A 57,671-nucleotide genomic window follows, 5' to 3' on the forward strand; every position below is an offset into this window, starting at 1 on the left:
TTGAATCCTTACGCATTCCTGATTACGTATGTCCATGAAGTAGCTCATGCTGCTGTTAATCGGCAGTATATAACACAACGGCAAGTGACCCTGCGTGGCGTTCGTTTACGCAGACCGTTACCACATGGAAGAGAATGGCAAACGGCTTTTCAGAGACTCATGCAGCCTCTTCTGAACGAAGCCGTTTTTCCAATGACTATTTTACAACCTCTCCGGCAATACTTGACAAAACCGGCTGCTACAACCTCTGCAAGTCCTGCGTTAATGCTGGCTTTACGGCAATTGGATACCAGTCCGGTAGCATCTGTGGGCGAAAGTCAGGTATTGCTACGTGATGTGCCTGAAGGAGAGATTTTCCAATTGGCAAAAAAGACCTATAAACGAGGTACGTTACGCCGTACTCGAGTCGTTTGTAAAGAACTATCGTCGGGGAAATCGTACGCAATTCTGGCTCATGCCTTAGTGTCAACAATAATAAATGATGAATGATAAATGCAGAACAAAAAATGATTTATCAGTGAATGAGAAGAGAGTAAGGAGGAATAGGCTGTTCTACTTACTTATCATTCATCATTTATCATTCATCATTTTTCCATCAACGGCGCAGTCGGTTTTACGAACAGGAGACTGGGTGAAAATCGGCGTTACGGCATCTGGTGCTTACCGACTTACCCCAGCACAATTGGCACAGGTCAATCCCGCTTTTGCCACCGCCGATCCACGACGATTTCGACTGTATGGTAACGGAGGAACTACCCTGCCTCAACCCAACGCTACGCCTAGATTGGCTGACCTGACCGAAAATGCGATTCAAGTGGTGGGTGAAGCAGATGGCCGATTTGATACTGGGGATGCCATTCTGTTTTTTGGACAAAGTCCGCACACTATTCGCTATGATTCAACAGCCCGAAGTTTCATCCACCAAACAAATCCGTATGCTGACACGACTTTTTATTTTTTGACAATAGGTACGTCGTCAGGGCTTCGCATGGCTGATCGTCCGGCGGGCACCTTGCTGGCTACACCAACTGTCACTACGTTCGATGACTACCAGGTTCATGAACAGGATTTAGTGAAAATACCGACGGTACATTCCGGTCGGGAATGGTTAGGCGAATACCTAACCACTGATACGACTAAAGTGATTCCATTTGACGTGCCAGGCGTCATAGATACGGTGCCTGCCCGGTTAATTGCTTCGGTAGTCGCCGGGTCCCCTATTCCCACTCGGTTTCGATTTCAGCTTAATGGCCAGTTAGTAGGGACAATGGCTATGCCAACTATTACGGGTGGGAAACCGGGTGAGTATGATTATCAGGGTATAGCGCGGACTGATACGTTTATAACTAGCCTTACAACAACGGATAGTCCAATTCGGCTCGCTATTACCTACCAGAAAAATGGGCTATACGCTGCACAGGGTTACCTTAATTTTTTGACTCTCCAGCTACGGCGTGAACTTCGGCAGTATGATAAACCGACCTGGGTGCGTCGATTGGCGGCTGGTCAATACGCTGTTCGGCAGGCGGCCGCTAGTTTACGAGTCTGGAATGTAACTAATCCGCTTATTCCCCGCATTCAGGGATATACGCTTTCGACCGTGCAGGAAGCAGGCTGGACGGCCACGCAAGCGGGTGATTATTTCTTGTTTACGGAGGGTCAATACGTATCGCCAGTGTCGATAGTGCCAGTTGCGAATCAGGATTTACACAGCCAGGCCGTTCCAGATTTATTGATTGTAACGCCCGCTGCCTGGCGAGATCAGGCGGAACGGCTCGCTACGTATCGTCGTGACCATGATCAGCTATCGGTGCTGGTTGTTACGACGCAGCAAGTATATAATGAGTTTGGCTCAGGACAGGCTGACCCTACAGCCATTCGGGATATGGCTCGGTATTTTTACCTGAAGCAACCGACTAAATTGCGTTATCTCCTGCTTTTCGGCGATGCAACTTACGACTACCGGAATATTTCTAATCTGATCAGTCCTGCACAACTGGCCAATATGGTGCCAGTTTATGAAAGCCGCGAGTCATTGCACCCCGTATTGAGTTACTCGTCCGACGATTATTTTGGATTCATGGATACCAATGAAGGTGAATGGCCGGAGCGTGGAAATAGCAATGATGGAGATGTTCCTATGGATATCGGAATAGGTCGTTTGCCAGTAAAATCGCCTGACGAAGCGCAGACCGTAGTGGATAAACTAATCCGATATGGCTCTGACCAGACACTGACTGGCGACTGGCAAACCAAGGTTATGCTCGTTGCGGATGATGGTGATTACAATACGCATCAGCAGGATGCGGATGAACTGGCCCAACGTATCGAAAAGATAGCGTCTGCCTACCGACCCGAGCGCGTGTTTCTGGACGACTATCCCAAGGAAAATACTAACGATGGACAGAAAGTCCCTATGGTCAATCAGTTGATCAACCAGGCTTTTTCGGATGGGCGACTGATTATAAACTACAGTGGCCATGGCGGTGAACTCACTTTGGCCGAGGAGCAGATTGTGACCCTCCAGGATATCCTTTCCTGGAAAAACCGACGATTACCCCTGTTCGTAACGGCTACCTGCCAGTTTGGGCGGTACGATGACCCAACCGCTAATTCTGGTGCCGAACTGACTTTATTAAGCCGGACAGGTGGGGCAGTTGCGCTACTGACAACCACCCGCCCCGTATATTCCAATACCAATCTGTTGCTCAACGAAGCCTTTTACAACGCTGTCTTTGCGCCCATCAATGGCCAGATGCCCCGTTTAGGTGACGTAATGCGCCTGACGAAAAACAAAAGTCTGTCGGGGCCTATCAATCGAAACTTTGCCCTACTGGGTGATCCATCCCTGCGTTTGGCTTACCCACAAGCGCAGGCAACGCTTACTCAGGTGAACGGAAAAAATGTAGCTGTCAATCGAGTTGATACGTTACGGGCCTTACAGACGGTTGAACTCGCCGGCGAAATCCGGCAACAAAATCAACGGCTAACGAACTTTACAGGAACACTTCGGCTCACTTTATATGACAAAGCAGTAACGCATACAACGCTTGGCTCTAAAGCTGATACACCCAAAATGACGTACCAGGAATTTAGTAATCCTATTTTTTCGGGTCAGGTGCCGGTCCGCCAAGGACAATTCAGCGTACGTTTTACCATGCCGAAAGATATCGACTATACAGTTGGGCCTGGCAAATTGTATCTGTATGCCGTGCAACAGGATAGTTTACTGACTGCATTGGGCAGCAACGATAGTTTGCAAATAGGAGGAAGCATTGTAGCCGATAGTATTGATACACAACCACCTGTGATGGCGCTCTCGATTGTTGGTGGCATAAAAGAAGGCGAAACCGTACACATACCTGGGCCAGACGTTACCTTGCAGATAGACCTGAGTGATAACCGGGGCGTCAACATTGCTCAATCGGGATTAGGTCATGAATTGACAGCCCAACTTGGTGATCAGGCGAAAGTTATAGTAAATGACTACTACGTTGCCACTAGTGTCGATGGACGAAAGGGGGTAGTTCAATATAATTTTCGCGACGTAGCACCGGGAACCTACACGATTCGAGCCAAAGCTTGGGACATCAACAATAATTCCACAGAGGGTGCGTTGACCATAGTAGTTTCTGAACGGCCAGGATTAGCATTGAGGGTACTGCGGGTAAGTCCCAATCCGGTAACTACCCAGTCGGTAGTGACGGCTGAACTCAACCGCTCGGGTGAACCTCTCGATTGGACATTGGGTGTCTACGACCTCAATAGCCGGTTGCTAAATCAGCAAAGGGGACAGTGTACGGACTGCGATGCTACGTTGGATGTTGGGCATTGGAATGGTCTTACCGATACCGGTCAATTGGTTTCTAATGGGTTGTATATCGTTCGGCTTGAAATCCGATCGGCAACAGATGGAACAGTAGCCATTAGCACGGGACGATTGGTATTAACAAAATGATTTACTGAGATATAACGTCTCTCTTTTTCTTATCCAACGTTTCATTGTAATTTTGACCGCACAGAACTGCTTATAAAATACATCTCACCAGTTACTGTCGTTGACTAACATTCTTTGTATGAAGCGAAACTTTGCTCGTATTCTCCTTGGCGTTTGTAGTTTTTCCCCGTTCGTCATTTTTGCTCAAACCACCGTTCCAGTCGTCCCCACACTTAGCGGCCAATTAAATATTCCGACCTCAGCGGTTCCGTTTCTTAACTTTACTCCCGATGCACGCTCTGGTGCGCTTGGGGAGGCTGGCGTTGCTCTTGGCGATGCCGATGCAAACGCGGTTTACTGGAATCCCTCAAAACTAGTCTTTGCCAAACAGTCATCTGGTGCGTCAGTTTCCTATACGCCCTGGCTTCGTAACCTGATTGGCGACATGTATTATACGTACCTGAGCGGCTACGGTAAAGTTGGTAAAAACTCTGTCATATCGGGCTCATTGATGTATTTCGATCTGGGAACGGTCGATTTCACGACAGCAACTGGTGTGGCGGCTGGTACGTTCAATTCTCGGGAATATGCTTTAACCGCTTCGTTTGCGCAACGGCTTTCGCAAAACTTTTCGATGGCGGTTGACATTAAATACCTTAATTCCAATCTGGCGGCTGGCAGCAGTACGCCGGGTTTGAAGCCAGGAGCCACGGCCGCAGCTGATATTAGCGCCTTCTACCAAAATGAATCGCGTGACCGTTCTACAGGCCAGGGTATTGGCTGGGCCTTCGGGGGTATGATCTCCAATCTTGGTGGTCAAATCAACTACGGTGGTACTCAAAATTCATATATTCCAACCAATCTTCGTTTAGGGACCGCTCTGACGCTTTATGCCGATCAGTACAATAAATTCAATTTTGTGCTTGACTTTAACAAGCTGATGGTACCTACGCCGAACTACGTTAATGGCGTAAACCTGAATGCGGGTAAAAACTATTTCGGTGCCGTATTCGGTTCTTTTGCTGATGCACCGGGTGGCTTTAGTGAAGAGTTGAAAGAAGTCACCATCTCAACAGGGGTTGAATATTGGTATAACGACCAGTTTGCAGCCCGCGTTGGTTATTTCAATGAGTCAGCCCAGAAAGGTGGTCGCAAATACTTCACGACTGGTATTGGTCTACGTCTGCAACAGCGGTTTGGCGTTGATTTCTCATACCTGATTCCTATTAAACAAGGAAATCCTCTGGCAGATACCTTCCGAATCTCGCTGCTATTCAACTTTAGCAAAGGAAACCGAATCGGTGATGATGAAGAGACGACAGATGATTCAAAATAAGTAAAGAGTGAACGTGCGAAAGAGTGAAAGAACGAAAAAAGCTTGTGTTAGCTAACCGTTCTTTCACTCTTTCGCACGTTCACTCTTTATTAATGGATACACTAAATGATACTCGATAGAACCCAGTCTCCTGCTTTTCAAGCTATTCAGGAAGTTCGGCTTCCTGCTGTACAAACTCATCGCTTAGACAATGCCATACCTTTACATCTGATTGCCGTTGCGCAACAACCCGTTCTTCGTTTAGAGTGTGTATTTGATGCCGGAACCTGGTACGAACAAGTGCCTGGTACGTCGTTCTTCGCCATGAAAATGCTGTCGGAGGGGACACCTTCCCGCTCGTCGGCGCAAATCAGTGAATACATTGATCGATACGGTGCCTTTCTGGAATTGAACAGTGGTCCCGATCGAGCCAGTATTGTTGTTTACTGCCTGACGAAGTTTCTGCCTAATGTGCTGCCAATTCTCCGGGAGATGCTCACCGAGCCGACTTTTCCACAGAAAGAGCTGGACGATCTACGAAATATTACCCTCCAGAACCTGCGCGTTAATTACGAGAAAAATGCCTACCTCGCTGGTGTCCTGTTTCGGGCAAAGTTGTTTGGTGCTGAACATCCATATGGTCGCAGCCAGCGCCCTGACGTAGTGGAGCAACTTACGCGCGAAGGCGTCGTCAGCTTTTATGAGCGGGCTATCCGAAACCGTCCGTTTCAGATAATTCTGGCTGGAGACGCTACTGAAAACGAGGTACTTCTCATTAATCGCGAATTAGGCCAGCTATCTATTCGGACAGATTCTTTAGCATCATTTGCCGATAATACATTGGCTGATAGCGATTTGCCCGTGCTGGCTGAAAAACCTGATAGTGTCCAATCATCCATCCGATTAGGTCGGCGTCTTTTTAATCGGGCGCATCCCGATTATTTCAGAATGCTGGTGACCAATGAGATATTAGGGGGCTATTTTGGCTCCCGCTTGATGAAAAATATCCGGGAGGAAAAAGGATTCACCTATGGTATTTCATCGAATATGCCCTCATATCGCCGGGATGGGTATTTCCTGATCGGTACCGACGTCAATAAGGAAAATACCCAGCAAACGTTAGACGAAATTCGTAAGGAAATTCGAATCCTACAGACTGAACTGGTTCCTGACGAAGAGTTGGAGGTTGTAAAAAATTATATGGCTGGTGAATTTGTTGGTTCACTTAACACGCCATTCGAGATTGCCGATCGGTATAAAGTGATTCTGCTGGATAGCATGTCCGCTGATTTTTTGACTACGTACATTCAAAAGATACGTGCTGTTACGCCAACTGAAATCCTGGAAATGGCTGCCCACTATTTAGCCAGTGACTACTTACGTGAAGTTGTTGTGGGTGGTAAATAAGGATATTAGGGAATACGGTAGGTAACCAAGTTATTTTATAGGATATAAAGATTGGCCAATTAGTAACAATCGCTTAATTTTGAGGTTACATTCTCTTTATAAGGCTAATTATTTCAATTAGCCCACTTCTTTATCCAGCAATTATTTAGTCAGTTTTTTAATGAACGTTCTTCTAATTTGCATTACTACAGTGGTCGCCTACCTGTTGGGGTCGATTCCTACCGCTGTTTGGTATGGCCAGGGATTCTTTGGCATTGACATTCGGCAGTTTGGTAGCGGAAACGCTGGTGCCACAAATACTTTTCGGGTATTGGGTAAACGAGCCGGAACCATTGTAATGCTGGTTGATGTGTTAAAAGGGTATACGGCTGCCGGTCTTTCGACTCTGCTTTGGTATGCCGACGTCATTACGACCAATGAAATCCTGACGTTCAAGATCGTTTTTGGTTTGGTTGCTGTAATTGGGCACTTGTACCCTGTTTTTGCTGATTTTAAAGGCGGTAAAGGCGTAGCATCGCTGCTGGGCATGATGCTGGCAACTCACCCAGAAATGGCCGCTGTTTGTATTGGCATCTTTCTGTTGGTCGTTATTGCCTCGCAATACGTATCGCTGGGGTCAATCATGGCGGCTTTAGCCTTTCCGGTTCTTCTGTTATTGCAAATTTTTGGTCAGAAAGAAAGCCCGCTACTTATTGTTTTCGGTTTCATTGTTTTCCTGCTGGTTGTGGTCACCCACCAGAAAAACATTGGCCGATTGATACGTGGTCAGGAAAGTCGAACCATCCTGATTCGGTTTCGGAAGAAGGAATAAATTAAGAAACAACATGCTGATATGAGTTGACGCCCCGGCGTTGCGCTAAAAGTGCGTAACTTCGGGGCGAACTTTTTTAAGTCGACAGTCAATAGTCATCAGTCGCTAGCCTGCTTTACTATTGACCGTCGACTAATGACTGACGACCAATGACTACTTACCTCGAAACCAACAAGCAACGGTTTTTAGACGAATTGCTCGAATTATTGCGCATTCCGTCCGTATCGGCCGATTCTACGTTCAAAGGCGATGTGCGCCGGGCCGCCGAATTTGTTAGAGACAAATTAACTGCGGCTGGCTTAGATAACGCTACGTTGTATGAAACACCGGGCCACCCTGTCGTATATGCCGAAAAATTTGTGGATGCTGCCAAACCAACTGTACTGGTCTATGGCCACTATGATGTTCAACCGGCTGATCCCTATGAACTTTGGCATACGCCCCCGTTTGAGCCGACAATTCGGAACGAACGTATTTACGCTCGGGGCGCCTGCGATGATAAAGGACAATTCTATATGCACATCAAAGCGATTGAAGCAATGGTGGCGACAGATGGCTTGCCTTGTAATGTTAAGGTAATGATTGAAGGGGAAGAAGAGGTTGGCTCTGACCACCTTGGGCTTTTCGTGACCGAACACCGGGATATGCTCAAGGCCGACGTTATCCTGATTTCAGATACCAGTATTATCTCCAACGAAACGCCTTCGCTTGAGATGGGTCTACGTGGACTATCGTATGTGGAAGTTCAGGTAACCGGCCCCAATCGCGATTTACATTCAGGCGTGTATGGGGGAGGAGTCGCCAATCCGATTAACGTATTGTGCGAGATGATTGCTTCGCTTCATGACGAGAACGGACGTATTACGATTCCCGGTTTTTACGATAACGTAGCTGATTTAACTGATACAGAACGTAGTGAATTGGCAAAAGCACCGTTCGATCTGGAGGAGTACAAGCGCGATCTGGGCATCGGAGACGTAATGGGCGAAACTGGTTATTCGACCAATGAGCACACGTCTATTCGGCCAACACTGGATGTTAACGGTATCTGGGGCGGGTATACGGGCGAAGGGGCCAAAACCGTGCTGCCGTCGAAAGCGTCGGCCAAAATCAGTATGCGGTTAGTACCCAACCAGACGCCCGATGAAATTACCGAACTATTCACGCGGCATTTTAAATCCATTGCGCCCGCTGGTGTGACAGTTGAAGTAATGCCCCATCATGGTGGTATGCCTTACGTAACGCCGGTCGATTCTGTTGAGTTTGAAGCGGCCAGTAAAGCGATGGAAGAAGCCTGGGGTAAAAAACCTATACCAACGCGTGGGGGCGGTAGTATCCCCATTACGGCCTTATTCGAAAGGGAGCTCGGCGTAAAGTCTATTTTGATGGGTTTTGGATTAGATAGTGATGCGCTGCATTCACCTAATGAAAGCTATGGCCTGTTTAATTTTTATAAGGGCATTGAAACCATTCCCTATTTCTACAAATACTATTCTGCACTTAAACAATAGACTGTTCGGCCTGAATTAATGCGGCACACGTCAAGAATAATTCACTTGAATTTTATGAGAAAAACGCTGTCGGTTCTCTTGCTGAGTTTATTAGCAGGGACATTGGCTGTAGCACAGCAAGCTCCAACGACACCTACCCGTACCCTGACGCCTGCTGAACAGAAGCAGAAAGATAAGATAGACCGCGAGATTCAGCGCGAACGCCAGATTCGGGCAGAGTGGGCGCAAAAACAGCGCGAATACGAAGCGAAACAGGCTGAAAAAGAACGCCAGAAACAGGCTAAAAAAACTGGGAAAGATGTACAGCCACAGGAAGTCCCCCAAGCAAAACCGGCCGTTGTAACGCCAGCCACCCCGACGCCAGTAGCGCCAGTTACTACGCCAGCTGCCAGCCAGCCAGTAGAAACTGCACCGGCTGTTGCAGAACCTTCGCGGAAAGAGTTGCGAGAAAAGCGCCGACAGGAAGAAAAAGAAGCAAAAGCCGCTAAAGAGGCACAGGAAAAAACAGCAAAAGAAGCGAGAGAGACCAAAGAAAAAGCGGAGAAAGCCGACCGACCTACTACGCCTGCTCCCACAGTTCTGCCTACCGAGAAGCCTGTTAAATTTCCTGGAGCAAAGCGGGGGAAGATTCCTACTTTTCAGCCTGTTGATTCAACCCTGGAGGCAGGCAATGAGCCAACCTCAGTACGTCCCAGACGGGAATTTCTGCCCAAAGGCCACTTATTCGATCCAATTTTACTTGACCCGCTGGAAGCCCAAACCTATGGAAGCGTTTTGCCGGGCTATTGGACCGAAGGGCAAAAATATAAGGGTAGCATTGTTCCGTTTGCTTTTGGTTTTGCCAAGCCTTTTTATCGCCGAACTACGTCGCCCGGACGGTCAGAAGAGTGGGTACTTGACTTAGCATCGTTCACGCAGTTTGAGGCTTATCACGACGACGTACAAAACAAGGCACGTCGGCAGATCATGAACAATGATTATAAAATCAGTATCATTTACAACATCCGACGGGGCGAAAACAACTACCGAATTCGGGTATATCACCTGTCGTCGCACCTGGGAGACGATTACATTTATCGCAATAAACTAACGGCTCCTTCGCCTAATTCGGTTAATTACGAACTTCTGGACATCACTTATAGCCGGAACGTAAGCAACTGGCGGTTGTATGGAGGGGCTGGTGTGGTTTTGCGCAAGACTGAAGAACGGAAACCATTGAGTGCTCAACTGGGCGCATTTTATAAAAAGCCATCGGCCAAAGCAGCCCGATTAGTGGGTGGGGTCGACATTAAATTCTGGCAACAGACCGACTTCCGGCCGGGTATTCACGGCGGAGTTGGTATTGAACTAGGCCGCACACAAAACAATCTGACGTTCTTGCTGGAAGGCTACTCGGGTTTTCGCCCTTACAGCCAATTCGAAGACCAGCAAACATCCTGGATCGGTGTTGGTCTATACCTGAACCCTTTCTGATGTAAGAGCCCAGGTGGGCTCTTACATCGTAAAATATAATTACCGTATGAATTTATCTGCCTTAACGGCCATCTCACCCGTTGACGGTCGCTACCGGTCGCAGGTTGACGTATTGGCTCCTTATTTTTCCGAATTCGGTCTGATTCATTACCGCGTTCGTATTGAAATCGAGTATTTCATTGCCCTGTGTGAATGGCAACTGCCGCAATTAGCCGGTGTTGACCGGGCGCAATTTCCTGCCTTGCGGGCGCTCTATGAAAACTTTACGGAAGCTGATGCGCTACGTATCAAGGAGATTGAGAAAACAACGAATCATGATGTTAAGGCAGTCGAATATTTTATAAAAGAGAAACTGAAAGGTTCTCCGGTCGAGCCGTTTCTGGAGTTTGTTCACTTCGGCCTAACCTCACAGGATATTAATAATACAGCGATTCCGCTGTCATTGTCTGATGCACTCGACACGGAGATTGTACCGATGTACCAACAAATATTCCAACGCTTGCAGGAGTTAGCTGAGCAATGGAAAGACGTTCCAATGCTGGCCCGGACACACGGTCAACCGGCTTCGCCAACGCGCCTGGGGAAGGAATTAATGGTATTTGTGGAACGTATTGAAAAGCAACTCAGCTTATTATCCACTATTCCGACGGCGGCTAAGTTTGGAGGAGCAACCGGTAATTTCAATGCCCATGCGGTTGCGTATCCCAATGAAGACTGGAAAAAGTTCGGGGATGAGTTTGTCGAAAGTCTGGGGATGGTACGTAGTCAGTACACAACTCAAATCGAGCATTACGATATGCTGGCGGCTACACTCGACGCCTTCAAACGCCTGAATACCATCTTAATTGATCTCGACCGTGATATCTGGACGTATGTGTCCATGAATTATTTCAAGCAACGGCTGAAGGAAGGTGAAGTCGGTTCTTCGGCGATGCCACACAAAGTGAATCCGATTGATTTCGAGAATTCGGAAGGAAACCTGGGAATTGCGAATGCTTTATTTGAGCATCTTTCTGGCAAATTACCCATCTCCCGACTTCAACGTGATCTGACTGACTCGACCGTACTACGTAGCATCGGGGTGCCATTCTCTCATTCGTTCATTGCGTTGAAATCGCTGCTGAAGGGCTTAAATAAACTGGAGTTAAATACGGCGGCTCTCAACGCAGATCTTGAAGATAACTGGGCCGTTGTGGCCGAAGGAATCCAGACAGTTCTCCGACGGGAAGGCTATCCACAACCGTATGAAGCGCTGAAAGCACTTACCCGCACAAACCAGAAAATTACGGCTGATACCATTCGGCAATTTATTAATGAATTGAACGTATCAGATGCCGTGAAAGGCGAATTGCGGGCCATAACGCCGTTTACTTATACGGGTCTGTAATGCTTGCTGACCGTGCCGGTACTAAAAGAGGACCCTCAAAAGCCAATTTCTTTCAAAAAATCATCTTTATAATTACTGCCAATAGGTATCTCAATCGTGTTAATAAAGACCCGATTGCCTTCTATGTGTGTAATCCTGGCTTTGTTTATGATAAAGGAACGATGAATGCGAATGAATGCTGATTGAGGAAGTAATTCTGCAAAATTAGAAAAAGCCATACTGGGCATAATCATGCTTTGTCCGGTAACAATCTTGGTATAGTTGCCATTCGCTTCGGCATAAAGTAAATCCCCGTATTGAATTTTATATATTTTCCGTCGAATCTGATGAAGATGTAATCGTCCTTTTTAACGGTGCTGGACGTATTAATAACGTCTAACGACAACTTTTCTACCGCTTTATCTATAGCTACAATAAAACGGTCCAGCGAAAATGGTTTGAGTAAATAATCGCAGGCTGACAGGTCGAAAGCATCGACAGCATGTTCCTTATAGGCAGTTGTGAAAATTACCTGTGGCTGGGTTTTCAGCGTTTTTAAAAAAGCTATCCCATCCAGGACTGGCATATTAATATCTAAAAAAAGGATGTCAATCCTTTGCGTCTGCATAATTGCTTTTGCTTCCAGCGCATTTCCACACGTAGCGATTACGTGTAAGTTGGGCAAGTGGCCGCAATAAGTTTGAACGATGTCCCGCGCAATTGGCTCGTCGTCTACAATCAAGCAATTATAACTGGTCATATCACTTCATTTTTAGCTGCAAACTCACTGTGTAAAAATCATCTGTGGTTTGTAAGTCTAAAACGTGTTCAACAGGATACAATAAGGCCAATCGTTTGTTCACATTTTCTAATCCTAATCCTCCCGAATTTGCAGGTTCTAGCTTTGGTTTATTGTAAGAGTTTTTTAGAGAAAATAAAATCATCTTACCCCAGGTCTTTAACGCAATCTCAATAAATATTTTTTCGCTAGTCGTATTTTTAGAGTGCTTAAATGCATTTTCTATAAAAACTATTAATAGCATGGGTGCAATTTTAATATCAGTCCGCACAACATTTTCGATGTCAATCGATAACTCAAGCCTATCTCCGATGCGTATCTTCTCGAAATCAATATAGTTATTTATATAAGCTAGTTCATCGATTAGTGGAACAAATGTCTCTTTGACATCATAGACGGAGTAACGTAGTAAATCAGATAATTTTAATAATAATGGCGGTATTTTCTCGTGCTGGCTTATTGATAGTCCATACAAATTATTAAGTGTATTAAATAAAAAATGAGGACTGAGCTGTGATTGCAAAAGCTGTAATTCACTTTGGCTATTCGCTGCTGAGGTTTGCGCTTCCTGTAATTGGTTTTGGGTAACTGTACGAATCAATTTTATTAATATACCTAATGCCAGGCTAACAATAACAAAAGGTAACCAAAACAATAAGAGATTGATAGCTGCTCGACCCTCAAGTGGAAAATCGGCATGAAAAAATAACCAGGAAATGTTGGCTACAATTAGAATAATAAGCCCTATCAGTAGTGTGTTTGGAATGGAGCGTTTTCCGGCTGACCATATTTGGGCAATATATCGTCCGGCAAAAACGCCTGCAATAAAGCAACCTGTTGCCACGGCTGCCACGGCCTCGTCTTTATGCACGTCAATTGACCGCACGTAGGCTTCAATAGCTAAGTAGATAGGTGCAGAGACAAGCGCTGATAGAATTAAGTAGACACCTCTACCAAAGTAGCCATTGATCCAATTATCTGGTAGCTGACTCATGTATTGATCATTTTTCTTATTCATACTGGGTTGCAAAAGTGGATAAGCAGTATGCAGGGACGAAATTATCCTGATGAATAGTCCATTCGTAATGATAGAAACCTCATGAAGCTATTTTAAACGATTTGACACTCTAAATCGGCGTTCTGTCAGGACTATGCCAAGGTACAACACAATTATTTCAGGCGGCATTGGCCCTAATCAATATTTGCTTACGAAATTTTAATAAGCAGATAATGAAACGGATACACCTAATCAACCTTCTCTGGCTTGTCGCCTATTCAGCCTTTGCCCAGTCGACACCTAAAACAATTTCAGGACTAGTAAAAGATACTAATAACGAAGTCCTTCCTGGTGCAACGGTACGTTTGTTGACAGCCACTGATTCTACTATGGTGAAAGGTGAAGTTACCAACGGTGATGGGAAATTTCAGTTAAGCGGTTTAACAGCAGGCACTTATCTGCTTGCTATTACGGCTGTTGGACAGAAACCATTCATTAGTGTACCCTATACTATTGACGACATACGTAGCACGATTACGTTACCCGTGTTTATTCTGTTACCGGCTAAAAATATACAGTTAAATGAGGTGGTTGTAACAGCAAAAAAGCCTTTGATTGTGCAGGAGATCGATAAAACGGTTATTAACGTAGAGGCTATGATCAGTAGTGCTACGAGTAATACGCTGGAAGTACTGGAGAAAACGCCGGGCGTAACCGTAGCAAACAATGGTGAGATTGGCCTGAATGGTCGCAACGGCGTGACGGTGCTTATTGATGGCAGAAGTACGTATATGTCGGGTCAGGATTTGGCGGCTTATCTGAAATCACTACCCGGCGGCCTGCTGGATAAAATAGAATTGATGGATAATCCACCTGCCAAATACGATGCAGCTGGTAATGCCATTATTAATATCCGGCTGAAAAAGAATAGAATTGGGGGCTTAACCGGCAATGTTTCAATGGGTGTTTCACAAGGAAAATATACCCGAAATAATGACGCCGTTAATCTGAATTATAAATATAAAAAGATCAATTTGTTTGCAAATCTGGGTTATAACGCAGAAAAAACGTATAACCTTGACCTATATGACCGCCGATTTTATAACACAAATGCTGCATTAATTTCTACCGTCGATCTGAGGAATAATCAGGTAAATAAAAACTATGGCCAAAGCATAAATCTGGGATTAGATTATGCCGCTACGTCTAAAACAACGTTCGGGTTCATTGTCAATATAAATGGTGGTAAAGGAAAAACTGATTTTGATTACACCAGCAAAAACTTCAATGCCAGCCACCAGTTAGACTCGACTGGAGTAGGAAGAACATTAGGTGATGCTTCACGAACAAATAGTGGAATGAATCTTAATTTCTCACATAAATTCGACAACGCTGGCCGGGAACTATCGGCCGATGTTAATTACCTTCATTACGAATTAGAAAGCAATCAGTCTTTGCAAAATTTTATGTATCAGTCGGATGGTGTATTAACTAACCGTCGTGATTTTTTATATGTTATTCCGTCTGACATAACTATTTACATCGCTAAAGCTGATTATGCACATCCGTTGAAAAATAAAGCCAGGATCGAATCAGGATTTAAGTCGAGTATTGTCGACAATGATTACATCGCTAGTTATTACGACGTAGTAGGTGTCACAAAAATAATTGACAACGGAAAATCAAATCATTTTAAATACCACGAAAATATTAATGCGGGCTATGTTAACGGACAAAAAGAATGGAAACGGTTAGGCGTTCAACTAGGACTACGCGTAGAAAACACACAAGCCCGTGGGCAGCAATTAGGCAATGACGTTGTGCAGGAGAGCCGTTTCACCAAAAACTACACCGGCGCTTTTCCAAGTGCTTTCATAAGTTATAAATTGGACACACTTGGTAAAAATACATTAAGCTTCATGGCAGTCCGGCGGATTAATCGTCCAAACTACCAATTGCTCAATCCGTTTGTATTTTTTCGGGATCAATATTCGTATACGTCGGGTAATCCCTTGCTAAATCCACAATATCAGAATCGGTACGAATTAAAATACCAGCACAAACAATTTCTGAATATGGGCTTGAGCTTTAACAAGTTCACCGACGTAATTTTTCAAACTACCCAGGCTGTCGATAACATTTTTACGACCAGACCTAAAAATATATCCGATGGATATATGCTATTGTTAAACACGATGGTATCCCTTTCACCAACCAAATGGTGGTATCTTAACAATACGTTGAGGCTTTCACACATGGGTCTCAATGGACAGGTGTATACCGAAAATATAAGTTTTAGTGTTAATGTGGCCCGGTTTGAAATGAGTAATTATTTCACCATCCATAAAAACTGGAATGCAGAACTCAGTGGATACTACGCCAGTGGTGATTTAAATGGGCAAACACTAACAAATAGCATGTACCGGGTTAATGCAGCGATTCAAAAGAAAATCTGGAATAACAAAGGAAGTATTCGCTTTAGCGTTGACGACCTGTTTCACTCGTGGGTGTACCACAATCGGTCAATAAGTTTGAAGCAATCCGAATACTTTCAAACCAGTGAATCAGATACGCAGCGTATTGGCTTTGCGTTCACGTATCGGTTTGGCAAAGATACATTCGCCCGTAAGCGCCGACACAATAACAACGCGTCGGATGACGAAACCGGACGAGTGCAGTGATTGTGTAGTACCGACCAGGAGGGTTGGCATTACATAATTATCCTTTCGATAATTCCGTTGCCCGTGTTTGGGCGGCCTTGATGCCCGCTACCAACGTATCAGCCAGCGCACCGCTTTCAAATTCGCGCAGGGCCGCTTCGGTCGTGCCACCTTTGGAAGCAACAGCTTTGATAAGTTCATCTAATGATTTGTCGGCAGTGTTAATAAGATGATATGCGCCGAGCATGGTTTGTTTCACCAATAATGCTGATACGGCATCATCGAAACCCATTTGCTTTCCAGCGTCGATCATGGCTTTCACGACGTAGTAAAAGTAAGCTGGACCACTGCCGCTGAGCGCCGTAACGGCGTCAATCATGGATTCATCTTCCAGGAAAATAGACCGACCCGTAGCGTTAATGAGGTTTTCGACTTTACGCAGGCTAGCCAGATCGACCTCTTTTGCCGCCGTAAAACCCGTGATGCCCATACCCAGCATAGCGGGCGTATTAGGCATTGCGCGCACAACTAATGGATGTGCCAATTTTTCCTGAATCTGTGCGATTGGAATGCCCGCCATGATCGATAATATGACCTGCTTTGGCTGAATAACGGTACGTAGTGATTCGTGAACACTGTTAAAATCCTGCGGCTTGACTGACAAAATAATCAGGTCAGTTTCGCCAACGTGCGGCCCGATAGTGTCGACAACAACGCCCGCTTTTTCGCTTTTCAGGGCTTCGGAGCGGTCGGTACTTTTTTCAATTAAGAGTAAGTCATCTTTTTTTACAAGATCATACTGCAAAAACGATTTGGCAAAGGCCATGCCCATATTGCCACAGCCGATGATAGTGATTTTCATTCGTTTAAAAAGCGAAAGAGTGAGTGAATGAACGAATCCTAGCTGATGAAGTAAATAAAAAGGGTCGGATTTTTGAATCCGACCCCACAAAACTAATGACTTGCGGCTAACTCATTGACCACCTTTGAGAACTTCTTCCAGTTTTTGTTCCAAGGCATCACCGCGAAGGTTTTTTGCAATGATTTTACCGTCTTTATCCAGCAGGAACGTAGCAGGAATGGCTTGAACGCCATATTGCTGAGCCGCAGCCGACTGCCAGAATTTTAAGTCCGATACATGCGTCCAGGTAAGATTATCGTTGCGGATGGCCTTCGTCCAGTTAGCTTTTGCCTGATCGAGCGAGACGCTGTAGATAGCAAACCCTTTGTCTTTGAACTTGTTATACATGCGCACTACGTTCGGGTTCTCCTGCCGGCAAGGACCACACCACGACGCCCAGAAATCGAGCAGCACGTATTTTCCGCGCAATGACGACAGGGCAACCGGCGTGCCGGTCGTATCACTTAATGAAATATCGGGAGCCAGCGCTCCAACAGATACGCCCTTGATACGAGCTACACGCCCAATGAGCGATTTCGCATGTGGGCTATTTGGGTTTTCCTTTTCAAACCGTTGAGCCAGTGCATCATACGTAGCAAAATCAGTGTCGATATTGATGAAATTCAATGCGAAAAGTGATACAAGTGAAGTGCCCATTTCGGGCAACATGGCTTTTACTTTGTTGACAACGTCGGTTTCGGCCGCTTCATATTGCTGTTCAATCTGGGCGATTGTCTTATTATCTTTCTTTTCTGTAGCGGCCGCCACCTGCTTGTTCCAACTGGCGACTTTCTTCTCCATATCGGTACGTAGCGTATTCAGCTTATCGTAGTACTCCATATTTTTGGAGCCAATCACAGTTGCTTTTCCCTCCTGTCCGGTTTTGGCGTCCATTCGAAAGCCGTCTGCCACTACGTTCAATGTTTCGCCACCTTCGACTAAAAGAGCCATTTTTTGACCTCCGCCCACATTTAGTACGAAGACTTCACCACCATCCGCCACTTTACCATTGATTGTGAACGTATTACCCGCTACCACTTTTGCCGAATCGAGTTTATGGGTTGGCTGTGAGTTGGTTTCCAGATAAACGTAGCTACCAGGTGCCGCTTTAGCTACCTTGCCCGTTACAGTGAATGGCTTTGTTTGGGCGTTGGCCGAAAAGCTCAAAGCCAGCAAACTGGCGACACTAAAAAGTAAATTTTTCATGTTGTCTGTAATGTCTTCGCTAACAACGTATTAACCAATTTCGGATCGGCTGATCCTTTCGATTTTTTCATTACCTCACCAACAAACAGACCCAGCAGATTTTTTTTGCCCTTTCGGTATTGCTCCACTTTGTCGGGCCATGCTGCCAGTACCTGTTCTACCAACGCTTGGAGGTCGTCGGTATTGCGATTCTGCACCAGGCCGTGTACCTGAGCCAGATCCGCGGGTGATATGTTCGGCTGATCGGTCATTAGCACAAATACTTGCTGGGCCGCTGTTTGGCTTACTATACCACTGTCAATCAACGCAATAAGGGATGCCAAACGTTCAGCCGAAACGGGGAATTGGCGATCACGTAACGTTTTCTCGTTGAGGTGGCCTTTGACTGGGCCCATAACCCAGTTCGATGCAGCTTTGTAGTTTGCTGTAAACGTGCAAACGGCTTCATAATATTCGGCCAACTCTTTTGCGTCGGTTAGCAACGCGGCATCATAATCGGGCAGACCGTAGTGTGTTGTAAATTTCTGATACAGAGCGGCTGGTAGCATCGGCATACGAGCCTGAACGTCCGCCAGCCACTCCTCCGAAATAACGACCGGCGTCAGGTCGGGGTCAGGGAAGTAGCGGTAATCGTTCATGGTTTCCTTCTCGCGCATGGCGTAGCTGAGGCCGGTGGCTGCATCGAACGTGCGAGTTTCCTGTATGATACGTCCCCCCGATTCGGTCAGTTCGACCTGCCGCAGAAATTCGCTGTCCACCGCCCGCATTACGTTCCGGATGGAGTTCAGGTTTTTGACTTCAACCTTTGTGCCCAGATACGTAGCACCCTTGGGACGAATGGAAACGTTGACATCGCAACGTAGCGATCCTTCCTCCATATTGCCATCGCAAATGTCCAGATACCGAACCAACCGCCGGACTTCGGTCAAATATTGACCGGCTTCATCGGCAGTGCGCAGGCAGGGATCAGTTACCATCTCGATGAGAGGTGTTCCGGCGCGATTGTAATCCAATTGCGTCGCCCATTCGTCGCCATCGTGAATCGATTTTCCGGCGTCTTCTTCGAGGTGAATATGATGAATCTGAATCGTTGTCTGGTACGGTCGGCCCGTTATTGGGTCCTTCACTTTAACTAAAATACCGCCCCCCACGCAGATGGGACCTTTATCCTGTGACAACTGATACCCCTTTGGCAGATCGGGATAAAAGTAATTCTTGCGTGCAAATATGTTATGACGGGTGATTTCACTGCCGCAGGCCAGCCCCATCCGGATGGCATACTCAACAGCCCTGCGATTTAATTTGGGCAGCGTTCCCGGATGTCCTAATGTAATGACGCTAATATTTGTATTCGGGTCAGCGCCGAATGCGTTGGCATCGGCCGCAAAAATTTTGCTATTCGTCATCAGCTGGCAGTGTACTTCCAGTCCGATAACGGCTTCATATTGGGCCAGAACCTCCGGCGAAAGGGTCGCTTCGGCTACCATTGTCAATAAAAAATGATTTATGGCAAAGATAGCGAAAAGGGGCGGAGGCTAAGCCTTCAAAGCTAATAGAGTTAATCTTATCGACCTACAGTACATTCAGCCGATACTTCAGGTACGTCTGCGCCAGCAAAGCCAGCTTCTGCGGATTTGGCACCCGGACCCGCTCGTTCTGAATACGGGAAGCTGGTAAGCGTTTAATTTTGTTAAACAGAGTCTGGTAATACATATAGGCCAGGTAAACACCCATTCGTGCACCCCGAGGCAAATTCATGATGCCAACGTAAGCCTCATCGAAGTCGCGCTGAATGTCGCTTTCGATCGACTGCTTCTCTTCAAGGCAGAAATTATTAAAATCAACACCAGGAAAGTAAGTACGTCCCCGTTCAATGAAATCACTTTTCATATCGCGCAGGAAATTTACCTTCTGAAAGGCGGCACCCAATTTTCGGGCGGGTTCGCGTAACCGATCGAATTCCTGAATATTACCTTCACAAAATACCCGCAGACACATCAGGCCAACAACCTCCGCCGACCCATAAATATAGTCGTCATAACCCGCCGAATTATAATCCTGATAATGCAGATCCATCTCCATACTTTTCAGAAATGCATCTATCAATTCAGGCTCAATCTTGTATTGCTGAACAACGAGCTGGAATGAGTGCAAGATGGGATTCAGGCTTATCCCTTCCTCAATAGCCTGATAAGCATCGTGTTTGAAACGGTCCAGCAGCGTCTTTTTATCATACTCATGGAACGTATCGACAATCTCATCGGCATACCGAACAAACCCATAGATGGCGTAGATGGGCAAGTGGAATTTACGATCGAGCGTTTTAATGCCCAATGTAAACGAAGTACTGTACCGCTCTGTAATTAATTTACTGCATTCCAGTGCGGTTTTATTGAACAATGCCATCATAAGTAGAAAAGAGGAAGAGGTTAAATTAAGGAAATTCTTTAGCAATTTCATCCGCAACTACCAGACCTGAAATAAGCGATGGTGGTACGCCTGGTCCTGGCACGGTCAGTTGACCGGTGTAGAACAAGTTGTTTACCCTTTTGTTCTTTAGCGATGGCTTTAAAAGTGCAGTTTGACGTAATGTATTTGCTAGTCCATACGCATTTCCTCGAAACGCATTATAATCGTTTTTGAAGTCGCTGTGGGCATAACTGCGCTTGAATACTATATAGTTACGAACGTCCTCCCCAACATAGGCTTCGAGCCGATCCATCAATAGCCCGAAATAGCGTTCGCGCGTGGCATCATCGTCTACGAGATCAGGAGCAACGGGAATTAACAGGAACAGGTTTTCGCAGCCTTCTGGCGCAACGCTGGGGTCAGTTTTTGATGGAGCCGATGCATAAAATAAGGGTTTTGTGGGCCAGCGGGGCGTTTCGTAAATTTCCTGTGCGTGGAGCGCAAAGTTTTCATCGAAAAACAGATTGTGATGCTGCAACTTTGGAATACGCTTGTTGACACCAAGATAAAAAAGGAGCGAGGAAGGAGCCATCACTCGTTTGCTCCAGTAAGCGTCGTCGTAATTTCTATGCTCGTCATTCACCAAAGCCGTTTCGACATGGTTATAGTCAGCACCGGCTACCACTACGTCTCCCTCGAAGATGCCATCGTTTGTTACAACCCGTTGCGCCTGGTTTTTTACTACGTCGATTTTCAGAACGGCCTGATTGAGCAGAATCTTAACGCCTTTCTCTTCAGCCACACTGACCATAGCTTTCACAATTTCGTGCATGCCACCCATCGGATACCAGGTGCCCATCGCCATCTCGGCATAGTTCATCAGGCTATACATGGCAGGTGTATTTTCGGGGGTGGCACCCAAAAACAGAACGGGGAATTCAACAATTTCGAGCAGTCGTGGCGCTTTGAAAAACTTACGGACGTGCGTAGCAAATGATTGAAAGACATCCAGTCGCGTTACGTCATAGAGCAACTTCAGACTTAGGAATTCCGTCACCGATCGGCTTGGCTTCCAAACAAAGTTGTTCATGCCAACATCGTACTTATAGGATGCCTGTTTGAGGAACTCCCGTAGTTTGAGACCGCTGCCGGGTTCCATCTGCTCGAATAAGGCTTCCAGATTTTCCAGGCCAGCCGGGAGATTAACGGCTTCATCGGGGCTGAATATAACGCTGTAGGAAGGGTCAAGCCGTACAAGGTTATAATAATCGGACGGTTTCTTGCCGAAGCGGGCGAAATAGGTTTCAAACACATCGGGCATCCAATACCAGCTTGGGCCCATATCAAACGTAAACCCTTCTGCCTGAAAGACGCGTGCCCGACCACCGGGCATACTATTTTTTTCGAGGATTGTAACGTCGTAACCTTTGTCAGCAAGACTGGTTGCTGCCGCCAGCCCAGCGAATCCGGCTCCTATAACAAGAATACGTCGGGGCATCAGTGGTAGATTGGGTGAGTCATTACCTAATAACCTGATTAAGTAATTTGTTTAACAAACGTACTTACCTGAACCCTGACTTACTACAGCATCAATTCTTTTTGTAATTAAAAGACTGATTATCAATAGGTGTAAAAATAAAAAAGTTGGGTAGAAGCTACCCAACTTTTCGAACCTTCCTCTTTTTTAACCAAAAACTACTCAATCAATATCAATTAGACTGAGGTGTTTCAAAAAAGTCTCGCACTAAGCGTTAAAATATGCATAAACTTTTAGTTGATCCTTCAGCTCTTTGCGGGCAATATGGATTCTGTTTTTGACAGTTCCAATAGGGATGTTCAATTTTGCCGCTATTTCATGGTATTTAAACCCTCTAAAATGCATCATGAAGGGAGTTTTATATGTATCGTCAAGGTCATTCACAGCCCGGTTGATGTCGTCCTGGGCAAATGATGAATAAGCTAGATTGTCTGTGCTACTCTCAATGGAATTAATATAATGCAGGTTATCTGTCGTATCGATGAAGGTATTTTTACGTACCATGCGCTGATAATTAGTGATGAACGTATTCTTCATGATTGTATATAACCAAGCTTTAAGATTTGTGCCATCCGTGTATTTGTCACGGTTCGTGAACGCCTTCAACAGGGTGTCCTGCAATAAATCATTCGCATCTTCAACATCTTTTGTAAGGCGGAGCGCGAATGGGCGCAATGACTTGGACACTTTGCCAATATGATTAGTAAATTCGAGAGCGGTCATGGCTGTTTACGTTTTTCTGTTGAATCAATTATATTCAGGTATTAAACAAAAAAACAACCAGTCTTTTCCGAATTTGGGTAGTCCATTAGATTAATGGTGTAATTTATTCGTAAACAGGCAGTTAATGAATTTTATTTTGTTCGAAATTTAATTCTATTACTGCCCTTTGCTGTGGGGAGTGTGGAATATTTCCCCCATTATGGGGAATCTGGTGTGTGGAGTTTGTTTAACGTTTGCTGTAAATACTTGAACAGGATATCAATGTTTAATGGGTTCATTGCCGAAATATATAGTAAACTGTACTCCATTTTCTTCTTTTCGCAGTTATCCGGGAATGTATCCATGCTTATTGTGGAATTTATATCACACTAACCCTTCTTTTAATAAGTCGTGTAAATGAACAAACCCATATACACGTCCAGCTTCTGCCACAATGAGCTGTGTAATATTACGTTCCTGCATGAGTTGCAGCGCTGCCACTGCATAATCATCTGGTTCTACACAAACGGGCGAGTGTGTCATGACGTCTTGTGCACAGAGCTGCCAAATGGAATCATGTTCATAGGCAATACGCCGAATGTCACCGTCAGTCACGATACCAGCCAGCGAGCCAGTTTCATCAACGACGGCTGTTGCACCCAGACGATTCGCTGAGATGGTAAAGATTACATCTTTAACGGGAGTATCGGGTAAGACCTGCGGACACTGGTTTTGCGGAAAAATATCGGACACCTTTAAATGTAGCCTTTTCCCCAGTGAACCGCCTGGATGATAACGAGCAAAATCATGTCGGGTAAAGCCGCGCATTTCCAATAAGCTTACCGCTAATGCATCACCTAATGCCATGGCAACGGCCGTGCTGGTAGTGGGCGCCAGATTTAAAGGATCAGCTTCCTGCTCAGCGTAGGCATGAAGAATATAGTCAGCATGGCGGGCCAGATAAGAATCGCGGGCGCTAACCATCGCAATTAGTCGAACGCCGGTTCGCTTTAATAAGGGCACTAATACCTTGATTTCGGCGGTATTGCCACTCTTAGAAATAATAAGTACTACGTCGTTATCCTGAATCATACCCAAATCACCATGAATGGCATCGGCAGCATGCATGAATAGAGCAGGTGTGCCTGTTGAGTTCAGCGTGGCCACGATTTTCTGGCCAACGAGGGCGCTTTTGCCTACGCCCGTTACTACTAAGCGGCCCGAAGAGTTCAGTACCGTTTCGACAGTATTAGTGAATTGTTCATCAAGCAAATCAACCGCATGGCGAATGGCTTCAGCTTCGGCTAATAGGACCGACCGGGCAATAGTCTGAGGATTTTTTATTACTTTCAACGTCAGTTTTGATAATCAGGAAGTGTTTGCTGTGTATATTCGCTAACTTTATAAAGCAAAGATACGCTAAGCAAATAGAGTAAAGTAACTTTTGTACGATTTGTAGAATGATGCAAGTTGATCAGTCGGTCAATACAACTCTTAAAGAGCGACTAAAGGAGATTTTTGGGTTCAGTCAGTTTCGGGGCGAACAGGAAGCCATTATTCATAGCATTCTGGCCGGGCGTAATACGTTCGTTATTATGCCAACGGGTGCTGGTAAATCGTTGTGCTACCAGATGCCAGCCATTGTGAGTGAGGGCACTGCAGTGGTTATATCGCCCCTTATTGCCCTGATGAAGAATCAGGTTGACCAATTAAATGCCTTCGGAATCAACGCACAATTCCTGAATTCGACGCTGTCTAAGGCGGAGATGAACAAGGTCAAAAAGGATACACTCAATAGCTCTCTTAAGCTGTTATACATTGCGCCCGAATCCTTAACGAAAGAAGAGAATTTGGACTTTTTGAAGAAAGCCAATATTTCTTTTGTGGCTATCGACGAAGCACACTGTATTTCCGAGTGGGGTCATGATTTCCGGCCTGAGTATCGAAAAATTCGCGGAATTGTAGATAATATTGGCAATCTGCCCGTTATCGCCCTCACCGCTACGGCTACCCCTAAAGTACAGCAGGACATTCAGAAAAACCTGCAGATGGAAGATGCCAATCTGTATAAAACATCTTTCAATCGGAAGAATCTATATTATGAGATAAAGCCTAAAGTTGAGGCTAAAAAGCAACTCATTAAATATATAAAGCAAAATAAAGGTAAGTCAGGAATCATTTACTGTTTAAGCCGCAAGACCGTTGAGGAAATTGCGGAGCTTCTTCGGGTGAATGATGTGAAGGCGTTGCCTTATCATGCTGGTTTGGACCCGCAAACACGGATGCATAACCAGGATGCTTTCTTAAATGAAGACGTAGACGTTATTTGTGCCACCATTGCCTTTGGAATGGGTATCGATAAACCCGATGTTCGGTTTGTGATTCACTACGATGCGCCTAAGTCGCTGGAAGGCTATTACCAGGAAACAGGTCGGGCTGGTCGTGACGGACTGGAAGGCAATTGCCTTATGTTCTATAGTTACGATGACATCGTTAAGCTCGAAAAATTTAATAAAGACAAACCAGTTACTGAGCGGGATAATGCCAAGCACTTGCTTACTGAAATGGTTTCGTACGCTAACCTGGGTGTTTGCCGACGTCGTCAATTGCTTGGATACTTTGGCGAATTTCTGGATAAAGACTGCGGCTTCTGCGATAACTGCTTAAAGCCAACAGAGAAACTCAAAGTGCAGCATGAAGTGGTACTGGCGCTGCAAACGGTATTACAAACAGATCAGCGTTTCGACGTAGCTCACTTAGCCGATGTGTTGACCGCTACTACAAATCAGTACGTGACCAGCTACGAGCACGACAAACTCGATGTGTATGGCAAAGGCCGGGAGTTTAATGGAGAGTGCGATTACTGGTGCTCACTGATCAAGCAGATTACGATCTACGGCTATTTAGAAAAAGATGTCGATAATTACGGTATCCTGAAACTCACCCAGCGTGGTCTGAATTATATCGAAGATCCGTATCCCATTACGCTTGCCAAAGACCATAACTACGATCTGCAGAGTGTAGAAGCGAAGGAGGAGGAAGATAAAGATTCAATGCCCTCTTCGGGTGGGGTTGCCTATGACGAAGAACTGCTTGGTTTACTGAAAGCACTTCGGAAACGGGTCGCTAAAGAAAAGAATCTGCCACCCTATGTCATCTTCCAGGAAACTTCAATGGAAGAAATGGCAACTACCTATCCGACCACGCGGGAGGAAATGGCGCAGATCAACGGCGTCGGGATGGGTAAGGTGCAGAAATTTGGCCGACAGTTTATTGACCTGATCACGAAATATGTTGAGGATAATGAGATTGAGACGGCCAAAGACGTAGTCGTTAAGTCTACCGTTAATAAATCGAAAGTCAAGATTTTTATTATCCAGCAGATAGACCGCAAAGTTGACCTAGATGAGATTGCTGAATCGAAGTCGCTGTCGATGGAGGATCTGATGGAAGAAATTGAACACATCTGTTATTCCGGTACACGGCTTAACCTTGATTACTACATTAATCAGGTAATGGACGAAGACCGGCAGGACGAAATATTCGAGTACTTTATGCGGGCCGATAGCGACAACATCGCTCAGGCCATGCGCGAATTCGGGGGTGATGATTTCACCGAACAAGATTTGCGATTGATGCGCATTAAGTTCCTGTCGGAAGTAGCAAACTAAGTCAACAGTCGGTAGTCAATAGTCCCTCGTGCGAAACACAGACTATTCTTGACTCTCGACTGTTGACGAATGACTTAAAAATGAATATACTTATACTGGGTTCGGGTGGACGCGAACACGCTTTTGCCTGGAAATTAGCGCAAAGCCCGTTATGTGATACGTTGTTTGTGGCGCCCGGCAATGCCGGAACAGCGCAAATGGCAACAAATTTACCGATTAGCTATAATGATTTTCCGGCGGTTACTAAGGCTATTCGGGATAACAAAATTGACCTGCTTATTATTGGTCCCGAAGAACCACTGGTGAAGGGAATTGTCGATTTTCTCCGCTTACAAACCGGTTTGGCTAGCTTGCGGATCGTTGGGCCAGATACAAAAGGAGCGCAACTGGAGGGAAGTAAGGATTTCTCCAAACAGTTCATGCAACGGTACGGCATCCCAACTGCTACGTCGAAAACGTTCACAGTGGTTACTTTGCAGGAAGGTATATCATACCTGGAAACCCACTCATTACCCGTTGTGTTAAAAGCAGACGGACTGGCGGCTGGTAAAGGCGTTATTATTGCCGACACCTTAGCCGATGCAAAAACAGCCCTTTATGATATGCTCGACGGACAGAAGTTTGGTGATGCGGGCAGTAAAGTGGTCGTTGAGCAGTTTATGCGTGGCATCGAGCTGTCGGTGTTTGTCCTTACCGACGGTACAAATTATAAAATTCTTCCAGAAGCAAAAGATTACAAACGTATTGGTGAAGCAGATACCGGCCCTAACACAGGCGGTATGGGCGCCGTATCACCAGTAGTATTTGCTACTAAAGCTTTTTTGCAAAAAGTTGAAGATAAGGTTGTGAAACCCACCTTAGCAGGCTTGCAACAGGAAGGGATTCGCTATCAGGGGTTTATCTTTGTCGGATTGATGAAAGTAAATGGTGAACCCTTTGTTATTGAGTACAATGCCCGTATGGGCGACCCAGAAACAGAGGTGGTGTTACCCCGAATTCAAAGCGACTTTGTGGAAATGATGGTCGCCACGGCTGAGGGGGATTTGGATAAAATTGCTATACAAGTGTCGCCCCAAACGGCCGTGACCACTGTACTGGTTTCGGGTGGCTATCCTGGTGATTACGCAACCGGTAAAATCATTTCGGAGTTAGAGCGTTTAGATGATGTTATGGCGTTCCATGCCGGAACGTTGGAAAAAGACGGTCAGGTTTTGACCAACGGTGGGCGAGTGCTGGCTATAACGGCTCAGGCAAACTCACTCGAAAATGCTGTCAGGAAGTCGCAGGAAGCGGCCCGGATGGTGCAATTTGACGGAAAGCAGTACCGAAAAGACATCGGGGTTGACCTGATTCGGTATTCCGATTAACGAGGTTGTAAAATCTAAACTTTACAACCCTATAACTATATATATATGTCCTGCAAATCCTGTGCAACTGGTGGGTGTGGCACACAACGCGGAGCATCCGATGGTCCCGGCGGGGAACCGCAGAAAACGGCCACAAAAGGATGTGGAAGTGGAGGATGTAGCACCGGTGGTTGCAACAAATTGAATTCATTTGACTGGCTAAGCGATATCGCTATGCCAAGTGCGAAGCGATACGATGTTACGGAGGTGAAGTTTAAAGGCGGTCGGAAAGAGTATTACCGCAACGTTCATCAGCTTGATCTTACAACGGGCGATTATGTAGTCGTCGAAATGCAATCTGGCTTTCATATTGGAGCCGTTTCGCTGCAAGGCGAATTGGTCCGACTGCAAGTGAAAAAACGGGCGGTAAAGATTAATGACGACACGAAGGTTATCCACCGGATAGCCACTGCTAAAGACATGGAACGGCATGAACAGGCCGTTTTACGCGATTTGCCAGCCCTTTATCGTTCCCGTGAAATTGTTCGTGAGTTAAAGTTAAACATGAAGTTGTCTGATGTTGAATTTCAGTCGGACAATACGAAAGCGACATTTTATTATTCGTCTGAAGAGCGGGTTGACTTTCGGGAATTGATCAAGATGCTGGCGAGCGAATTCAAGGCTCGAATCGAGATGCGGCAAATTAGTTTGCGGCAGGAAGCAGGCAGACTTGGTGGTATCGGTTCGTGCGGGCGCGAACTTTGCTGCTCTACCTGGCTCACCGATTTTAAAAACATTGCTACGTCGGCAGCGCGCTACCAGAATCTATCGTTGAATCCGGCAAAATTATCGGGTCAATGCGGACGGCTGAAATGCTGCCTGAACTACGAACTGGATACCTACATGGATGCACTGCGGGATATTCCAACGATTGAAAAGCCGCTGGAAACGCAGAAGGGTCGGGCTTATTTACAGAAGACGGATATTTTTCGTAAGCTTATGTGGTTTGGTTATGGAGCCGAAAGCACCTGGCATCCACTTCCCATTATTCGTGTTCTGGAGATTGTGGAATTGAACAAAAAAGGAATTATTCCCGAATCGTTTGACGTACTGACACCGATAGGTGAGAAAGAACCTGTTACGGCAGCCGCTCTTAATAGTGACTTGCAAAAATTAGATGCCAAGTACACCGCAAGGCCCAGCAAAAAGAAGAAAAAGAAACCCAGAGGGCCGGAAGGCAATACGCCAAGACCTATGCCGAATGGTAAAGTATCTTAACAACAAGCCCCGACCTGACAGGTTGGGGCTTGTTGTTTTTGGGCCGTAAACAGCACCTCAAAAGTCACCCGAATAGAAGGGACTGAATACGTAGTAGCTGCTATCACGCTTAGCGCGTTTGGGTGATGTCTGGATGTTCATCAAAAACCTGTGTTTCCGATTTGGGGCATCTGCCCATTCCTCGAAACGTCGCTCCTGGGTGTAGAGTTTATCAACTTCCCGGACGTGAATTCTTCAATGCTTTTTGCATCGACAGGTAAGCCATTGATGTACAAGTCAATATCCGTAGAGTACTCGTCATAGAGTTTTAGGTAGTCTTCTTTTGTACGTTCTATAAATGCAAGTTTGTTTTGGAAGAAGGTGGCTTCCAGTAACTTGTTCATTGAGAAAGTACTGGTTTGGCCGAGCGGATGATCGGATACGGCGTTAGCCCGTAAATATTGCTCCCATCTGGTGCGTACCGGATTCTTGGCTGGCGTTTTGTGGGTGGTACTCACAAACACCCGGTGCGATTCTGGGTACGCTGATGCTTCGGCTAGATCCTCCCATTTCTGGTAAACCAGCAGGTCGTTCACTTCATTAAACGTTAGCGCTGATAAAGATTGAACAGGTTCTTTCTCGCCATTTATGAACAGTTTTGCTTGTTGGCCATCTGGTAGTTTGAGACCCAGATGGTTGTTTCGTAAACATAAAATTTTAGGATAATGGGCTGTCGCCGAGTTACTACGTATGATGATTCGGTTCTGAAATCGAACGGTGTCAACCTGATTTTGTTCTTTCAGGAATGCGGACGCACGAAACCAGGGCATTTCCGGCTTATCAAGCTCAGCTGCCAGCGCCCGTGTCGCGTTTATTGAGGCAAAGGCAGAAACGGAGAATGTAGCGATCTCTGGATGATCTGACTGTTTGTGCCGACAGGCGAATGTCATTCCGCTCATCAATAGCACTCACAGGACGTAGCGCCACGAAGCTAATAGTCCGGAACGTTGTCCGTTCATCATTCCAAGAGGCTGATGTAGCGTCTGCCCTCTGAACACGACCAGTGGCCCATTCACCAGTACAACGTAGCGCAGGGTTTCCATACCGCTATTTCTTTTGTTCGATCATTGCCAGAATCTCACGTAACTCATCGGCCGTAATCTTCTCATTTTTAGCAAAATAACTCACCAGATTCTTGTACGAATTGTCGAAATAGTCAGCCACTACCTTTTTCAGCACAAATCGATTTTGATACGCTTCCTTTGTGATAATGGGGTAATATTCATGGGTATTGCCGTACGCTTTGTGACCTATATACCCTTTTTCCTCGAGATTGCGAACAATGGTTGAAACTGTGTTGTAGTGCAGAGGAGGATTTGTGAACTGCGGAACCATGTCTTTCACGTAGCCCTGTTCCATTTTCCAGACCACCTGCATCACTTCTTCTTCTTTGGCTGTTAGTTTTTCCATATATCAAACTTAAAACTATTCTTATCGTTTGCAAACTAGCCAGCTAGTTTTTCGACATTTGATGTCATTTGAAAAGCCAACAGCACAATCGTAGCTTTGCGGGCTATATGAGTTACGTATGAAACGATTAGGATTTATCCTGTTCATAGCGTTGTTGATCGGCGGCTGTGATACAAATGCAGTATATAAAGAGTATACCGACATTGAAGATGGGAAATGGTATATCAAAAACGCGCCCTCATTCACGTTCGAGATCAAGGATGCGTCGGTTCCCTACAATATTTATTATAACCTTCGGAATAGCCTATCCTATGGCTATTATAATCTCTATCTAACTCGCTATCTGCGCGATGCCAGTGGCAAGGAACTCGAATCTCGTCTGGACGAATTGCTATTGATGGACCCGAAAACCGGCAAGCCCAATGGCGATGGGCTCGGCGACCTATTCGATCACAAGTTTCTGATGAAGCGCAATTACCGCTTTCCGAAACCGGGCAAATACACCATGCAAATTAGGCAGTATATGCGTCAGGACCCATTGCTCAATATCCAGAGTGTAGGTATCACCGTCGAAAAGGTGACTCCAACTAACTGATTCTCTATCATCCCGACCAGGCCGACGATGGGGCAGTAGGGACCTTACTGTTAGTAGGTAATGCTTGAGTTGCTACAAAAAAATCGTTTTTTCTATTTTCCATACATTCTGGTGATGGTTGTAGTTGCTGTAATACAGATTAACTACACCCAGGGAGAACTAATGCTATGGGTAAACAGTCGCAATAGTTTAGTGGCTGACCTTATTTTTCCTTATGTTACGTATCTGGGTGATGGCGCGTTCTACGTGGTTGTGAGTCTGATTCTAATGATTTATAACTGGCGTGTCGGCTTGATGGGTTTGGCCAGTTTTGCCCTCTCTTCACTAACATCCGAATTCCTGAAAAAGCTAGTCTTCACAGATTCACCCCGACCACTGAAGTTTTTTGAGCAGTCAATAAATAAATACCACCTCATTGAGGGATTAGATATTCATAGTTTTAATAGCTTTCCCTCAGGTCATACAACAACGGCCTTTGCTATGTTCAGCCTACTTGCACTGCTTGATGTTCAGAAGGAGAGGGGTTGGATTTTCCTGCTGTTAGCCATATTGACGGGGTATTCGCGCGTTTATTTATTCCAGCATTTCGTGGAAGATGCTTACGTTGGCTCGCTCATTGGTACAATTTCAACCGTAGTAGTTTATGTATTATTGCGCAAATGGACTATAAAAAGCGGGGTGGATTAACGTTTTTACCTAATTTTGTTTAACAACCGGCCGAACCATTGCCAATGGGGAGCCGTTACCTCTTTATTACTTCGTTCGTAAGTAAACCAACACGCTTCGACAAACTCTCTCATGAGTGACGCCATCAAACATGAGTGCGGCATAGCCTTAATTCGGCTCCGCAAACCGTATCAGTATTATATTGATAAGTACGGTACTCCTCTCTACGCAGCCAATAAGCTATACCTGCTTATGGAAAAGCAGGTCAATCGAGGCCAGGACGGTGCCGGAATTGCAAATATTAAACTCGATGTGCCAGCCGGTAGTCGTTACATAAGTCGTTATCGCTCGGTAGATCAACGGCCTGTAACGGACATCTTCGAGAAAGTCAACAAGAAATTCCGCAAGGCGCTCAAAGGAAATAAGGACAAAGCCAAAGACGCTAAATGGCTTCAGGAAAATCTGGCCTTTACGGGTGAAGTCTGGATGGGCCATCTGCGCTACGGTACGCATGGGGCCAATGAGATTGAAAACTGTCACCCTATGCTTCGCCAAAGTAACTGGCGCAGTCGAAATTTAGTCGTAGCGGGTAATTTCAACATGACGAATGTCGACGAGTTGTTTGATAAACTCGTTTCGCTGGGTCAACATCCGAAGGATAAGGTTGACACCGTTACGGTGATGGAGAAGATCGGCCACTTTCTGGACGAAGAAAACCAGCGCGTGTTTGAACGCTTCAAGGGCATATACGAAAACCCTGATTTGTCGGACATCATCGAAGACAATGTCGATATGCAGCGCGTTTTGCATCGCTCCTGCCGTGATTTCGATGGTGGTTATGCTATGGTCGGTATGACGGGGTATGGTGCTTCATTTGTTGCCCGTGATCCAGCCGGTATTCGCCCTGCTTATTACTATGCCGACGACGAAGTGGTGGTCGTGGCGTCGGAAAAACCAGCGATCAAAACTGCCTTTAATGTCGAATACAGTGCTATTCAGGAAGTAAAACCTGGTCATGCGCTTATTATTGACAAATACGGTGAGTATATGGAGCAGGAGTTTGTAAAACCCATTGAAAAGAAATCCTGTAGTTTCGAGCGGATTTATTTCTCACGGGCAACCGATCCTGATATTTATAACGAGCGAAAAACACTGGGAAAACTGCTTATTCCTCAGATTCTCAAAGAAATAGATTACGACCTCGAAAATACCGTCTTTTCGTACATTCCAAATACGGCCGAAACGGCGTTTTTTGGAATGGTTGAGGGGCTGGAAGATTACCTGGCCAAACAGCGCAAAAAAGCGATCATGGAAGGTATTCTGTTCGAAGAGGAACTGGACCGGGTACTTTCGTTTCGACCACGTATTGAAAAGCTGGTTGCCAAAGATGTAAAACTGCGCACCTTTATTACCGACGACTCGCAACGGGACGATATGGTGTCGCATGTGTATGATACTACGTTCGAGGTCATTAAAAAAGGCAAAGACAATGTTGTCGTCGTGGATGATTCCATTGTGCGTGGTACAACTCTGGAAAAGAGTATTTTGCGCATGCTTGACCGTTTAGGGCCTAAGAAAATTATTATCGTCTCATCGGCTCCCCAGATTCGCTTTCCCGACTGCTACGGCATCGATATGTCGAAATTCAAGGAATTCATTGGTTTCCGGGCTGCACTGGAGTTACTCCGTGAGCGTGGCCAGGAAAATTTGCTGGATGAAGTCTATGCGCAGTGTGTGGCAGCTATCGAATCAGGGAATGCAAGCAAAGAGAATTATGTAAAGGCTTTATTCAACCCCTTTACACACGAGGAATTGTCTCAAAAAGTAGCCCAGATTGTAACGCCCGATGATTTGAACGCCGAAGTAGCCGTTGTTTATCAAACCGTCGAGAATTTACACAAAGCTTGCCCAAATCACTCCGGCGACTGGTACTTCACGGGGAACTACCCAACACCCGGTGGTAACAACGTTGTCAACAAAGCCTTCGTGAATTTTATGGAAGGCAAGTTGGTTCGGGCTTATTAAAGATTGACGATAACGGACGGAGAGGAAAGAGAGAATGGATTCTATAATCCTTTTTTGCTCTTTCCTCTCTTTTTTTGATATAAATTTTGTAAACTGGACTAAATATTAATCCGTCCGATGCGTATCCCTGAAGAAACTGTTGAACGAATTCGACAGTCTACTGACATTCTGGAAGTGATCAACGACTTTGTTTCGCTCAAGAAACGGGGTAGTAATTACATTGCCTGCTGCCCATTTCATAACGAAAAAACGCCGTCTTTTAACGTTAATCCCGTTCGACAGATCTACAAATGCTTCGGATGTGGTAAAGCGGGTGATGCCGTTCGGTTCGTTATGGACATTGAGAACATCGGTTATGGCGAAGCACTACGTTATCTGGCCAAAAAATACGGTGTTGAAATTGAGGAGCAGGAGCAAACACCGGAGGATCTGCTACGTCAGAATGAGCGGGAGAGCCTGCTTATTGTCCTGAATTTCGCCAAAACGTTTTTTCAGGAAACCTTATTGAATACCGACGAAGGGAAAGGTATTGGACTAAGCTATTTTCGGGAACGGGGTTTCACCAATCCAACCATCGATGCATTTGAGCTGGGCTATACACTCGATCAATGGAGTGCGCTACTGCAGGAGGGCCAACGGCGGGGCTATAGTACCGAGTTACTTGAAAAAGCGGGACTGATTTTAACCAAAGAAGGCACTGACGGCGGAAAACAGAAAATGTTTGATCGGTTTCGGGGGCGGGTCATGTTCCCGATTCATAACGTTTCGGGCCGGGTGATCGCTTTTGGCGCTAGGATTCTGAAGGTAGATAAAACCCAGCCTAAGTACCTCAACTCACCCGAAACAACTGTTTATCATAAAAGCCAGGTTCTCTACGGTATTTTTCAGGCGAAACAAGCTATTCGTCAGGAAGATGTCTGTTACCTGACAGAAGGCTATACCGACGTTATTTCGCTTCATCAGGCAGGAATCAAGAACGTAGTAGCTTCATCAGGTACGTCGTTGACTACGGAGCAAATCCGGTTGATTGCACGCTTTACGCCTAACGTAACAATCCTCTACGACGGTGATGCTGCAGGTATCAAAGCGGCACTACGTGGGTTGGATATGGTACTGGAGGAGGGCTTAAATCTTAAACTTCTGCTATTGCCTGATGGCGAAGACCCCGATAGCTACGTTCATAAGCTTGGTGCAGAGGCTTTTAAATCCTATATCAATGAGCATTCGCAGGACTTTATTGATTTTAAAGCGAGCCGTTGGCTGACCGAAGCGGGTGATAATCCGTTGAAACGTGCCGAAGGAATATCTGACGTCTGTGCCAGTATCACTAAAATTCCTGACCTTCTTAAACGCCAGACACTCTCGCAACGGGTAGCACAGGTCTTTCATGTCAGTGAGCAATCTGTTATTTCGGAGATAAATCGATTACTGCGGAAGCAGCAGGACCAGGGTAGGAAAGATTCCGAACGACAGCAGCGGTCTTCGGATCTTGGTAGACAGCAGTCTCCTGGCTCTGCATCTATTCCGCCAGAACCGTCGGTCGATGATCTAAATGCGCTGTTTGGCGATTTTGGTGTTGATGCTTCTGGATTTGATGAGCCGAAAACTACGGCGTTACCTCGGCCTGTTACTGTTGACCGCGCTAATTCAGTCCGTACGCCCATATCTTATCAGGAAGAAGAATGTATCCGACTATTGATAAATTATGGCGCACGTGAGCTGGAACCGGGTATCACGCTCTGCCAGTACGTACTAAGCGAATTACACGAGATCGAATTTCAAACCTCGCCCCTTAATTTGATATTAACGCTCTTCCGGGAGGCCTATAGTCGAGGTGATATTCTAACCGCTGGTGATTTTCTAAATCGGCAATCCAGTGCAACGGAGCAGTCCAACGATATTGACATTCAGCATCAGGCAATTCATTTAACCACTCCTCGCTATGAAATTAGTGGCGGATGGCTAAAGCACGAAATTCTGGTTCCCTCGGAAGAAGAAATTGGGATTCTGGCCGACGCGGCCTACCGGAATATTTTGCGGATTAAAAAAATATTGGCTGAACAACGAATGGCTGCCCTTCAGCAGTTGCTACGAGAAGCAGGCCGTAAATCGCCTGAGGAAGCGGATCAACTGTTGACTGAGTTTATGCATTTCAAACGGATAGATATTGAAATTTCAAGTCTGCTGGGTACAGTAATTTCAGGGTAGGGAAACAGAGGCCACAAAAAAGGCCCCGACCTAATTGATCGGGGCTTACCTTTATAACGGGGAGGGTGAACACTAAGCTTGAGCTACCGACATGACAGTAATCAATTCGGCATCGATTTTCCGGTTCAACTCATCCAGCAAGCAGGCATGCGAGTGGAGCTGACCAGGTTTAGAAGGTTGAGCTGCGCGCTCAGACTTCTGGCCCGACATATCGAGCAAGAGTGTCATGAGTACGTCGGTTGTATGTTGACGTAACTCCATGAGTCGACGTAACTGAGCCCGATTAGCTTTGGGTTGCTGACGGACGGCCTTCTGTAAGGTATTGATTGCTTTATCTAGCTTGACGTAGCGATAATGAAAGGCTTCGGTCGCTTTTGCCCATTGCATAATCAAACTCTGTACTTCCTCGGCCGATGCTTCGTAGCCGGACAACACTACTGATTTTTCCTGTTTCATCACCCTACGTTTTAATACCTGTTTCGCAATTGAGTAATCAAAAATAGGGTCGTCCTGGGGCCTAATGCAACATGCTTTGCGTGAAATCACCATTTTACCGGATGAAATCACCCATAAAGTTTTATCTAAATAGGTGATTTCATCCGGGGAATTGGTGATTTCATTACAAGTAGTTATGTGAAGTATTTAATCAATCTTACATTCATCCACCTATACGCGTCATTAGATCATGAATGAATTAGACAGTGGTCAGGAGATCACTAAGAAATTCGCGATTCGGCGTCGAGATTTTTCGATTCTCGTTGCGCAATCAGAACTTTTTAACTGTGAAGTATTAAGTCAATTATTAAAAGAGCAAGGCTACAATGTTGTCGGTCGTGCTGTTGAGATGGAGGACACACTTCAGCAGATTAGGGTTAAGCGTCCACAGTGTGTAATTCTGGAGTCCGAAATTTCAGGTCAGCAGAGCTTCGATATTGTTGAGGAGATGCGGCAGTCGAATCAGGACACTAAATTCATCTTATACACTCGTCATGCCGATATGCGGATGGTAGCTAGTGCGATGCAAATAGGCTTTCTGGGATTCCTGTACGCTACTGACGGACTGGATGAATTATATCGATGCTTTCAGATTGTCAGCAACGGTGGTTGTTATTACAGTAATGGATTTATGAAGTTGCTCAAGAATTTTGGTGTCGAGGTAATTTCTGATACGACTCGTGCCGAATTAAGTCGATTAACTGGACGTGAACGTGAAGTGTTACGTATGATTGCTAATGGGCACACTGCCAATGAAATTGCTGATGAGCTGGGTATCAGCTACCGAACAGCTGTCAACCATAAAGCTCACATAGCCAAAAAACTGGAATTGAGTAGTTGCCGACAGTTACCGAGATATGGTATTGCCGTGAAGAGTTACCTCTGATAAACACACTCAGTCAGAAGCCATTGTAAGGGAATTGGAATCGATATACGGTCGATGGTCGCTCTGAAGCCATTCTCGAAATTCCTGCATGCGAGCGCGGGGAACAACAATACTATGTTGCTCGGGGGAATTAAGTCGAACAATGTATTTGCCGTTTTCCCAATAAGCATAATTCAACACGGCTTGTCGATTAACTATATAATCGCGTTTAATGCGAAAAAATTGGGTAGGGTCCAGCTCAGTTTCAAGTTCATTTAATGTTTTACCAACTAAATAACGGCCTTTGGTTAGCTCAGCATAATAAAAGCGGTCCTCGATAGTGAAGAAATACACATCGTTAACTGGGAAGTCCAGTTCACCAATGGCATTTTTGCCTTTTAAGTGAGTCAAATAAGATGACGATATTGTAGGCTTTGGTGAAAACGTTGTTGAGAGTGCTAGCGCTTTCTGAGCTGCTTCTGCTGCTTCTGCCTCTGCAGTTTCCTGGGCTTGCCGTCGTTGCTTCAAATAATCTTTAAGAAGTGAGATATTAAGAGCAAGATAACCAATAAGAGTTACCGGGAATAAATAGGTAAAGTACACAGACCAGCTAAATGTGTAAAGAATATACTTCTGCCAGTAAAGGGAGAAAGAATAGGTTGGGAATTTTTCTAATAAGTAACGAACGGTCTGCGTAACGGGTGTGAATAACCAGTAAGCAAAGGCTAAAACGGGCAAGAAATTTATTTCATATCGACCGATAGCCTGCCAGCTATTCTGTACAGAATATAATCTCAACCACTTGTGAAACTGGTTAATAAGTGTAATCGTGATAAAAAGCGTAACTAATTCGGGAATGATTAGCGAACGTAGTAGTATACCAGCATAGTGAACGAAGCCACCAGCCTGCTGCATTTTGCTGGCTTTAATGTCGTACCCTATTGACCATGACAAAGCTTCGATTAACAGCACGATGCTCATCAGGATAAGTACGCTATTTATCGGTTTTCTCAGGAAGTCCCGGGTAAGTCGAATTTCCTTCATGCTGTCCCTATAGTCAAAACTTCTACTAAGATAGTGGTAATATTTAACTAAATCCAAACAGTCAATTGTGACTTTTTGCCGATTGATGACCCTTGCTTGAGACAGTAGCTTTGTATCAACAAAAAGGCGCTGTAAACGCGCTGATTTAATAAGCAAATCATCTCAATCCCAAAAGCAATAAGTCATCATGAAAAAGCAATTCAACATCAAACCAGCTCAATTAGTAAAAGCAATCACGAAAGCTGCTAAAGCAGAATCTACAGGCGTATTAAGACTTCTGGCCGACGATACATCACCTTGCTGCCACGAATGGGATCTTTCCAGAATGGTAGTAGTCAACCGCTAATTTCTGCACCCTATGTTAACCGCAAAGCAACTTTATCAAAAGGAATTAGCTCATTGTCGTGAGCAATTCGAGCAAATAGATCTGCGAAAAGAGCGGGGTTATCTGATGAAGTTTACCACATTCTCGGCTAATCTTGAGAATATACTTCCTTCAATTGCCCGCCATGAGCACGAAACATTGTTTCGGGAGCTATTGTTGCAGCAAGTTTTTACATCATTCGATCAGCGATTTCTAACCGCTGGCGATCTGGTAAAGTTACGCGGGGAGCATAAGAAAATAAGTAAAGCAGATGGTCCCCAGATTTATTGTACGTATCACCTTGGTTCCTACAGGTTATTGACGAGTGTACTCTTTCGACGTGGTATAGATTGCGTATTACTTGTAGGGAACAATATGAACCGCAGCCAAGGCGACGGTATGACAGAGCATATTGAGGGATTACGCAAGAAACATGGTCTGACTAATGTTTTTCGAGTAGTCGAAGCAGGGAGTGCTTCTGCCGGACTCACCGTCCTGCGTGAATTGAAGGCTGGCCGATCGCTGATTGTTTACGTAGACGGCAGCCCTGAAACGGCACCTGAGCCGGGTGAAGAAAATCAATTCTTGTCAGTACGCTTTGGCCACCGGTCTGTTTTGACACGCAAAGGTGTTGGCTTCCTATCGCACGCAGCAGGTGTACCTATTGTACCTGTGGTGAGCTATCGGCAGACTGATATGACAAACGTTCTTCGGTTTCTCAAGTCTATTAGGCCCATTAGCCAGAGTGATAGAGAAATCTACTGTCAGGAAGCTATGCAACAATTGTATGACGCCTTCTGGCCCTACTTAAATCAGTATCCAGCGCAATGGGAAGGCTGGAATTATATCCACTCCTTTTTGGAGTCTGAAACGCCCAGAAACAAATTTTTCGGACATCGTCCAAAGCAGTTGGCCTTTAACGAAAATCGTTATACGCTATGCGAGTTGGAACAGGCGCCTATTCTATTTGACAGGCGACTGTACCAAACCTACGAGATTACTGAAGATCTACGCGATTTACTTCTAAATCTTGATACGATGGATTCTGTTAAAGACCAGCTTGGTCAGCAGATGTTTGACGAATTACTTGAAATGGAGGTGTTATATTAGCCCCCTTAAATCAACAAAGGTCACAGCAAACGTTTGCTGTGACCTTTGTTATTAAATGTAGTAATGTAGTAAAATTTTACTACGTTACTACACATTATTACTAACTTCGATTTCTTCACCTGACTGATGGAAAAACTTGAAGTTAACCATACCTAACGAGCTGTCTTTCACAAGTTTGACCCACGTTTTGTATTTTACATACCATTGCATCTGTTTTGAGTAGATCCCTTTCGTGTAGTAAGCATACAGAAATGGGTTCATTGAGATGGTTATTCCCCGCTCATTCTGCTTCGTCAGGATATAATCGAGGTTATTTTCAATCACATCCGTTACCAGAACGCTGGCCTGAATTGTGCCAGTTCCGCCACAAGTTGGGCAGACTTCACGGGTAACAATGTTCATCTCAGGCCGGACGCGCTGGCGCGTAATTTGCATCAGGCCAAATTTTGTTAAGGGAAGAATGGTGAACTTCGATCGCTCAGGCTTCATTTCATCGCGCATGATGTCTTGCAGGAGCTTTTTGTTCTCTGCTTTCTTCATGTCAATGAAATCCACAACAATAATTCCGCCCATGTCGCGCAACCGAAGTTGCCGGGCAATTTCCTTAGCAGCCTCACGGTTTACGCTAATGGCGGTGGCTTCCTGATCTTCTTCTGAGTTTGATTTGTTGCCGCTGTTGACATCAATGACGTGCAACGCTTCGGTATGTTCGATAATCAAATATCCACCACCTGGTAAGCTCACCGATCGGCCAAAAAGCGTTTTAAGCTGCTTTTCTAAGCCAAGTGCTTCAAAAAGCTTCATTTTTCCGCTATGGAGCTTGACAATTTTCTCCTTGTCGGGCGCGATGGTATGAATGTAATCTCTGATTTCGTCGAATGACTCACGAGTATCTACGGTAATGCTCTCGAATGATTCATTGAGCATATCCCGCAGAATCGAGGAGGCTCGATTCATTTCGCCCAAAACCCGATCACGGGGCTTGGCATCAGCAAGGGCTTTAATGGCCTGATCCCACTTCGCAAGAGAGTTCTGTAGGTCACGGTCAAGCTCTTCAACATCTTTATCCTGTGCAACCGTGCGCACAATTACGCCAAAGTGTTGCGGTTTCAATGACGACATAAGCCGCATTAACCGCGACCGCTCAGCTCGGTCGGTGATTTTTTTTGACAGGTTAACGCCATCTGAAAATGGCACAAGGACTAAATAACGACCTGCAATCGAAATGTCGCAGGAAAGGCGCGGACCTTTAGTAGAAATAGGCTCTTTTACTACCTGAACCAGAATGGGAGCATTTTTGGCAAGTACCTTATCTATCTTCCCAATTTTTTCAATGGCTGGCTCTAACTGAGTGTCGATGAGTCGGCCGGTAGTAACGCGCTTGGCGATTACATCTTTGACAAGCTTATTGAGCGAATTGATATTCGGTCCTAAGTCCTGGTAGTGCAAAAAGCCATCTTTCTCATGGCCAACGTCCACAAAAGCAGCATTAAGGCCCGATGATAGTTTCTTGACTGTTCCCAAGTAAAGATCGCCAACGGTGAAGCTGCTGTCTAACTCTTCTTCGTGATACTCCAGCAATCTCTTGTTTTGCAAGAGCGCGATCCGATCACCTTTCTGAGTCGAACTGATAACTAATTCATTACTCACAAGATGAATATACGGTTAAGAATGGCTGTAAAAAAAGAAAAAAGCCACGTTCGGGCTTTGCAGACCGGCACGGGGCTTCCACAAAATAAATTTATAGTTTGTCGTTTAGCATTTATGGATATGTATCCATTCACAAACGCTAAACGACAAACGACAAACTATTTTTTCTTATGCCGGTTTTTTCTGAGCCGTTTCTTCCGCTTGTGAGTGGCAATCTTGTGTCGTTTCCGTTTCTTACCGCAAGGCATAGTATTAACAGTGTTTAATGGTTAAATACGTGTCGGCTGACCACCCGGTCAAAGCCCTTAAAAGTTGTATAGTTTTAAAGTTGAATAGGTAGTACCTGAATCCAACTGTGTAACTCATTTCAGCCGTTCCTCATACTCGCGAACAGCGGCCAGAATCTGTGGGTCTTTCTCCTGCGTTTTCACCTGAGCCAGAACCCGTCTTGCTTCGGCTTTCTGACCAGCCTCGGCTAAGCTTACACCCAAATAGAATTGAGCCTTCCGGCTTGTTGGGTTGTTCACCAGAATTTGACGAAACCGCTCGATCGCTCGTTCATACTGATTCGACCGCATCGAAAGCAGACCCAAATTGAACAGAGCCAATTCATTGGTCGGCTCCTGCTTCAGCACCTCACGCAGCATCATAATACCCTTCATCGGTGTATCGGTATTGACATAAGTCATGGCCATATTAGCCTTCGCCGACAACAAGTTTGGGTTTTTGGCAATAGCCTGCTGATAGAACTCGCGCGTTTTCTCGCCTAACGATGTCGTTTTCTTTTCATCAACGGCAAATGTGTAGGCTTCGAAGTACTGATCGCCCGCTCGTAACAGATTGTGCTCAGTTGGTTGTGCCTTTGCCAATAAATCTGCATAATGAGCGGCACTATCGTAACGGGTGGCTTCCTGAAAAAGGGCAATCAACTTCTCTCCAATTGCTTCTTTTTTCACTGGGTTTGCTACGGCAAATTCGGACCGCAATATATCCAGGCGCTTTTGTTGTTCAGGTGCCAGAGGCTTCTCATGAACGGAAGAGGAAGCAGGACTTTCTGTTAATTCAGTCGCCTTTTTCCCAGCTCCATCACGTGAAGCTCCAGACGTTTGCGTCGTTCGACCTCCAAGCTGTTTGTTTTCATTTTGTACAACCACCTTAGGCAGGGTATACAACCCCGCTGTTAAGGCTGAAGCCAGTATGATAACAAGCAACACGAATTTATTCATAGTAGAGGATCAATCACGAAACAAACGCCTGGACCAAACTGGCAAACCAGCACACGGTTGGTTCGTAGCAACTTTGCCTACTCGGCTGCAACTTTAGCTTTGTCGCTGGTTTTCACCTGCTCAACAAACACCTTCGCGGGTTTAAAACTCGGGATAAAGTGCTCGTCAATCACCATCGCGGTGTTTTTCGAGATGTTACGGGCTACTTTCTTGGCTCTTTTCTTGTTGATGAAACTGCCGAACCCTCTCACATAAATGTTTTCTCCCTCGGCTAGCGAGTCCTTAACTACTGAAAAGAAAGTTTCCAGGGTGTTTGTTACTTCTGCCTTATCAATTCCGGTTTTATCGGAGATCTCGGCAATTACATCTGCTTTCGTCACGACTTCTTAAACTTTAACGTTTACTGTATTGTTGAAAATTCGGCTCTCAAAAATGGGAGCACAAAGGTAGGGGTTTCCCATAAATTATAAAACCCTGTACTTCCGTTTTTAATGGTAACGATGTATTTTTTCGTTTTATTTTGAATTGGCAATCAGACCTTAACAGTATCGAAACCTCGTTTGCTCCTACGCTCGAACGGTGGTATGAGCGTCACAAACGTGATCTGCCGTGGCGTCACACCCGCGATCCATATCGCATTTGGCTATCGGAAATAATCCTTCAGCAAACGCGCGTGGCGCAGGGAAAACCCTACTACGAACGCTTTGTAGCAGCTTATCCAACCATATCTGAAATGGCCCGCACGGATGAGCGCGACCTACTTCGGCTTTGGCAAGGCTTAGGCTATTATTCCCGCGCCAGAAATCTACATCAGACTGCTCGCTATGTAACCACTCAGCTAGATGGGAAGTTCCCAGATACGTATCATGAGCTGTTGAAAATGAAGGGGATAGGCTCTTATACAGCAGCTGCCATAGCCTCTTTTGCTTTTGGTGAGCGGGTGCCGGTTGTTGATGGAAATGTATATCGGGTATTGGCGCGGGTATTTGGTATTGAGGAAGATATTACGTCGACTCAGGCCAAGAAGACGTTTGCCGCTTTGGCTATGAAGCTGATCCAATCGGCCAATGATCCGGCGACTTATAATCAGGCAATTATGGAGTTCGGTGCTATTCAATGTACGCCCATGTCGCCCGATTGTTTACTATGTCCGCTTCAACAGCAATGTGTAGCTTATCTAACCGGCAGGCAAAACAAGTTGCCCGTCAAATCAAAAAAGGCGCCGGTTCGGGAGCGGTTTTTTAACTACTTTATTTTTAGAAATAATGGAAAAATAGCGCTTCGCGAACGGATGACTCGTGACATCTGGCAAAATCTATATGATTTTTACCTTTTAGAAAGCGAACGTAGCGATTCACTCTCAGGAACCAGCAATGAATTGCAAACTGCACTGAGCGCCACGTCTGTTCAAGAGTCATTGCATGAAGTTGTGCGGGAACGTGTTTTGGCTGTTCCACCAACTGAAGCAGTACAGTTACTATCTCACCAGCGAATTCGCGCTCAATTCTATATTATTGACTTACCTGATCATCTCGCTGGAAGCTTGCCGATTGATTTACAGTGGTATACGCCTGACGAAACCGAGCACTTACCTAAGCCCGTACTGATTACTAACTATTTAGATAAGCTGTTTGGATAAGTCAGTATGTTTCAGTATCTTTAATTCTTATTAAACGCTCTAATCTCTTACTACGTAAACAACAAAATACACTGTATGGCAAGTCTGAATAAGATGACAATCATCGGTAATCTGGGTGCCGATCCTGAAGTACGCTATCTAGATGGAGGGGCTGTCGTAGCTACCTTTAATGTGGCAACAACGGAAAAATACACCAACCGGAACGGCGAGAAAGTGGAGCAAACCGAGTGGTTCCGGGTTGAGTTATGGAATGAGCAGGCTAAAGTAGCCGAAAAATATTTGAAGAAAGGCAATTCTGTTTATGTCGAAGGCCGTTTGCGGACGGAGTTATGGACGGATAAAGAAGGCAAGGAACGTACGTCACTACGTGTACGGGCCAACACCATGCAGTTGTTAGGTAGCCCCGGCGGTGGTGGACAAGAGGATGGATATAACGAAGCCCCGCGCCAGCAGGCACCTCCCGTACAGGCAGCGCCAGAACGGGATCGTCCTCAACCACAGCCTACGCCTTCCCGGCAGCAGACCTCCCCTGTAGCGGCACCAGCGGCTCGTCGTCGGGAGCCAGACCCGGTGCCTTTTGAGAGCAACAGTGGAGAAGACGATCTGCCGTTCTAATCCACTCGATTCGCTCTATTGTTGAACGAGATCTGATATACATGGACCTTAGTGATCCCCTTCCTCGACAGGTGCTCCAAGCCACAGGCGGCTGGAGCACCTATTTTGATATATATGGCCCTTATACGGCTTTGATTTTACTGCTGCTGACGCTGGCTGGCTTAGTATCGGCTTCTGAGGCCGCATTCTTCTCTCTTTCTCCTGATGATCGTGCTCACTGCCGTGGCAGTAGCCTGGCCGACGATCAACGTATCGCTACGCTTCTGGAGCGTCCTAAGCGACTGCTGGCATCGCTGGTCATTTTCAATAACCTGCTGAATATTGCTATAGTTGTCATTGTGACGTACTTAACCTGGGAATTCTCACAGGCGTCACAGGAGGCAGGCTGGATACTGCCGGTTATTACATTGGTAACAACAGTGGCTATTGTACTTTTCGGTGAAATCGTTCCCAAGGTATACGCCAGTCAAAATAATTTAAGTGTAGCTCGCAAAACGGCCGCGCTGGCGCAACTGGGCCTGGCTGTATTTCGCCCATTGGCTATGGTGTTGGTTAATTTAAGTAATCAGGTTGACCGCCGTATTGAGCGAAAGGGGTATAAACTGTCTGTTGAGGAACTTAGTCAGGCCGTTGAGTTAACGGGCGTCAATGCAACGGTTGAGGAGAAGGAAATTCTCAAAGGTATAGTCAACTTCAGTAATCTGACGGCACGGCAAGTGATGCGGGCTCGGTTGGATATTTCGGCTGTAGAAGATGATCTGCTTTTTAGTGAATTGATGACCCAGATCAATACATCGGGTTACTCGCGGGTGCCAGTTTATCGGGAGTCGCTGGACCAGGTAGAAGGCGTTCTTTACATTAAAGACTTACTACCGCATATTCATGAAGATAATTCGTTTCGCTGGCAATCCCTGCTGCGTCCAGCTTTCTTCATTCCAGAAAATAAAAAAGTAGACGATTTATTGCAGGATTTTCAGAAACGGCGCGTTCATATGGCCATCGTAGTTGATGAGTATGGAGGAACACGTGGTTTGGTGACGCTGGAAGATATTATCGAGGAGATCTTTGGGGAAATCAACGATGAATTCGATGACGAAATTCCCGTTGGTTATCGACGCGAAGATGAACGAACAGTAGTATTTGAGGGCAAGATGCCTATAACCGATGTGTGTCGAATCTTGAATGTGGATGCAACTACATTTGAGACAGTACAAGGGGATAGTGAGTCGCTGGGAGGGCTGTTGCTCGAGCTATTTAATCGACTACCGAAGCCTGGCGATGAAACAACTTTTGAAGATTTTACATTTCACGTACTATCTGCCGATGATAAACGTATAAATGAGGTACGGGTCAGGAAAAATGACACCTCCGAACGGGTATAAATAAACAATTCGGCAATAATATACCGCCTAATCAAACTACATATACCTGCGTGGAACCGATAAACATTTTTTGGTATTTTTAAGCCCAAACTTTCCGAACCAAGATATGTCCAGCCTACTTACTAAGTTAAAGTCTGTCGCCAAACGGACATTTATGTCTGAACAGACGGCAAAACCGATTACCGAATTCGACTATCCAACATTACCCTGGATTGATAAAAAAGACGCCGATATTCCAGCTTTTCTCAAGCAATTCCCAGGCGCCAAAAATCTACCTTACGATCTGGAAGAGAAAATGAATTTCTGGCGTGAAAATGGCTACGTAATTCTGGATAAGGCTATTCCCAACCTTTGGATTGATCAGCTTTTGAATGAAGTTGAGGAGCTGATTGATCAACATGAAAAATATAAGACCCTCGTCCGGATTGACTTACCCGAGTATAAGGCAAATCCGGTACTCCCTGTAAAAGACGTACCGAAAAAGGTGCTGAACGGTCCATATATCAAGTACATGGATTTTCACGATAATTCGGTGATTGGCAAAAAAATTATGCTGCACCAGAACATTGTGACGTTCCTGAGCGCCGTATTTGGTGATAGGGTGATTGGTATGCAAAGTCTGCTGTTTAAATACGGTAGTCAGCAGGCAACGCACCAGGATTTTGCCTATGTCGTATCCGAAATTCCAAGTCATCTGGCCGCTGCCTGGATTGCCCTCGAAGACGTACATATTGATTCTGGTCCCTTATATTATTACCCCGGTTCGCACACTATCGGTAAATTTAATTTCGGCAATGGCATCTTTTTCAATGGGCAGTCGACCCTAAATCCGAATGATTTTGCCAGTTACCTTGACGAAACCTGCCAGAAAGCAGGGCTGAAGAAAAAAACGCTGCTTATTAAAAAGGGAGACGTACTGCTATGGCATGCCGCGCTAGCCCACGGCGGGGACGAAATTCGTGATCCTGTTCTGACGCGTAAATCGTTTGTGTGTCATTATTCATCCGATAAAGCCTATCGCCATCATCGTCAAAGCCCGGAGGTTGAGCCTACTCGCCGGACCATAAACGGAGCTGATGTCTTTGTTAATCCGCATATGCCGGATCAGGAGGATATTTTTTCAACTGGAAAGTCGATTTAACGGATCGTCTAAATTTTCGGGGCGAAGCATAGGACTCAAAGACTCCTATGCTTCGCCCTTATCGTTGAATCAATAGTTGTTTTGTGTAGCGATAATCAGCTGATTGCATGTGTAAACTATATAGACCAACAGGCAAATTGGCTGTCAAGGGAATTGTTGCAGGCTGATTGGCTAATGCAGTGATACGTTGCTGCCACACGATCTGACCACTCAGGTTGATTAATGTAAGATTCCATTGACCACCTTTGGGAAAATGCATCGTTACTTGCGTGCCATCGTTCGGGTTCGGATAGACGGTTGGCGGAGGCAGTTGTTCACCCGGTACGGCCAGTATGATATCGGTGCTAAAAATAAGCTGACCGTCAGGTTGTTCCAGCCGGATGCGGTAGGGATTTTTGCCCGAAGGTTTATCGGGATCTATAAAGGAGTAGAGGTGGCTAAATTGCCCATCGTTCAGAACATTCGCCGTTCCAATCGTCTGATACTTGTCCGAGACATCTTTACGCTCAATAAAAAAACGGCTTCCTGGAGGCTCCTGCGCTGTTAACCAGTGAACATGTGTGGTGCTGTCAATCTGTTCAACCTGTACCTCAATAAACGGATTGATCGGCCTGCCAACGGGTGTAACCAGGAAGGGCTGGGTAGGCGTTCCGGCCAGCACAGGTGACGTAGCTACAACGCGCATCCGATATAAACCTCGACTGAGTGTGTCGGGTAAGTACACTGGCACCGACCGATTGCCTTTATCCCTGCCAACTTCAGCAATAAACAATCCCTGCGCAGTTAATAATTGAACCACTACGTTCGGTTTGGTAGCAAAGCCTACTGCTTCATAAGGGACACTTATGGTGGTTCCGGCCGAGATACTGGATGGAATTAAGCCTGTCGAAATAAACTGCTGTGGCTGAGACGGTTGGGATTCTTTGAAGAATTTGTCGTTTAAATTCTCATTCCAGGCAGTGGCAAATCTGGAAATTCCCTGAATTCCGTTCGCTATGTTTTCAAAGTGGCCGTGTTGCTGCCGGGGCGACTGAATCGTATCAGTATAAGGCCCCAACCACACATTATTATTGGGTGTGTTAGCTAATAACGTTTGGGCATTAATAATGGCAGAACTTGGTGTTGGTCCGGCCGGTGATATAGAGCAACGGGCCACTACCCATGTCATGTTACGTCCGAAATCGGCACGGCTCCGATCAATAAGATGCTGTATATCTTTTCGATACGTCTCGGTTGGTGTTTGAAGCGGAACGGCATCCGATTCGCCATGATGCCATAATACAGCTCGAAGGCCGAACTGACTATGATAGTATTGTAAGGCATTCCGCAAATTGGAATAGGGCTGCAAAAACGGCCAGATCGTGCTATTGAAAATATTTTTGGCCGATGTGCCGTCTGCTGTAGCACTCCAATTGTCAGCTACAGTGGCCGGAATCGCTACGTTAAAAAAAGCAACCGGTACACTATAACGATCTGCAATGTGATCCCCCAATTCGCCCCAGCACCAGGCGGTTTGACCCGTCGGGTAAACCAGGCTAGTTGCCTCTAAAGTTGTGAACGTAGGCACTGGAAACGGTTTATCAGACGATTCCAGTGCATTATCCTTATTCCAGAATCGATTCCAGGCATTGTATGATACCACTCGTTCAGACGCTCCCTTGGCGCCCAGATCGGGTATACCCATGGCATTTGACTGACCAGCGATCAAAAACACTTCGCCAACGCCAACCGATGAGACCACGGCGCTGCTGACCGTTTTTTCATCCCGTATACCACGTACTTCCAGCCGAAAGCTACCAGCAGGAACAATTATTTTCCCTTGATAAAGTCCATTTTGTGGTTTATCCTGTAGGAGTGTCCAGTCAATAGATAGCCTATTGGCTATAGATACAGGAACGAGTCTTGCTTCAACCCGGTCAATCGGGATCGAGAATGTACCGGCAATGTAAAGTGGGGCATTGTTTTCCTGGTTGCGCTGTACAACCATGCGTGGAATTGGATAAGTTATCGTTAACTGTGCTACAGAAGGCAGGGAAGCGAGAAGCCAACAGCCGAGAAAAAGAAAAGTTACTCTAAACAGAATCATGTCGGGAATTAGTGACCAGCTAATCCTACAAAAATACGTAATTAATTCAAATAGAAGTCGTTCCAGCCTTTCGCTGATGGAAATTTATTGGCCTGATATAGGGGAATTCTGCACACAACACTTCGATTTCGCACAAGTCGGATGCTCCTTTGTCTCTATAGAACATAGCGGTCAGCTTATATTATACCCAAAGCCCACGACCCTGATTATATTCATTCCCGATACGTTGAATATCACTGGTTGAATACGTTAGAAAACCTTTGTTACGCAGGTCACGCAGACGGCGCTTTTCGAGCCAGGAAAGGTTACCATCGACCAGAACACCGAAAACAATGAGTCGTTCCAGGCTTCGGCGCACGGCAATAGGGGCTTGAAGTACCTGTTCGGTAAACTGTCCCGTTAAAGGAGCATCGGAACGTAGCTCGAACCGATCCATGAGGGTTTCTGTCAGTAAAAAGTGAGCATAGTTATATTGCCGCTTTAAAATTGCTACGTGTCGGAGTGCTTCCAGAATCAGGGGTCGAAATTGATCGTTTTTGCCCCATTCTTCGTGTAGCTCATGCACAAATTCGCGGATCGTTGTCGGAGCCATCACCCGAACCTGAGCTTCGTGCAATACCTGCCATGAGGCCCATGCGTTCCACAACGCATAGATGGGCATACCCGCCAGATCAGTTAGCTGGCGTATCGCATAACGTCCAATAAATCGTTTCAGTAAGAACTTGAAAACCAGATTGCTCAGAAGCGCTTTGCCGATATTTAACAGAAAAAAAGCATTTAACCCCCAGCGCGGCATGTTCAGATACGGGTCGATGCCAAAGCGCAGAATACCACGATTCGATTTTTCGAGGGCTGCGTCAGCCAGAGACTGTAGGTGACGATCATACTGTGCATCATGGGCACGGGGAAACTGACAAACCTGCATAATGGCCTTCACTCCCCGTAAGTTGAGCGCAATGAGCAGGTTTATTTCTACATACACTAATAATATTCCATAGAGACTGGTAATGAGCGGCAATTCGTAAGGAGTGTCGAATAAAGTTACGGTCGTGCTGGAAAATAAGTCGGGCCAGGCGTATTGGGGCCAATAGAGTAACAAAACACCCGCCACGCCAAGCAGGGCAGCCAGCGTCAGTGTAGTGATTTTTGTCCGCCGGATAACGCGACTTTCAATAGAATTTAATACGTAGGGTTCATCGATTGGGTGCGACATGTCAAGCGCCTGCCGTAGGTAACGAAGCGCCAGATGGTCGAGTGGGCCAGTACTATTGTTCGGTGGGCGAGTAGACATTACAGTATCAGGACAGTGAGTTATTATTTAACTTCTAAACGGCTCAGGTTGTTAGGAAACGGACTCTTAAATGAACGACTGTTGAGTAATCGGTAACACAAATTAGATAATGTGAGGTGATACGGGTAAATGCAATGATTGGTCCTCTTTAGCAATTGGCTATCACTGTATTCGTCTCATGAAATATATCTTTTTTTTCTGTCTGCTTGCTGGTCAGGTTATTGCCCAAACAGCCCCGGCAACTCGCCCTTCTTCTGCTGCGCAACAACGCATCAAAGATGAAATGGCCGATGCCGCCAACACGCTTTTAACGATGCTCTCGCCAGAGCAAAAGCAAAAAATAACGTATCAGTTCGATGATGCGGAGCGGTTTAACTGGCACTTTGTTCCGAGAGAGCGAAAGGGATTACCGCTCAAACAAATGACCGAAGAACAGCGTAAAGCTGCCATGGCGATGCTTAAAACGGCACTGAGCGATCAGGGCTACCAAAAAGCAAAGAGTATTATCGATATGGAAAATGTGTTGCGTGTGATTGATAATCGTCCGCCAAATGATACGTATCGTGATCCGGAAAATTATTCATTCACCATCTTCGGTGACCCATCCACTAAAAATCCCTGGAGCTGGCGCATTGAAGGCCACCATTTGTCCCTTCAGTTTATGTCATTGACAGGTCAGGTATTAGCCCAGACGCCGACTTTCTTCGGGAGCAATCCCGGTATCCTTGAATACGATGCAACCATGGCTGATAAACGCATGGGCGATCCGCGCATAAAAGACCTTCCTCAAAAGGGTAGACAAATCTTAAAACAGGAAACTGAAAAAGCCTTTGCGCTACTCAAAACCCTCGACGCTGACCAACGCAAACAGGCGGTCATCGCAATGGTAGCGTACCCCGAAATTGTTACCAGTAACAAACGTGTGGCGTCAATAGAAAAAATGGACGGGCTACGGTTAGGCGATATGAAGCCGGATCAACGCGCCTTGTTTACTGAGTTACTGCAAGTGTATATGACCAACTATCGTATTACGCTGGCCAAGCAGCAAATGGCAAAACTGGACAAAGCAGGCCTGGATAATATTCGGTTTGCCTGGGCGGGTGATCTGACGCCCGAATTGGGCGAAGGAAAAGGCTGGTATTACCGCATTCATGGACCAACGATTCTGATTGAATACGATAATACGCAGACAAACGCCAATCATATTCATACCGTAGTACGGGATTTGACCAATGATTGGGGCGAAGATTTGCTGAAACAACACTACCAGACGACGAATCACAGCAAACCCGGATCAAATTGATCTGACCGTTTAACAATTTTTAAGCAAATATTAGATCAGTTTCTTCGTAATTTGTGAAGATTTTTTGTTCTAAATTCATGAAGAAACTCCTCATTAGTGCGTCGGTCTGCCTGCTTTCTGTAGCAGCTTCGGCGCAGGAAGCGCAGTGGTATCTGCGCGATAAAACCGATAAAACGGCAGGAATTAGTGTTGATCGTGCTTACAGCGAACTCCTGAAAGACCGCAAACCTACGCCTGTGGTTGTAGCGGTCATTGATGGCGGCATTGATACGACCCACGAAGACCTTCGCCGGGTGTTGTGGATCAATCCAAAGGAAATTGCTGGAAACGGTAAAGACGACGATAAGAACGGATACGTTGACGACATCCACGGCTGGAATTTTATTGGCGGTAAAGATGGCCGCAATGTTAGCTACGAAACCGCCGAAGTAACCCGGCTTTATGCGCAACTAAAACCTAAATACGAAGGTAAAGACCGGAAATCGCTGAAGCCCGATCAGCAGAAAGAGTACGATCTGTATGCAAAAACCAAGGCCGAGGTCGAGAAGAATCAGGCCCAATATAAATCGCAGTATCAGGGAATCAGTCAGTTTTATACGCAGTATACAACGGCGGTTGACAACCTGAAAAAGACGCTGAACGTAACGAAGCTCGATACCATGACGCTTCGAAAAGCATCTGATACGCTCACGAATGCGGATCTGAAACGGCCTGTTGCCGGTATTCTGCGTTTGCTACGTCAGCAGGGAGCCGCTGATACGGATGTCGTTATGGACGAACTCGAAAAAGCAAATGAGCAACTTAAATCACGGGCGGAGTATAATTACAACCCCGATTTCGACAGTCGGGCCATTGTAGGCGACAATCCGAATGATTTGAACCAACGCGATTACGGCAACCCCGACATTTCGGGCCCACGACCTGACCACGGTACCCACGTAGCGGGCATTATTGGCGCCGACCGGACGAATAATCTTGGTGTAATGGGCGTGTCGGATGCCGTGCAGATCATGGGTGTTCGGGCCGTACCCGACGGCGACGAGCGGGATAAGGATATCGCCAACGCTATTCGTTACGCTGTTGATAATGGAGCGAAAATTATCAACATGAGTTTCGGCAAAGACTACTCGCCCCAGCGCAAAGCCGTTGAGGATGCTGAACGCTATGCGCTCTCGAAAGATGTGTTGATGATCCACGCAGCAGGTAATGACGGGAAGGATATTGATACGGCGGCCAACTACCCGTCTCCCCGGTTTATGGATGGCACGGCCATTGCGAACGTAATAACGGTGGGTGCCAGCGCTGAGCCTAATACGGCTGATCTGGTCGCTGGTTTCTCGAATTACGGCAAGCAAAATGTAGATGTATTTGCACCGGGCAAGGATATTTATTCGACGGTGCCGGGTAGCAAATACGAGAACAACAGCGGCACGAGTATGGCCTCGCCGGTCGTTGCCGGGGTTGCGGCTGTCTTGAAGTCCTATTTCCCAAAACTCACATCTGCCGATGTTAAACGTATCATTCTGCAATCAGCAACGCCCTACACAACTAAAGTTCACCGACCTGAATCGGATTCAACGGTTGATTTTGCTACGTTGTCTAAAACGGGTGGTGTCGTGAATTTATACGAAGCGGTAAAATTGGCTATCGCTCAGGAAGCTGCTTCGGGAAAAGTGAAATAGAGATAGTCATTGAAAAATAAAAATCCCCGTCATCAAAATTGATAGCGGGGATTTTTATTTTTCAATGACTATCTCAAGCTTGGTAACTACTGCTTGCTAATTCGCTTCACGCCGACACGCTGTGCTTTGTCATCCTCGACAACGACAATGAACGTACCGCCGGGTAAATCAGCTACGTCCATTATGGTCGAATAGTTTTTGCCGTCCCTCGTCAAGGTAGCAGTACGAATTGTGAGGCCGCGCAGGTCGGTTAGCCGGAGGGTGGGTGGTTGTGTCAGCAATGAGGTGGCCATTATGGAAACCGTTACCTGCTTCGTGACTGGATTCGGATAAACGCTCAACGTTGCCTCACCCGGGTCTGGCTCAACGGCTAGAATCGTCAGTACTACATCATTAGAAATAACCTCGCCACAGCCATTGACGCTTCCTTTTACGGAATATCGTCCCGATTGCGTAACGCTATATGTGGTTCCGGTTGCGCCCGGAATAGCGACGCCGTTGAGTAGCCACTGGATATTTGTTGTCGCGCTTGTCGTGAGCGTAAAGCTATTGATAGATATAGCGGGTGTTTGAGCGGTTCGTACGGTTACGGCAACTGCAGACGACCGAACGGGCAGGCAGGTGTTGGCTACCTGCACGACATAACTACCCGCCGATGCGACCAGCAGTGTACTGTTTGTCGCGCCTGTAATAGCCTGTCCATTGTTATACCACTGATAGGAAAGGCCTGTCCCGGTATTGGCCTGAAGCGTTATACTCGCTCCCTGACAGACGCTTACGGACCCACTAGGCGTGATGCTGGCTGTTGCGGCAGCCCCGGTTGTCGGTGTAACGGCGGTCCGTTGCGGACTGGGGCAATCGAGCGAGCGAACTTTGATGTTGTATAAGTAGTACCAGGCGTTTGTCAACGTATCGGTTGTGGTGGCCGAACTGGCATAGAGTGATCCTTTAATTTTTACAATGGGTGTACCCGCCTGATCGGTAAGCTGATAGGGGAAGCCGCCAACTGCCGTATTGCTTCGAAAAATAGAGGCTCCATTGGCATAATCAATCGTGATTTTGTAGTCACCAGCGGCTGGGATACGTAGGTTCAGTGGGTAAATCGCACCCTGATCATTAGGATCGTCGGCCAATTGACCGCTGCTGTTGGTGGCGGTCAGACTTTGGTTACGGGTGGGCGTAACGTCCAGCGTTACACTCGAGATAGTGGTATTATCATATCTCTGTACCGTGAATGTCAACTGCCCGGCTGTGGCAATGTATAAACGCGCGCTTTCAATAGTCAGCGGTACGGTTGTTGAAATAAGCGGTGCCGGACCGAAGTTTCCAGCGTAGGAACCTCCCCCAAACGCCTGTTTGCTGGTTGGCCCAATTATACCTGAAAACTCGTTTAGTGTGGCATAAAACTGTCCCGTTGCAGGCAGGGTTTTAACCGCGACCTGGTTTCCAGCTGCCAGCAAACTGCCCCCCGTAGGCGAATCGAACCAGAAGGCCGTGCCACCTCCGCTGTTACGTAGTGAAATGAGCGTATCGCTGCCACAGCGGGTCGCCGTAAACAAACCATTGGCAGGTGCTGCGGCCGTAATACGATTTTCTGTAACGGTATTGTTTGCGGCATCCTGGTCGTTACTGAGGTTGGTCGTGATCGTAAACCGATACGTTTGATTAGGGGCCAGTGTTGTAGTGGTACTCAGCGTTAGTTGGGCGTCGTGGAAAGCCGTCAGCGTTGGAACTGTACCGGTTAAGGTGGCTACTTCTGCATTGGCCGCGTCCGTAATTTTTACGCTTACAGGTACGTTGGTCTGGTCGGCGCTACCGTAATTGTGTACGCGTATCGCTACGTCCACCTGGGTATTAGTTTGGCCGCAGAAACCCGTTGCGGGTGAGATAAGCGCCGTGGCGCCTACATCGGTAGTCGTCTGAATTACACGCAACAGATAGTCCTGTGTTTCGCCGTTTCCATAGGAACCGCAGGGATTCACCGAATTGGGGTCACTCGTTTCGGTAGCGACAATCCGCAACCGGACCAATTGCCCGATCGTCACGCTTTGTGGAATGGTGACGTTAGCTGTGAACACACCAGGTCCGTTCAGTACGCCCGACGTAGCGACATTATCACCGGTTTCGGTAAAGTTGCCATCGGCGTTCCAGTCAGCGAAAGCCTTCACCACTACGTTGTTTGACGTGCCGCAGGTGCCCGTCGTGACCGACAGGGGAATCGTCTGGCTGGCCTGAATCGTGGCTATTGTTTTCTGTGTGAAGTCGTTATACGTTGTGCATCCGCTAGCGCCAGTCTGATTGATCGCTCCGAAAGCAACTCCATTGATTTTACTGTTAGCCGATGACGTAGGGGCCGATGCGCAGTAGGCAACTCCGCCAACACCACTCACGATAAGGGCATAGTCCTGCTTGCCACTATTAAGTGTCGCTTTATTCGTAATGGCCAGCGTATAGGTTTTACCCGGCACCGCATTGTCGATACGTACCTGCTCGATGTTGTCCCGAATATTATCCGCTCTTGTGGCGGCTGCACTGGGATTGTTGGGGTCAAGTGTCCAGGGTAAGCTCGTGGCTGTGCCATCGTTAACCCGCAGGTCCAGATCATTGACCAGCTTCGGCGTTCGATCATTAAGCGTATTGGTTGGCGCACTGGCCGGATCGGTCCAGCAAATCGTTGCGACAAGTGTGCCACGACCCGATGCCACGACCTGAATCGTATCGCGTTGTCCCTGAGTAAGCGTTCGTTCGCTTAATAAATGACTTTTATCGACATTGCCAATTACCCGGGCGGCCTGCTCCGTATTGAGTAAACCCCAGCCAAATATGTAGTCGGGACCGGGATTGGCTCCGGCTTCGCTGGCGGTGTGCAGCACTAACCCCCGCAACGTGGACGAGCGCATGAACTTACCCGCATTGAGCTGGTTATAATATTCCTGAAGGAGTAATACCGAGCCTGATACGTTTGGCGACGACATCGACGTACCGCTGAGAGTGACATAGGCGCTATCGCTGCTGGAGTTGGCCGATAGCACACTGACGCCAATGCCAACAATGTCGGGTTTGATCCGGCCATCGTCGGCAGGCCCCCAGCTACTAAAATCGGCAATCACTACGTCGCTGGGCTGGTTATAGCCATACGGAAGCGCATTGGCGGCCCCTACCGAAAGCATGTTCTTCGCGGCACCATAGGTAGAAATCTGGTCGTATCCGGTCTGGAAATCACGGGGCACCGTGCTGGTTCGGTTATTGTGGTTAATCAACACATACGGTTGTCCAGCCGTGTAACCGTTGGCTGCATGATCATTCCCCGCCGATTTTACCATTAGGTAATAAGGAGCATTGGTAGCGATCTGATCCCAGGCTTGCGAGCGGGAATCATATTGTCCAAACTTGTAATCGTACACCCGACTGATGGTTGTATCACCATACCATTCCCATTTTACCGTACCTGCCCGGTCAGGATTGTACTGATAGCCAGCCTGTGTGCCGTAAGAGTGATTGGAAACAAG

Annotated in this window: 46 protein-coding genes (2 of these 46 running past the window's edge); 25 read left to right on the top strand and 21 right to left on the bottom strand. The window is 46.2% G+C overall.

Annotated features, from left to right (window positions below; genetic code table 11):
* The 8 genes from BM202_RS11460 to purB all read left to right on the top strand — a co-directional run.
* Positions 1-489: the 3' portion of a sprT domain-containing protein gene (locus BM202_RS11460; RefSeq protein WP_245776625.1), read on the top strand. 168 nt of this gene lie to the left of the window's left edge; only the last 489 of its 657 coding nucleotides appear in the window; its start codon lies beyond the left edge, outside the window; its stop codon occupies positions 487-489.
* Between the two features lie 28 nt (positions 490-517).
* Entirely contained in the window at positions 518-3,958 is a 3,441-nt protein-coding gene (gene porU / locus BM202_RS11465) for a type IX secretion system sortase PorU (protein WP_245776626.1), read from the top strand.
* Positions 3,959-4,076: 118 nt separating this feature from the next.
* Positions 4,077-5,273: a type IX secretion system outer membrane channel protein PorV gene (gene porV / locus BM202_RS11470; RefSeq protein WP_093826024.1), complete on the top strand. Its 1,197-nt coding sequence runs from the start codon at positions 4,077-4,079 to the stop codon at positions 5,271-5,273.
* Positions 5,274-5,378: 105 nt separating this feature from the next.
* Positions 5,379-6,659, top strand: coding sequence for a M16 family metallopeptidase (locus BM202_RS11475; protein WP_093826027.1), 1,281 nt, complete (start codon positions 5,379-5,381; stop codon positions 6,657-6,659).
* A gap of 160 nt (positions 6,660-6,819) precedes the next feature.
* Positions 6,820-7,470, top strand: coding sequence for a glycerol-3-phosphate 1-O-acyltransferase PlsY (plsY, locus tag BM202_RS11480; protein WP_093826028.1), 651 nt, complete (start codon positions 6,820-6,822; stop codon positions 7,468-7,470).
* A 149-nt stretch (positions 7,471-7,619) separates the two neighbouring features.
* Complete coding sequence (locus BM202_RS11485; RefSeq protein WP_093826030.1) at positions 7,620-8,981, top strand: dipeptidase; 1,362 nt, start codon at positions 7,620-7,622, stop codon at positions 8,979-8,981.
* 54 nt (positions 8,982-9,035) lie between these two features.
* Positions 9,036-10,454, top strand: a complete 1,419-nt coding sequence (locus BM202_RS11490; protein WP_093826031.1) for a DUF1207 domain-containing protein — start codon at positions 9,036-9,038, stop codon at positions 10,452-10,454.
* A gap of 46 nt (positions 10,455-10,500) precedes the next feature.
* On the top strand, positions 10,501-11,841 hold the full coding sequence (purB, locus tag BM202_RS11495; RefSeq protein ID WP_093826033.1) for an adenylosuccinate lyase: 1,341 nt from the start codon (positions 10,501-10,503) through the stop codon (positions 11,839-11,841).
* A gap of 35 nt (positions 11,842-11,876) precedes the next feature.
* Here purB and BM202_RS39055 read toward each other — a convergent pair whose 3' ends face one another.
* From BM202_RS39055 to BM202_RS11505, 3 genes are read right to left on the bottom strand one after another with little or no spacing between them, the layout of a single operon-like run.
* Positions 11,877-12,164 carry a LytR/AlgR family response regulator transcription factor gene (locus BM202_RS39055; RefSeq protein WP_218160534.1) on the bottom strand — a complete coding sequence of 96 codons (288 nt, stop codon included), beginning with the start codon at positions 12,162-12,164 and terminating at the stop codon, positions 11,877-11,879.
* Complete coding sequence (locus BM202_RS11500; protein WP_218160532.1) at positions 12,071-12,580, bottom strand: LytR/AlgR family response regulator transcription factor; 510 nt, start codon at positions 12,578-12,580, stop codon at positions 12,071-12,073. Before BM202_RS11500 ends, BM202_RS39055 begins: the two co-directional genes overlap by 94 nt.
* Position 12,581: 1 nt before the next feature.
* On the bottom strand, positions 12,582-13,637 hold the full coding sequence (locus tag BM202_RS11505; protein WP_093826035.1) for a sensor histidine kinase: 1,056 nt from the start codon (positions 13,635-13,637) through the stop codon (positions 12,582-12,584).
* Between the two features lie 212 nt (positions 13,638-13,849).
* Here BM202_RS11505 and BM202_RS11510 point away from each other — a divergent pair, with 212 nt between their 5' ends.
* Positions 13,850-16,297 (top strand): TonB-dependent receptor, encoded by a 2,448-nt coding sequence (locus BM202_RS11510; RefSeq protein ID WP_093826036.1) that lies wholly within the window; start codon positions 13,850-13,852, stop codon positions 16,295-16,297.
* A gap of 37 nt (positions 16,298-16,334) precedes the next feature.
* Here BM202_RS11510 and proC read toward each other — a convergent pair whose 3' ends face one another.
* The 7 genes from proC to BM202_RS11545 all read right to left on the bottom strand — a co-directional run bounded on the left by proC (position 16,335) and on the right by BM202_RS11545 (position 24,384).
* Positions 16,335-17,138, bottom strand: a complete 804-nt coding sequence (gene proC / locus BM202_RS11515; RefSeq protein WP_093826038.1) for a pyrroline-5-carboxylate reductase — start codon at positions 17,136-17,138, stop codon at positions 16,335-16,337.
* Between the two features lie 111 nt (positions 17,139-17,249).
* Complete coding sequence (locus BM202_RS11520; RefSeq protein ID WP_093826039.1) at positions 17,250-18,383, bottom strand: TlpA disulfide reductase family protein; 1,134 nt, start codon at positions 18,381-18,383, stop codon at positions 17,250-17,252.
* Positions 18,380-19,870 carry an Asp-tRNA(Asn)/Glu-tRNA(Gln) amidotransferase subunit GatB gene (gene gatB, locus BM202_RS11525; RefSeq protein WP_093826041.1) on the bottom strand — a complete coding sequence of 497 codons (1,491 nt, stop codon included), beginning with the start codon at positions 19,868-19,870 and terminating at the stop codon, positions 18,380-18,382. Before gatB ends, BM202_RS11520 begins: the two co-directional genes overlap by 4 nt.
* A gap of 85 nt (positions 19,871-19,955) precedes the next feature.
* The gene (locus tag BM202_RS11530) at positions 19,956-20,792 is read right to left on the bottom strand and encodes a phytoene/squalene synthase family protein (RefSeq protein ID WP_093826043.1); all 837 of its coding nucleotides are present in this window, start codon (positions 20,790-20,792) and stop codon (positions 19,956-19,958) included.
* A 25-nt stretch (positions 20,793-20,817) separates the two neighbouring features.
* Positions 20,818-22,290 carry a phytoene desaturase family protein gene (locus BM202_RS11535; RefSeq protein ID WP_093826045.1) on the bottom strand — a complete coding sequence of 491 codons (1,473 nt, stop codon included), beginning with the start codon at positions 22,288-22,290 and terminating at the stop codon, positions 20,818-20,820.
* Between the two features lie 246 nt (positions 22,291-22,536).
* Positions 22,537-23,052 (bottom strand): RNA polymerase sigma factor, encoded by a 516-nt coding sequence (locus BM202_RS11540; RefSeq protein WP_093826047.1) that lies wholly within the window; start codon positions 23,050-23,052, stop codon positions 22,537-22,539.
* Positions 23,053-23,415: 363 nt separating this feature from the next.
* Complete coding sequence (locus BM202_RS11545) at positions 23,416-24,384, bottom strand: KpsF/GutQ family sugar-phosphate isomerase (protein ID WP_093826050.1); 969 nt, start codon at positions 24,382-24,384, stop codon at positions 23,416-23,418.
* Between the two features lie 107 nt (positions 24,385-24,491).
* Here BM202_RS11545 and recQ point away from each other — a divergent pair, with 107 nt between their 5' ends.
* The 3 genes from recQ (at position 24,492) to BM202_RS11560 (ending at position 29,326) form a co-directional block, all read left to right on the top strand.
* Positions 24,492-26,702: a DNA helicase RecQ gene (recQ, locus tag BM202_RS11550; RefSeq protein WP_093826052.1), complete on the top strand. Its 2,211-nt coding sequence runs from the start codon at positions 24,492-24,494 to the stop codon at positions 26,700-26,702.
* A gap of 80 nt (positions 26,703-26,782) precedes the next feature.
* Positions 26,783-28,069: a phosphoribosylamine--glycine ligase gene (purD, locus tag BM202_RS11555; RefSeq protein WP_093826054.1), complete on the top strand. Its 1,287-nt coding sequence runs from the start codon at positions 26,783-26,785 to the stop codon at positions 28,067-28,069.
* Between the two features lie 45 nt (positions 28,070-28,114).
* Positions 28,115-29,326 carry a PSP1 domain-containing protein gene (locus BM202_RS11560; RefSeq protein WP_245776627.1) on the top strand — a complete coding sequence of 404 codons (1,212 nt, stop codon included), beginning with the start codon at positions 28,115-28,117 and terminating at the stop codon, positions 29,324-29,326.
* 140 nt (positions 29,327-29,466) lie between these two features.
* Here the strand turns inward: BM202_RS11560 and BM202_RS11565 are convergent, their stop codons facing one another.
* Genes BM202_RS11565 through BM202_RS11570 form a run of 3 tightly spaced genes read right to left on the bottom strand, consistent with a single transcriptional unit; the run spans position 29,467 to position 30,775 of the window.
* On the bottom strand, positions 29,467-30,264 hold the full coding sequence (locus BM202_RS11565; RefSeq protein WP_093826058.1) for a hypothetical protein: 798 nt from the start codon (positions 30,262-30,264) through the stop codon (positions 29,467-29,469).
* Between the two features lie 9 nt (positions 30,265-30,273).
* Positions 30,274-30,408, bottom strand: a complete 135-nt coding sequence (locus tag BM202_RS38720; RefSeq protein ID WP_262507672.1) for a hypothetical protein — start codon at positions 30,406-30,408, stop codon at positions 30,274-30,276.
* 4 nt (positions 30,409-30,412) lie between these two features.
* Positions 30,413-30,775 (bottom strand): BlaI/MecI/CopY family transcriptional regulator, encoded by a 363-nt coding sequence (locus tag BM202_RS11570; RefSeq protein WP_093826060.1) that lies wholly within the window; start codon positions 30,773-30,775, stop codon positions 30,413-30,415.
* Between the two features lie 118 nt (positions 30,776-30,893).
* On the opposite strand from BM202_RS11570, the gene BM202_RS11575 reads away from it, so the two are divergent.
* From BM202_RS11575 to dnaG, 4 genes are all read left to right on the top strand, one after another.
* On the top strand, positions 30,894-31,370 hold the full coding sequence (locus BM202_RS11575) for a gliding motility lipoprotein GldH (RefSeq protein WP_093826062.1): 477 nt from the start codon (positions 30,894-30,896) through the stop codon (positions 31,368-31,370).
* Between the two features lie 114 nt (positions 31,371-31,484).
* Positions 31,485-32,057, top strand: a complete 573-nt coding sequence (locus BM202_RS11580) for a phosphatase PAP2 family protein (RefSeq protein WP_245776628.1) — start codon at positions 31,485-31,487, stop codon at positions 32,055-32,057.
* Between the two features lie 111 nt (positions 32,058-32,168).
* Complete coding sequence (locus tag BM202_RS11585) at positions 32,169-34,061, top strand: amidophosphoribosyltransferase (protein WP_093826066.1); 1,893 nt, start codon at positions 32,169-32,171, stop codon at positions 34,059-34,061.
* 117 nt (positions 34,062-34,178) lie between these two features.
* Positions 34,179-36,269, top strand: coding sequence for a DNA primase (gene dnaG / locus BM202_RS11590; protein ID WP_093826068.1), 2,091 nt, complete (start codon positions 34,179-34,181; stop codon positions 36,267-36,269).
* Positions 36,270-36,341: 72 nt separating this feature from the next.
* On the opposite strand, the gene BM202_RS11595 is transcribed toward dnaG, so the two are convergent.
* Complete coding sequence (locus BM202_RS11595; protein ID WP_093826070.1) at positions 36,342-36,725, bottom strand: hypothetical protein; 384 nt, start codon at positions 36,723-36,725, stop codon at positions 36,342-36,344.
* Between the two features lie 229 nt (positions 36,726-36,954).
* Here BM202_RS11595 and BM202_RS11600 point away from each other — a divergent pair, with 229 nt between their 5' ends.
* Complete coding sequence (locus BM202_RS11600) at positions 36,955-37,650, top strand: LuxR C-terminal-related transcriptional regulator (RefSeq protein ID WP_093826072.1); 696 nt, start codon at positions 36,955-36,957, stop codon at positions 37,648-37,650.
* A 9-nt stretch (positions 37,651-37,659) separates the two neighbouring features.
* Here the strand turns inward: BM202_RS11600 and BM202_RS11605 are convergent, their stop codons facing one another.
* Complete coding sequence (locus BM202_RS11605) at positions 37,660-38,673, bottom strand: LytTR family DNA-binding domain-containing protein (protein WP_093826074.1); 1,014 nt, start codon at positions 38,671-38,673, stop codon at positions 37,660-37,662.
* 187 nt (positions 38,674-38,860) lie between these two features.
* Here BM202_RS11605 and BM202_RS37210 point away from each other — a divergent pair, with 187 nt between their 5' ends.
* Together BM202_RS37210 and BM202_RS11610 are read left to right on the top strand one after the other, a co-directional pair.
* A complete protein-coding gene (locus tag BM202_RS37210) occupies positions 38,861-39,019 on the top strand; it encodes a hypothetical protein (protein ID WP_177236561.1) in 159 nt (52 codons plus the stop codon).
* Between the two features lie 12 nt (positions 39,020-39,031).
* The gene (locus BM202_RS11610; protein ID WP_093826076.1) at positions 39,032-40,147 is read left to right on the top strand and encodes a lysophospholipid acyltransferase family protein; all 1,116 of its coding nucleotides are present in this window, start codon (positions 39,032-39,034) and stop codon (positions 40,145-40,147) included.
* Between the two features lie 87 nt (positions 40,148-40,234).
* On the opposite strand, the gene BM202_RS11615 is transcribed toward BM202_RS11610, so the two are convergent.
* The 3 genes from BM202_RS11615 to BM202_RS11625 all read right to left on the bottom strand — a co-directional run bounded on the left by BM202_RS11615 (position 40,235) and on the right by BM202_RS11625 (position 43,403).
* Positions 40,235-41,797: an Rne/Rng family ribonuclease gene (locus tag BM202_RS11615; RefSeq protein WP_177236562.1), complete on the bottom strand. Its 1,563-nt coding sequence runs from the start codon at positions 41,795-41,797 to the stop codon at positions 40,235-40,237.
* 362 nt (positions 41,798-42,159) lie between these two features.
* Complete coding sequence (locus BM202_RS11620; protein WP_093826077.1) at positions 42,160-43,023, bottom strand: tetratricopeptide repeat protein; 864 nt, start codon at positions 43,021-43,023, stop codon at positions 42,160-42,162.
* Between the two features lie 77 nt (positions 43,024-43,100).
* A complete protein-coding gene (locus BM202_RS11625; protein WP_012930434.1) occupies positions 43,101-43,403 on the bottom strand; it encodes an HU family DNA-binding protein in 303 nt (100 codons plus the stop codon).
* A gap of 140 nt (positions 43,404-43,543) precedes the next feature.
* Here BM202_RS11625 and mutY point away from each other — a divergent pair, with 140 nt between their 5' ends.
* From mutY to BM202_RS11645, 4 genes are all read left to right on the top strand, one after another.
* Positions 43,544-44,662 (top strand): A/G-specific adenine glycosylase, encoded by a 1,119-nt coding sequence (gene mutY, locus BM202_RS11630; protein ID WP_093826079.1) that lies wholly within the window; start codon positions 43,544-43,546, stop codon positions 44,660-44,662.
* 75 nt (positions 44,663-44,737) lie between these two features.
* Positions 44,738-45,277: a single-stranded DNA-binding protein gene (gene ssb, locus BM202_RS11635; protein WP_093826080.1), complete on the top strand. Its 540-nt coding sequence runs from the start codon at positions 44,738-44,740 to the stop codon at positions 45,275-45,277.
* Between the two features lie 41 nt (positions 45,278-45,318).
* Positions 45,319-46,659, top strand: a complete 1,341-nt coding sequence (gene gldE / locus BM202_RS11640) for a gliding motility-associated protein GldE (protein WP_093826083.1) — start codon at positions 45,319-45,321, stop codon at positions 46,657-46,659.
* A gap of 154 nt (positions 46,660-46,813) precedes the next feature.
* The gene (locus BM202_RS11645) at positions 46,814-47,800 is read left to right on the top strand and encodes a phytanoyl-CoA dioxygenase family protein (RefSeq protein ID WP_245776629.1); all 987 of its coding nucleotides are present in this window, start codon (positions 46,814-46,816) and stop codon (positions 47,798-47,800) included.
* A gap of 58 nt (positions 47,801-47,858) precedes the next feature.
* On the opposite strand, the gene BM202_RS11650 is transcribed toward BM202_RS11645, so the two are convergent.
* Together BM202_RS11650 and BM202_RS11655 are read right to left on the bottom strand one after the other, a co-directional pair.
* A complete protein-coding gene (locus BM202_RS11650; protein WP_177236563.1) occupies positions 47,859-49,787 on the bottom strand; it encodes a sialate O-acetylesterase in 1,929 nt (642 codons plus the stop codon).
* Positions 49,788-50,067: 280 nt separating this feature from the next.
* Positions 50,068-51,177 carry an LBF_2804 family protein gene (locus tag BM202_RS11655; RefSeq protein WP_093826090.1) on the bottom strand — a complete coding sequence of 370 codons (1,110 nt, stop codon included), beginning with the start codon at positions 51,175-51,177 and terminating at the stop codon, positions 50,068-50,070.
* Positions 51,178-51,355: 178 nt separating this feature from the next.
* On the opposite strand from BM202_RS11655, the gene BM202_RS11660 reads away from it, so the two are divergent.
* Entirely contained in the window at positions 51,356-52,480 is a 1,125-nt protein-coding gene (locus tag BM202_RS11660) for a DUF3500 domain-containing protein (protein ID WP_093826092.1), read from the top strand.
* Between the two features lie 77 nt (positions 52,481-52,557).
* Positions 52,558-54,162: a S8 family peptidase gene (locus BM202_RS11665; RefSeq protein WP_093826093.1), complete on the top strand. Its 1,605-nt coding sequence runs from the start codon at positions 52,558-52,560 to the stop codon at positions 54,160-54,162.
* A gap of 86 nt (positions 54,163-54,248) precedes the next feature.
* Here the strand turns inward: BM202_RS11665 and BM202_RS11670 are convergent, their stop codons facing one another.
* Positions 54,249-57,671 carry the 3' portion of a S8 family serine peptidase gene (locus BM202_RS11670; protein ID WP_093826094.1) on the bottom strand. It continues 633 nt past the right edge of the window, so the window shows 3,423 of its 4,056 coding nt (coding positions 634-4,056); its start codon lies off the right edge, out of view; the stop codon is at positions 54,249-54,251.

This window comes from Spirosoma endophyticum (genome assembly GCF_900112365.1).
Lineage (GTDB): Bacteria > Bacteroidota > Bacteroidia > Cytophagales > Spirosomataceae > Spirosoma > Spirosoma endophyticum.

What these genes read in the sequence shown, in the direction of transcription:
- porV (WP_093826024.1), top strand. Translation starts at nt 4,077, where the DNA reads ATGAAGCGAAACTTTGCTCGTATTCTCCTTGGCGTTTGTAGTTTTTCC.
- BM202_RS11475 (WP_093826027.1), top strand. Translation starts at nt 5,379, where the DNA reads ATGATACTCGATAGAACCCAGTCTCCTGCTTTTCAAGCTATTCAGGAA.
- plsY (WP_093826028.1), top strand. Translation starts at nt 6,820, where the DNA reads ATGAACGTTCTTCTAATTTGCATTACTACAGTGGTCGCCTACCTGTTG.
- BM202_RS11485 (WP_093826030.1), top strand. Translation starts at nt 7,620, where the DNA reads ATGACTACTTACCTCGAAACCAACAAGCAACGGTTTTTAGACGAATTG.
- BM202_RS11490 (WP_093826031.1), top strand. Translation starts at nt 9,036, where the DNA reads ATGAGAAAAACGCTGTCGGTTCTCTTGCTGAGTTTATTAGCAGGGACA.
- purB (WP_093826033.1), top strand. Translation starts at nt 10,501, where the DNA reads ATGAATTTATCTGCCTTAACGGCCATCTCACCCGTTGACGGTCGCTAC.
- BM202_RS11500 (WP_218160532.1), bottom strand. Translation starts at nt 12,580, where the DNA reads ATGACCAGTTATAATTGCTTGATTGTAGACGACGAGCCAATTGCGCGG.
- BM202_RS11505 (WP_093826035.1), bottom strand. Translation starts at nt 13,637, where the DNA reads ATGAATAAGAAAAATGATCAATACATGAGTCAGCTACCAGATAATTGG.
- BM202_RS11510 (WP_093826036.1), top strand. Translation starts at nt 13,850, where the DNA reads ATGAAACGGATACACCTAATCAACCTTCTCTGGCTTGTCGCCTATTCA.
- proC (WP_093826038.1), bottom strand. Translation starts at nt 17,138, where the DNA reads ATGAAAATCACTATCATCGGCTGTGGCAATATGGGCATGGCCTTTGCC.
- BM202_RS11520 (WP_093826039.1), bottom strand. Translation starts at nt 18,383, where the DNA reads ATGAAAAATTTACTTTTTAGTGTCGCCAGTTTGCTGGCTTTGAGCTTT.
- gatB (WP_093826041.1), bottom strand. Translation starts at nt 19,870, where the DNA reads ATGGTAGCCGAAGCGACCCTTTCGCCGGAGGTTCTGGCCCAATATGAA.
- BM202_RS11530 (WP_093826043.1), bottom strand. Translation starts at nt 20,792, where the DNA reads ATGATGGCATTGTTCAATAAAACCGCACTGGAATGCAGTAAATTAATT.
- BM202_RS11535 (WP_093826045.1), bottom strand. Translation starts at nt 22,290, where the DNA reads ATGCCCCGACGTATTCTTGTTATAGGAGCCGGATTCGCTGGGCTGGCG.
- BM202_RS11540 (WP_093826047.1), bottom strand. Translation starts at nt 23,052, where the DNA reads ATGACCGCTCTCGAATTTACTAATCATATTGGCAAAGTGTCCAAGTCA.
- recQ (WP_093826052.1), top strand. Translation starts at nt 24,492, where the DNA reads ATGATGCAAGTTGATCAGTCGGTCAATACAACTCTTAAAGAGCGACTA.
- purD (WP_093826054.1), top strand. Translation starts at nt 26,783, where the DNA reads ATGAATATACTTATACTGGGTTCGGGTGGACGCGAACACGCTTTTGCC.
- BM202_RS11560 (WP_245776627.1), top strand. Translation starts at nt 28,115, where the DNA reads ATGTCCTGCAAATCCTGTGCAACTGGTGGGTGTGGCACACAACGCGGA.
- BM202_RS11565 (WP_093826058.1), bottom strand. Translation starts at nt 30,264, where the DNA reads ATGAGCGGAATGACATTCGCCTGTCGGCACAAACAGTCAGATCATCCA.
- BM202_RS38720 (WP_262507672.1), bottom strand. Translation starts at nt 30,408, where the DNA reads ATGGAAACCCTGCGCTACGTTGTACTGGTGAATGGGCCACTGGTCGTG.
- BM202_RS11570 (WP_093826060.1), bottom strand. Translation starts at nt 30,775, where the DNA reads ATGGAAAAACTAACAGCCAAAGAAGAAGAAGTGATGCAGGTGGTCTGG.
- BM202_RS11575 (WP_093826062.1), top strand. Translation starts at nt 30,894, where the DNA reads ATGAAACGATTAGGATTTATCCTGTTCATAGCGTTGTTGATCGGCGGC.
- BM202_RS11580 (WP_245776628.1), top strand. Translation starts at nt 31,485, where the DNA reads ATGGTTGTAGTTGCTGTAATACAGATTAACTACACCCAGGGAGAACTA.
- BM202_RS11585 (WP_093826066.1), top strand. Translation starts at nt 32,169, where the DNA reads ATGAGTGACGCCATCAAACATGAGTGCGGCATAGCCTTAATTCGGCTC.
- dnaG (WP_093826068.1), top strand. Translation starts at nt 34,179, where the DNA reads ATGCGTATCCCTGAAGAAACTGTTGAACGAATTCGACAGTCTACTGAC.
- BM202_RS11595 (WP_093826070.1), bottom strand. Translation starts at nt 36,725, where the DNA reads ATGAAACAGGAAAAATCAGTAGTGTTGTCCGGCTACGAAGCATCGGCC.
- BM202_RS11600 (WP_093826072.1), top strand. Translation starts at nt 36,955, where the DNA reads ATGAATGAATTAGACAGTGGTCAGGAGATCACTAAGAAATTCGCGATT.
- BM202_RS11605 (WP_093826074.1), bottom strand. Translation starts at nt 38,673, where the DNA reads ATGAAGGAAATTCGACTTACCCGGGACTTCCTGAGAAAACCGATAAAT.
- BM202_RS37210 (WP_177236561.1), top strand. Translation starts at nt 38,861, where the DNA reads ATGAAAAAGCAATTCAACATCAAACCAGCTCAATTAGTAAAAGCAATC.
- BM202_RS11610 (WP_093826076.1), top strand. Translation starts at nt 39,032, where the DNA reads ATGTTAACCGCAAAGCAACTTTATCAAAAGGAATTAGCTCATTGTCGT.
- BM202_RS11620 (WP_093826077.1), bottom strand. Translation starts at nt 43,023, where the DNA reads ATGAATAAATTCGTGTTGCTTGTTATCATACTGGCTTCAGCCTTAACA.
- ssb (WP_093826080.1), top strand. Translation starts at nt 44,738, where the DNA reads ATGGCAAGTCTGAATAAGATGACAATCATCGGTAATCTGGGTGCCGAT.
- gldE (WP_093826083.1), top strand. Translation starts at nt 45,319, where the DNA reads ATGGACCTTAGTGATCCCCTTCCTCGACAGGTGCTCCAAGCCACAGGC.
- BM202_RS11645 (WP_245776629.1), top strand. Translation starts at nt 46,814, where the DNA reads ATGTCTGAACAGACGGCAAAACCGATTACCGAATTCGACTATCCAACA.
- BM202_RS11650 (WP_177236563.1), bottom strand. Translation starts at nt 49,787, where the DNA reads ATGGTTGTACAGCGCAACCAGGAAAACAATGCCCCACTTTACATTGCC.
- BM202_RS11655 (WP_093826090.1), bottom strand. Translation starts at nt 51,177, where the DNA reads ATGTCTACTCGCCCACCGAACAATAGTACTGGCCCACTCGACCATCTG.
- BM202_RS11660 (WP_093826092.1), top strand. Translation starts at nt 51,356, where the DNA reads ATGAAATATATCTTTTTTTTCTGTCTGCTTGCTGGTCAGGTTATTGCC.
- BM202_RS11665 (WP_093826093.1), top strand. Translation starts at nt 52,558, where the DNA reads ATGAAGAAACTCCTCATTAGTGCGTCGGTCTGCCTGCTTTCTGTAGCA.